Source organism: Serratia sp. HNCC26DJ206 (assembly GCF_057180605.1).
Map to the genome: position 1 here is coordinate 57,672 of NZ_JBXUGP010000018.1, position 57,671 is coordinate 115,342.

Genomic DNA, 57,671 nt, shown 5'->3' on the forward strand with positions numbered 1-57,671 from the left:
AGGCGGTATTCCCGCTGGCAGGCGTGGCTGGCGCGCGTTATACGCAGGTTGGGATGGAGTTTATTAACGGCTAATATACCCGTCGTCAATCAAACTGCAGGGGTGTTGGCTGCCTTTGCTCACCCCAGTCACATAGTGGCCTATGCTCCTGGGGACTCACTCAGTTGCCGCCTACCTGCATCTTGATTGAACTTGGGTATATCTAAAAAGGGCGCTGAAGTGCGCCCGTGAATTTCAATGCCGAGTTACTTTTTCTTTTTCGGATCGCGCGGTTGGCGGCCAACGGTGGCTTTATACACCTTGAAACGGCCGTTCTGCGCCAGCACTTCGTGGCTGCCGAAAGTGGCATCCAGAATATCCGGGTATGGCAAGAAGGCGTTGGCAACGATACGCAGTTGCCCACCGATTGGCAGATGTTTCAATGCGCCACGGATCAGGGTTTCTGCGGCAGTCAGGCTGGTGGCCAGGCCGTCGTGGAACGGTGGGTTGGAGATGATCATGTCAAAGCGGCCGGTAATGTCGGAATAGACGTTACTGACGATCACTTCACCTTCAATACCGTTAGCGGCCAGCGTTGCGCGGCTCGATTCCACCGCAGCAGCATTCACGTCGCTCAACGTCAGCTTCATTTTCGGTGACAGCTTGGAGAGCACCGACGCCATCACACCGGCACCGCACCCTACGTCCAGCACCTTGCCTTTCATGTGTTTTTCCAGCGTCGACAGCAGCAGCGAACTGCCCACATCCAGCCCATCACGGCTGAATACGCCCGGCAGGGTTTTCACTTCCAGATCGTGCAGCTGATAGCTTTCCCACCAATCGGCCAGATCAAATTCAGTCTGTGCATCGATACGGCCATGGTACAAACCACAGCGGCGCGCGCTGTCGATTTTGGCAAGCTGGGCGTAGCCTTCCAGAGTTTGTTCCGCGCTGCGCACACCGCTGCGGTTTTCACCGACCACAAAGATTTCTGCGCCTACCGGCAGCAAAGACAGCAGATTGCACAGTTGGAACTGCGCTTCCTGTTTGCTCTTTGGCCAGTAATAGACCAGCGTATCGCAGTTGGCAACGAAAGTGGGATCTACCGTCAGGCCGAATTGTGCATTTTCGCCCATCATCCGGTTCAGTGACTGCCAGTGATGGTATTGCTGGGTGTGGACACGCACATCAGCGGCCTCGAATTGGGCCGGCAGGGTGTCCTGCAGATCGCCTGCGAACAGGACGCGGCGTGCAACAAACTCATCACTGTGGCGCAGCATGACTTCACTGGCTGGGGTTAATGCAGACATCAGTTTTTGGCTCCTCAAGATTAAGCGGGAGATTATAGAGCTTTGTGGCGAGATGTTCGACGGGTTTGTTGGCGCAGGGTGCGTGGGTTTGTTAGCATATACTCGTCATACTTCAAGTTGCATGTGCGTTGGCTACGTTTGCTCACCCCAGTCACATAGTGGTCTATGTTCCTGGGGATTCGCTCACTTGCCGCCTTCCTGCAACTCGAATTATTTAGAGTATAGCGCGGCACATGGCAGGCATAGTGCGCAACACACGGGAATCGGTATGGCATCAAAACGCGATTGGCTGTTACAACAACTGGGGATTACGCAGTGGACATTGCGCCGCCCTGGCGCGTTGCAGGGCGAGATCGCAGTCAGCCTGCCAGCGGAAGTACGCTTGCTGGTGGTGGCACAGACATTGCCCGATCCTCAGGATCCCTTGTTTTGTGATGTGCTACGCAGCCTGGGGCTGCAACCGGCGCAAACCTATAGTTTGACGCCGGATCAGGTGGCGATGCTGCCTCAAGACACTGAATGTAACAGTTGGCGGTTGGGCATTGCGGAGCCGCTTGCGGTGGCCGGTGCACAACTACACAGCCCGGCGCTGGCCGAGCTTTCTCAAGATGCGGGTGCCAAACGCGCACTCTGGCAGCAGATTTGTCACTATGAACAGCATTTCACCCCTGACGACGGCCGATCTGGCCACCGCCTTCAAGATTGAACACGCCAGCCATGCTTTTCCCTGGACGGAGGCAACATTCGCCAGTAATCAGGGCGAGCGCTATCTTAACCTGAAGCTGGAAGCCGCAGGGCAGATGGCGGGTTTTGCCATTACCCAGATCGTGCTGGATGAAGCTACGCTGTTTAACATTGCCATTCACCCAGATTGGCAGCGCCGGGGTTTTGGCCGCACGCTGTTAACTGCGCTGATCGCAGAGCTTGAAGCGCGTGGCGTGGTTACGTTGTGGCTGGAAGTGCGTGCTTCCAACCATGGGGCGATCGCGTTATATGAAGATCTCGGGTTCAACGAAGTGACGGTGCGCCGCAACTATTACCCTGCTGCCAATGGCCGCGAAGATGCGATCGTGATGGCGCTGCCGCTGGGTTAGCGTTCACCAGCAAGAAGCCCTATTTTTACAACGAATGAGGTGTATTTAAGATTGAATACACCTCATTCGTTGTTTTTAAATCCATTAACAGCAAATAAGTTGTTTTTGTCTTAAAATCGTACTAATTTTAGTGCGAATGCTTGATTTACAATTAATAAGGTGTTTTTGGTGGTAGGGGGAAGAACAATGCGAAAAATAGACGAGTTATCCTCAATTCTTAAACAGCGCCGCCGCGAATTAAACTGGAATCAAAAAGATTTCCTGATGGCGATTGGCATGACCCAGCAGCAATATCAACGTCTTGAATCCGGTAGTGATATGCGGCTCAGTACGCTGTTGAAAGTGTTGGAGACAATGGGACTTGAATGTGTGATTGTGCCCAAGGATCGGGTGAAAGAGGCGGTAGCGTTAGGGCAACAACAGGCCGGAAAGGGGCTGGATGTTCAAAGCTACAGGGAACTCGAGGCACTATTGCAAGAGCTTGAGGATCGCTAATGGCGAAGTTACGGCAAATCGAAGCGGTTAATGCATTGTCACTGACGCTATACGGAACGCGCGTGGGTGTTTTGGCACACTACAGTGGTGGTAAAAACATCCTGACTTTTGACCCACAATTTCGGGCAATGCCGGAGATGTCCGTTTATCTCCAGCCTATGACATTGTTATGACGCGAGCCTATATCGCAGGGGAAGCGGAAGTCGTGCTCAATATGGCGCAAGAAAAGCGTTGGTCGGTGATAAATTTGCACACCTTCGAACGTTGGGCTGAGCGTGTGGGCATTCCCTGGCCTGCCATTCGTGCCCATTTGTTGGACGCAATGGATAAAGCACGTACGCTGTGGCCAGACATGCTGGAAAAATTACCGATGATAGACGCGCACAAAACCGTGCTTCGGCAACATTGGGCTGCACTCTCTACTGATTTTCGTCTGAAGTGATGGCCAAATTATCTGCTTACCCAAAAAACCATTGATTGTCACCGGTTGGCAAATCAGCGAAAATGGCCCTCTGTTACCTTTTCATTACCGCTTTGCCTGGCACCGCTATTGACGCGTTTGCGATGATTGCAGGGCGGACCAACTGTAGAATCTGAAAAACATGTCTCCTAGTGAATTCGCCCGCGAAGTCTCGAAAAGAAGAACTTTCGCCATTATCTCGCACCCCGATGCCGGTAAAACTACCATTACCGAGAAGGTGCTGCTGTTCGGACAGGCTATCCAGACCGCCGGTACGGTAAAAGGCCGTGGTTCCAACCAACACGCCAAATCCGACTGGATGGAGATGGAGAAACAGCGTGGTATCTCGATCACCACCTCGGTGATGCAGTTCCCGTACCGCGAATGTCTGGTCAACCTGCTGGATACCCCAGGACACGAAGACTTCTCTGAAGATACCTATCGTACCCTGACCGCGGTGGACTGCTGCCTGATGGTGATCGACGCCGCAAAAGGCGTTGAAGATCGTACCCGCAAGCTGATGGAAGTGACCCGCCTGCGTGATACGCCGATCCTGACCTTTATGAACAAACTGGATCGTGACATCCGCGATCCGATGGAAGTGATGGATGAAGTTGAGCGCGAACTGAAAATCGCCTGCTCGCCGATCACCTGGCCGATTGGCTGCGGCAAGCTGTTCAAAGGGGTTTATCACCTCTACAAAGATGAAACCTACCTGTATCAGACCGGTAAAGGCCACACCATTCAGGAAGTGCGCATCGTCAAAGGGTTGAACAACCCGGATCTCGATGCTGCCGTGGGTGAAGACTTGGCAGCGCAACTGCGCGAAGAGTTAGAACTGGTGCAAGGGGCTTCCCACGAGTTTGAGCAGGAAGCCTTCCTGGCGGGTGAATTGACCCCGGTGTTCTTTGGTACCGCCTTGGGTAACTTTGGCGTGGACCATATGCTGGATGGCTTGGTGGCCTGGGCACCTGCGCCGATGCCGCGTAAAACCAATACCCGTGAAGTGGTCGCTGCAGAAGATAAATTCACCGGTTTCGTGTTCAAGATCCAGGCGAATATGGATCCGAAACACCGTGACCGCGTGGCCTTTATGCGCGTAGTGTCCGGCAAATATGAGAAAGGCATGAAGCTGCGCCAGGTTCGTACCGGCAAAGACGTGGTGATCTCCGATGCGCTGACCTTTATGGCGGGCGATCGTTCTCATGTGGAAGAAGCCTACCCAGGCGATATTATCGGTTTGCATAACCACGGCACCATTCAGATTGGCGACAGCTTTACCCAGGGTGAAGATATGAAGTTCACCGGCATTCCGAACTTTGCTCCTGAACTGTTCCGTCGCATTCGCCTGCGCGATCCGCTGAAGCAGAAACAGCTGCTGAAAGGGTTGGTGCAACTGTCGGAAGAAGGGGCTGTGCAGGTGTTCCGCCCAATCTCCAACAACGATCTGATCGTGGGGGCCGTCGGCGTGTTGCAGTTTGACGTGGTGGTTGCACGCTTGAAATCCGAATACAACGTGGAAGCGCTGTATGAGTCGGTGAACGTTTCCACTGCCCGTTGGGTGGAGTGCAGCGACGTGAAGAAATTCGAAGAGTTCAAGCGCAAGAACGAACTCAACCTGGCGTTGGATGGCGGTGATAATCTCTCCTACATCGCACCGACCATGGTGAACCTCAACCTGACGCAAGAACGTTACCCAGACGTGGTATTCCGCAAAACTCGCGAACACTAATCTGCCGATGCGGCACCGCATTCTTGCGGTGCCCATGACTCCCCAGCAGTTGCAACCCTCAGCACTCATCTTGCTAATTATTAAATTTTATTTATAAATTCTATTTTCCTCGTGGCTAATGTTCTACGGCTATCCTTCTGCAAATTTCACCTGATGGACTATGTTTATTAGGGTCTTTGGCATTTAATAAGCAAAAATAACTGCTATTCAATTACTATCTAGAGGGTTATTTTGCTCTGTTGTCGATCGGAGACAGTTCTATCCCATTAATATCAATGAGATAGCAACAGTGTCCCCGTATGAAGACGCTACTGTCGCTAATAGGCAACAATTTCTCGTCTAAGTGTTGTGTTTCTGTTTCTTTCCTGTTGATTTTTAATGGTTTTATAAGTCTGGCATAGATATTGCTGTTGTCTTATCGTGAACGTTTGATTGTATAGTAATCGTGAAGTATTCATTTGAGTTCGCCGTGATAACACGGTGCAGGAGTCCGCAGTTAATGGGGATTCACAACAAGAAGGAAGAGATCGATGAAAAATACCAAGTTTGCACATTCTTTGATGGCTATCGTTTTGGGTTCTGTTCTGGTGAGTGGCAGTGCAATGGCGCAAGAGTCGCTGCTCAACAAAGCCGCCAGCGTGGCTGATAGCACGGGTGCCAAAATCGATAGCTCCATGAAAAAAGTCGATAGCTATATGGATGACAGTGCGACAACCGCGAAAGTGAAAAGCGCATTGGTTGACGATAAAGCGATCAAAAGTACCGATATCTCGGTGGTCACTGAGAAGGGCGTGGTAACGCTCAGTGGTTTTGTCAGCAGCCAGATGCAGGCCGAACGGGCCGTTGCGGCTGCCGGTAAGGTGGAAGGGGTGAAATCCGTCAGCGACAAGCTGCACGTCAAAGACGAAGCCACCCAATCGGTGAAGGCTTATGCCGGTGATGCTGCAACCACCAGTGAACTGAAGGCCAAACTGCTGGCTGACGACATCGTACCTTCCCGTAATGTGAAAGTGGAAACCACCGACGGTGTGGTGCAGCTTTCCGGTACGGTAAAAACGCAGGCGCAATCCGAGCGGGCAGAGAGCATTGCCAAAGCCATTGATGGCGTGAAAAGCGTCAAGAACGATCTGGCAGTGAAATCCTAAATCCAGTTCTAATCACTGGGTCAACAAGGGGCGCAACCTATTGCGCCCCAGCGTTAAGGAGAAGCTTATGTTTCGTTGGGGCATTATATTTTTAGTCATTGCGTTGATCGCGGCCGCACTGGGCTTCGGTTCGCTGGCTGGCACCGCCGCTTGGGCGGCTAAAATGGTGTTTGTGGTGGGGATCATTCTGTTCCTGATCAGCCTGTTTACCGGCCGTCGGCGCCCTTAACTTTTCGTTCAAAGTGTAACAAAGCTTAATTCCTTTTCTCGTCGTCTGGAGAGTTCAGTCATGAATAGCGATATCATTCTCGGCCGCTGGAAACAGTGGAAAGGCCAGGTCTGGCAGGCATGGGCAGAGTTTTCCGGCAGTGACTGCGCTTGGTTAACCGGGAGCAATGACTGCCTCTCTGGCGTCTTGCAAGAAGATTACGGAAGAGAGCAAGAAGAGTTATCCTCAGAAAAACAGCCACATTGAGGAGACAGGGTTGGGATATAGAATACCTATCACGCTCGGTAATATAGAACCGCTGGCGTATAAACCATTCCAGCCCGGTAAAATGGCGCTGGTGTGTGAGGGCGGCGGGCAGCGCGGCATCTTTACTGCCGGTGTACTGGACGAGTTGCAGCGCGCCCGCTTTAACCCTTTTGAACTGATGATCGGCACGTCTGCCGGAGCGCAGAATCTTTCGGCCTTTATCTGCGGCCAGATGGGGTATGCGCGGCGAGTGATTACCCGCTACACCACGTCGGCTAATTTCTTCAACCCTCTGCGTTTTGTGCGCGGTGGGCATCTTATCGATCTTGACTGGTTGATAGATATTACTTCACAGCAACTGCCGCTGGCGATCGATGTAGCCGAGCAGCATCTCGGCAATGGCCGTGAATTCCTGATGTGCGCCTGTCGCAGCGATAATTTTGAACCCGCTTATCTGCGCGTTGAACCAGCTAACTGGTTGCCTGCGATCAAGGCATCGAGCGCCATCCCCGGTTTTTACCGCCAGGGCGTTGAGCTGGACGGTATCAGTTATCTGGACGGTGGCATCAGCGATGCGATCCCGGTAGAGGAGGCCTATCGCCGTGGTGCCGATACCATTGTGGTGATCCGCACCGTGCCTTCGCAGATGTATTACACGCCGCAATGGCTGAAACGCATGGAGCACTGGCTAAGTGACAGCAGTTTGCAGCAGATGGTGCGCATCATGCAGCAGCATGAGCAGAGTTATCACCGCATCCAGCAGTTTATTGAGCAACCGCCGGGTAAGTTGCGCATCTTCGAGATCTTCCCCCCTAAGCCGCTGGCGAGTAACGCGCTCGGCAGCCGTCTGCCTGCGCTGAATCAGGATTATCATCTTGGCCGCCGCTGCGGGCGTTACTTCCTGGCAACGGTTGGCCATTGGCTGCTGGAGCAGGAAAAGCGCGATGGCATCAAGGTACAACAACCCGTTTCACGCCGTTTGTTGCAGCCGGAAAGCGTGCGTATGCCTTCGCCGATCGCTACAGAGATGACACATTCGCACAATCAGGAAGCCCAGTTGGCGACGGCGAAAATCATTCTGCCGGGAGATCCCTCTGCTGCTGATGGAGACGCGCTGTGAATTACGTTTTTACCGATACCCACTGCCATTTTGATTTCCCGCCGTTTAGCGGCCACGAAGATGAAAGCTTGGCACTAGCCGCACAAGCCGGTGTGCAGCGGATCATCGTGCCTGCGGTAACGGCGGATCGTTTTGCCCTGGTGCTGAAACTGGCGCACGATCATGCGCCGGTGTTTGCCGCGCTGGGGCTGCATCCGTTGTATATCGCGCAACATCATGATGAACAGCTTGAGCAATTGGCGGGTTTTCTCGCCCGCCAACCGGCAAAGCTGGTGGCGGTGGGGGAGATTGGGCTGGATCTGTATATGGAAAACCCCCGGTTCGATCACCAGCAGGTGTTGCTCAAGCAACAGCTGGCGTTGGCAAAACGCCACGATCTGCCGGTGATCCTGCATTCCCGCCGTAGCCACGATCCACTGGCGGCAATATTGCGCCGGGCCGATGTGCCGCGCCGTGGCGTGGTACACGGCTTTGCTGGCAGCCTGGCACAGGCGCAGGCGTTTATCCGGCTGGGGTATTACATCGGCGTTGGGGGCACTATCAGTTACGAACGCGCGCAGAAGACACGCAGCGTGATGGCACAGTTACCGCTGGAGTCATTGCTGCTGGAAACCGATGCGCCGGATATGCCGCTAGCGGGCTATCAGGGGCAAGCGAACCGCCCTGAACGGGCCGCCGAGGTGTTTCAGGTGCTGTGCCAGTTGCGGCCCGAACCGCCCGATGAAATCGCCCATCATCTGCAACAAAACACCCTGTCTTTATTCGGCTTGACGCCGTACATCGCCTAAAACGTGATTTAAATCACGTTGCGGGATTTTCATTTGCAACTTGTTGTATTCATCTGTGACATATAATGAGGCGAATTTCTCCACGCTCAGTATAATTGCGCCCCGTTATCTACTCCTAAGCAACCCTGCGACAGGGATGCATTACTTTTTCGCAACAGGGATATTCTCACATGCAACTCATCATGAGCTTGGTCGGTATGGTGGTACTGATCGCCATTGCTGTGCTGCTTTCCAGCAACCGACGCGCTATTAAACTGCGTACCGTGCTCGGGGCATTTATCATTCAGATCGCCATTGGCGCGCTGGTACTGTACGTGCCACTGGGCCGCCGTATTCTTGGCGGCATGTCTGAAGGGGTGGCTAACGTCATCGCTTACGGCAACCAAGGCATCTCTTTCATCTTTGGCGGCCTGGTTTCCGACAAAATGTTCGAGGTGTTTGGCGGCGGCGGTTTTGTGTTCGCGCTGCGCGTACTGCCGGTGATCGTGTTTTTCTCCTCGCTGATCGCAGTGCTCTATTATCTGGGCATTATGCAACTGGTGATTAAAGTGCTCGGTGGCGGCCTGCAGAAACTGCTGGGCACCTCGCGCACCGAATCACTGTCGGCGACCGCCAATATTTTCGTGGGGCAGACCGAAGCGCCTTTGGTGGTGCGGCCGTATATCGCTACCATGACGCAGTCTGAGCTGTTTGCGGTGATGTGTGGTGGTTTGGCGTCGGTGGCCGGTTCGGTGCTGGCAGGTTATGCCCAAATGGGCGTGCCGCTGGAGTATCTGATCGCCGCATCCTTTATGGCTGCGCCGGGCGGATTGCTGTTCGCCAAGCTGATGGTGCCGGAAACCGAGAAAACCCACGACCAAGACGACGCGATGAAGCTGATCGCCGCTGAAGATCGCCCGGCCAACGTGATTGACGCAGCGGCTTCAGGCGCGGCTTCGGGAATGCAACTGGCAATGAACGTGGGCGCGATGCTGCTGGCGTTTATCGCCCTGATCGCCTTGCTGAACGGTATGTTGGGTGGCATTGGTGGCTGGTTCAACTTCCCGCAGCTGTCGCTGGAACTGATCTTGGGTTGGGTTTTCTCCCCGATCGCCTTCCTGATCGGCGTGCCGTGGAGTGAAGCGATGGTGGCTGGTTCGTTTATCGGCCAGAAGGTGATCGTCAACGAGTTCGTAGCCTATATGAACTTTGGTGCCTATCTGCGCCCGGACGACGTGGTTGCCGCCGATGGGTTGCAGGTCCTGTCACAGCACACTAAGGCAATTATCTCCTTTGCGCTGTGCGGCTTTGCCAACCTCTCTTCCGTAGCGATTCTACTCGGTGGCTTGGGCAGCATGGCACCGAACCGTCGGCACGATATTGCACGCTTTGGCCTGAAGGCAGTGGCTGCCGGTACGCTCTCTAACCTGATGAGTGCTACCATCGCCGGATTCTTTTTGGCGCTGTAAGCTAAACTAGAAACATCCCCCAGCATGTTTTGCTGGGGGATACCGCATGATTTCCTGATACGGGCATTCTGTAGCGCGCCCGCCATTGATTACCCGTCCGTTTAACGAGTTTGTGAACAAAGTTGCGTTATTTTGTGATTTAAATCACATATAATCCCGGTTTGTTGCAGTGAAATTTCATATTGTGTGAATCGGAGCACGTACCAGCCAAGGCGATCGTGTTCCAATATCGAAGGGCTATATGCGGTGAGAAGGATCTCAGTTGCCGCCGTGAGGACGTTGCTCACGGGCTATCTTCAAGGAACCAAGTCCGCTCGCCAACATCCGAGTGTTTATACTCTAAATAATTCGAGTTGCATGACAAAAACGCAATGCGTTTTTGAACAGCGCTTGCGCTGGCCCGGTAGGGTGAGCCTCATTGATGAGGCTCATAGTCACCAGGAGCATAGGCCACTATGTGACTGGTGCGAACGGGCGCAGCCAACACCCAGGCAACTTGAAGTATGACGAGTAAAGTTGGAGAGTTTTATGACCGAACTAACCGCAGCAGCGCAACGCGCGCTGAACCTGATGGATTTAACCACGCTGAATGACGATGACACCGACGAGAAGGTGATCGCACTGTGTCGTCAGGCCAACAGCCCGGCGGGCCATACTGCCGCCATCTGTATCTATCCGCGTTTTATCCCGATTGCGCGCAAAACGCTGCGTGAGCAGGGGACGCCGGATATCCGCATTGCGACCGTCACCAACTTCCCGCATGGCAATGATGACATCGATATCGCGCTGGCGGAAACCCGCGCGGCGATCGCCTACGGGGCTGACGAAGTGGATGTAGTGTTCCCTTATCGCGCCCTGATCGCGGGTAATGACAAAGTCGGTTTTGATCTGGTGCAACAGTGCAAACAGGCCTGCGCCGCCGCTAACGTTTTGCTGAAAGTGATCATTGAAACCGGTGAACTCAAGCAGGCAGCTCTGATCCGCCAAGCCTCTGAAATTGCCATTAACGCCGGGGCGGACTTTATCAAAACCTCCACCGGTAAAGTGCCGGTTAACGCCACGCTGGAAAGCGCTGAACTGATGATGACGGTGATCCGCGATCTGGGCGTCAGCAAAACCGTGGGCTTTAAGCCTGCCGGTGGCGTGCGCACGGCGGAAGATGCGCAACACTATCTGCAACTTGCCGAGCGTATTCTAGGGGAAGGCTGGGCCGACGCGCGCCATTTCCGCTTCGGTGCCTCGAGCCTGTTGGCCAGCCTGCTGACGACGTTGGGGCATAGCACCCAAACCGCCAGCAACGGTTACTGATGCTCTAGCGCGCCGCGTTGGCGCAGTGAAATTAAATAGCTCAAGCAGGGGGATGCCTTGTTCCTGGCGCAAGAAATAATCCGTAAAAAACGTGACGGCCAGCCGTTGAGCGAAGCGGAAATCCGCTTCTTCATTAATGGGGTGCGTGACAATGTGGTTTCCGAAGGGCAGATCGCCGCGCTGGCGATGACCATCTATTTCCACGATATGAACATGGCGGAGCGCGTGGCGCTGACCATGGCGATGCGCGATTCCGGCACGGTGCTTGACTGGAAAAGCCTGGCGCTGAACGGCCCGATTGTCGATAAGCACTCTACCGGCGGCGTGGGCGATGTCACTTCGCTGATGCTCGGCCCGATGGTGGCGGCCTGTGGTGGCTACGTGCCGATGATTTCCGGCCGTGGTTTAGGCCACACCGGCGGCACGCTGGATAAACTGGAGGCCATTCCGGGCTTCAATATTTTCCCTGATGACAACGCGTTCCGTAAAATTATCAAAGACGTCGGCGTGGCGATTATCGGCCAAACCAGCTCGCTGGCTCCGGCGGATAAGCGTTTTTACGCCACGCGCGACATTACCGCTACCGTCGATTCCATCCCGCTGATCACCGCCTCGATTCTGGCGAAGAAACTGGCGGAAGGGCTGGATGCGTTGGTGATGGATGTCAAAGTGGGGTCGGGGGCTTTTATGCCGACTCATCAGCTTTCGCAAGATCTGGCGCAGGCGATCGTCGGCGTAGCCAACGGTGCGGGGTGTAAAACCACCGCGTTGCTGACCGACATGAATCAGGTGCTGGCCTCCAGCGCCGGTAACGCGCTGGAAGTGCGTGAAGCGGTGCGCTTCCTGACCGGTGAATACCGCAACCCGCGCCTGCTGGAAGTGACTATGGCGCTGTGCGTGGAAATGCTGCTTTCCGGCGGCTTGGCGACCGACGACGCAGATGCCCGCGCCAAGCTGCAAGCGGTATTGGACAACGGCAAAGCGGCGGAAGTGTTTGGCCGCATGGTGGCGGCACAACAGGGGCCGGTGGACTTTGTGGAGCGCTACGATAGCTACTTGCCGACGGCAACCTTGAGTAAACCGGTCTATGCCGAAAAGCCGGGCATTATCACCGCGATGGATACCCGCGCGCTGGGCATGGCGGTAGTGGCGTTGGGCGGTGGCCGCCGCCGCGCTACCGACAATATCGACTACAGCGTCGGCCTGGCGGAGATGGCGCGCTTAGGCGATGCCGTGGGTACGCAGCGCCCGCTGGCGCTGATCCACGCCAACGATGAAGAGAGTTGGCAACAGGCAGCAGATGCGGTGCGCAGTGCAATAGTGATGGGCGATAAAGCCCCGGCAACCACGCCGGTGGTATATCAGCGCATCACGCAATAACCGCGGTTTTTAAAGAATCAGGAGCGGTAGCGGTTTTTTCGCTGCCGCCCACAGCAGGAGAACAGAATGAAACGCACCTATATTATGGTACTGGACTCGTTCGGTATTGGCGCCAGCGCCGACGCCAAACGCTTTGGTGATGAAGGCTCCGATACCCTTGGCCATATCGCGGCAGCCTGTGCGCGTGGTGAAGCCAACGTAGGCCGCAGCGGCCCGCTGACGCTGCCGAACCTGAGCCGCCTGGGCTTGGGCAAAGCGGCGCAAGAATCTACCGGCAACTTCCCGGTAGGATTGGACCCAAACGCTGAGATCATCGGTGCTTACGGCTATGCCAGCGAGCTTTCTTCCGGTAAAGATACGCCGTCCGGCCACTGGGAGATCGCCGGTGTTCCGGTGCTGTTCGAGTGGGGCTATTTCAAGGACGAGCACAACAGCTTCCCACAGGAACTGCTGGACAAGCTGGTGGCGCGCGCCAACCTGCCGGGCTATCTCGGCAACTGCCACTCTTCTGGCACGGTGATCCTCGATCAACTGGGCGAAGAGCACATGAAAACCGGCAAGCCGATTTTCTACACCTCGGCGGATTCGGTATTCCAGATCGCCTGCCACGAAGAAACCTTTGGTCTGGATCGCTTATACGAACTGTGTGAAATCGCCCGCGAAGAGTTGACCGAAGGCGGCTACAACATCGGCCGCGTGATTGCGCGCCCGTTCCTCGGTGACAAACCGGGTAACTTCCAGCGCACCGGCAATCGCCACGATCTGGCGGTGGAACCCCCGGCCCCAACCGTGCTGAAGAAGCTGGTGGATGAAAAAGGCGGTGAAGTGGTTTCTATCGGCAAGATTGCGGATATCTATGCCAACGTCGGCATTACCCAGAAAGTGAAGGCCAACGGCATCGATGCGCTGTTCGATGCCACGCTGAGCGAAATGGAAAAAGCCGGTGATAACACCATCGTGTTCACCAACTTCGTTGATTTCGACTCCTCCTACGGCCACCGCCGCGACGTGGCCGGTTATGCTGCCGCGTTGGAACAGTTCGACCGCCGCTTGCCGGAACTGCTGGCGCGCGTTACGGGTGACGACATCATCATCTTTACCGCCGATCATGGTTGCGACCCGACCTGGGCGGGCACCGATCACACCCGTGAACACATCCCGGTGCTGGTGTATGGCCCGAAAGTGCAACCGGGCTCGCTGGGGCACCGTGAAACCTTCGCCGACATCGGCCAGACCGTCGCCAGCTATTTTGGCCTGTCGCCGATGGATTACGGTAAAACACTATTTTAAGACTTTTTAATAAGAATTGAGGGAAGAGATTATGGCTACGCCACATATTAATGCTGAGATGGGTGATTTCGCTGACGTGGTGCTGATGCCGGGCGATCCGCTGCGGGCAAAATACATCGCTGAAACCTTCCTGGAAGGGGCGGTGGAAGTGAACAACGTGCGCGGCATGCTGGGCTTCACCGGCACCTACAAAGGCCGCAAAATCTCGGTGATGGGCCACGGCATGGGCATTCCGTCCTGTTCCATCTATGCGCGTGAGCTGATCGCCGAATTCGGCGTGAAGAAAATCATTCGTGTCGGCTCCTGCGGTGCGGTGCGTGATGATATAAAACTGCGTGACGTGGTGATTGGTATGGGTGCCTGTACCGATTCCAAAGTGAACCGCATGCGTTTTAAAGATCACGACTATGCCGCGATTGCCGATTTCGACATGGTACGTAACGCAGTAGACGCTGCGGCGGCGCAGGGCATCCCGGCGCGCGTGGGCAATATCTTCTCTGCCGAGCTGTTCTATACGCCAGATCCAGATATGTTCCAGGTGATGAAGAAGTACGGCATTCTGGGCGTAGAAATGGAAGCGGCGGGCATCTACGGCGTGGCCGCAGAACTGTACGAAGAGTTCGGCTGTAAAGCGCTGACCATCTGTACCGTTTCCGACCATATTCTGCGTCACGAAGCCACCACCGCCGCAGAACGCCAGACCACCTTTAACGAAATGATCGTTATCGCGCTGGAATCTGTGCTGTTGGGCGATAAAGCGTAAATACCTCGTGGGCGCAGGACGCTGCGCCCTTTACCAATCTATTCATATTTCCCTAAACCTATTCTGCTAATCCTTTACCTTTCCGATAATTAGCGCTATTACTTTATTCACCTATCTATTCACTACTCTATTCAACGATGAGCACTGTCGAACAACTCTTACGTCACGGCCCGGCCACGGCCCAGGAGCTTACCGGCGCGCTGGGCATAAGCCAGCCAACGCTATCGCGCCGTATCCGCGCTTTGGCGGGGGCGGTGCTGACCATCGGTAAAGGCCGGGCGACGCGCTATGCGCTAAGGCGGGCGGTTGGCGGTGAGTCGCACTTCCCGCTGTACCGTATCGATGAATTGGGTAAGGCGCATGGGTTTGCCACGCTCTATCCCGTGTATCCAGCGGACAGTTGCGCAGTGCGCAATGAGCAAAGCGGTGAATGGCAACTGTATGAGGGCTTGCCTTGGTATCTGAGCGATCTGCGTCCGATAGGTTTTCTTGGCCGTGCCTGGGGCAAAGCCGCTGCCCGGCAACTCCGGCTGCCGGAAGATGTCCTGCGATGGAATGAAGATCAGCGTTTGCAGGCGCTTTGCCACTATGGTGAGGATATGAGTGGCGATCTGCTGCCGGGGGCGGGCAGTTATCAACGCTGGCTGACGCGCGATCCTGAGAACCCGGTTCCGTTGGCGGACAAAGCCGCTCATTACGCTGCTCTTTCTGCACAGGCGTTGGCGGGAGAACTGATCGGATCTTCCGCCGGTGGTGAGCAACCCAAGTTTATCGTTTATGCCGAACTGGCAGGCGCACGTTGTGGTCATGTACTGGTGAAATTCAGCGCCGCGCCGGAGAATATCATTGCCCAACGCTGGAGTGATTTACTGATCGCCGAGTCATTAGCGTTGCAGGTGGTGGCGGAGGCCGGGTTGCCTGCTGCACCCGCCAACGTGCTGTTTGGTGAGAACCGGCAGTGCTTTTTGGAGCTTGAGCGTTTTGATCGCGTTGGCGAGTATGGCCGCGTCGCCATGGTTTCGCTGGAAGCTCTGGATGCCGAATTCAGCGGCAGCGGTGGCGCTAACTGGGTCACGGCGGCTGAACGGCTATTACAGCAAGGGATCATCGACCCTCATACTTACCAGAAAATCGCCCTGTATTGGGCGTTTGGTCGGTTGATCGCTAACAGCGATATGCATCAGGGGAATCTGTCGTTTCTGCGCCCGCAGCAGCGGCCCGTGGAGCTGGCACCGCTGTATGACATGTTGCCAATGGCGTTTGCACCCGCCAATAGCGGCAATATGCGGCAGGATGCGTTGGAGATCGGCTTGAGTAATGAAGTCAGCGGCGCAGTTTGGCGGCAAGCAGAGCTGATGGCGTTGGAGTTCTGGCAACGCACGGCGCAACACCCGCAGATCGGCAAGCCATTTCGCACCATCGCCGCACAAATGCAAATGCAGCTCCAGGCGCTGAATGAACGCATTCAGCGTTTGGCTTAGAGCCTATCCTTTCACTTGCCATTTTGGCCCTGGGTAGTGCTTGGACAAAGGTTTTAGCTTTTGAACGCCCGTAAGGACGAAAGCAGTGAGTCATTCTCACATGCTTGTAGCAACCTGCAATAGAAAACGACCTAACCTGCAATCCTCCATCTTTGACAACCCACATTGTTTGCAAATTTTGCGGCCCGAAGTTGTTTTTATTACCGCGGTATTTCTGATAGCCCTGCAAATTTCTTTCCATTTTTGTATCACCTACCACACAACAAACCTCAATCGATACTTCTCTCATACATGAATAAAATACTGTTCATGCATACAGTTATTGCTGTGTGTTTTACTGGTTTGACAGCAGGAGAAGTGTGAACTCTGGGACTACGAATGCTGTTAACCGTCAGAAAATAGGCTGTAAAAAAAGGAAAATAATCATGGCTGAAGAAAAGAAAAATGCTCAGGTGCTGAACGGTATGAATGACGATATTACGGAGCTGAAATCGTTGTCCACGCTGCGTAAGCGCGTCATCAGTGACGGTGAAGTTGTGTCTAAATCACCAAACGGCTTTCGTCTGGCGAACGGCAATACCGGCGTGATCCTGCGTAATGATGGACAAGCCTTTTATGCCCTGACTACCCCGAGCGGCCAGGCACAGGACGGGCAGTGGAACACCCTGCGCCCTTTCTCCTTTAACCTTTCTAACGGCAGGGTATCTCTGCGCAATGGCGTTGAGATTTCAGGTGGTGCGTTGGTGTCGCATAACGATGGTATTTACGCGGTAACCACCGGCCCTGCTGCTCTTATCAGTGGTCAGACATACGGCGGCCCCTCAATTCACACGGATTTCAACTGTGGCAACATCACCACGCAGATGGTGATGGGATCACGGGTTATTGCTGGACAGGATGATTATGGGTTGCTTGCCTACCACGACTGGCAGGGAAACTGGAATGAAATAAAGGTGAGGAAGGGCGCTGGACTGGACGCGGGCCACTACGTCAAACGTAATCCCGATGGATGGTTTATCGCTCAGGGCACCTACAACGCCAACAGCACTCAGCGCAATACCTGTGGGATGAAGATCCAGGGTATGGAGGGGCGCTCTGCTTACCTTTTCCACGTTGAACAGATCGGGAAAACGCATTTGTTGGGCATGGAAGTCAGCGGCGGTAACGGTGCTCTTGGTTGGTATGAGTTTCGCAATGACGGGCAGGCTTACGCTAACGGGGGCTGGCACAGCAGTTCCGATGCCCGTATGAAGACGGAAATCGTGAAGATCGATGGTGCGCTAGAAAAACTGGCAAAAATCAACGGGTATACCTACCTGAAGCAGGGGGTACCAGAAGCTGGTGTTATCGCTCAGGAAATAGAAAACGTATTGCCTCAGTCCGTGACCACAACGGAACTGAAACTGAATGACGGCAGCATGCTGACAGACGCCCGGGGGATCAATATCAATGGCGTTGTCGCTCTTCTGATTGAAGCGTTAAAAGAAGAAGGCGAAGCGAGACGTCAATTGGAGTCTCGATTGGCAACGCTGGAAGAATTAATCATCAGCAACCAGGGCTGATAATTCAGAGGGTTTCTTGTAATGAACCAGTATTTTCACTGCCCAACTAACAGAAAAGCAAGGAGATAATTATGGGTGGATTCGATTACGGTGGATACGGTGACGGTACTAATTGGAGTTCCGAAAGAGGCGATGGCCCAACACCAGGCGGTGGAATGGAGGGTAATGCAGGTGACAATCAAGGTAATGACTCTGGCTCGGCCGCTCCGACGGTAGTCTCCAGTGGGATCCCTGCTGCCCTTTTACTCAGAGGTGGTTTTTTCTCATTTGAGATTGGTTTAGCGAATCTGAGTAAGCTGGCCTCATCACCTTTGGCTATGATGATTGGTACCAAATTCCTCAGGGCATACGGTCCACTTGCTGCGATCTTTCCCACACCCATTGCGCCTGACGATATGAGTGTCACCCAGATGCCGCAACTGCATGCCACTCAGGTGATGCCAGCCAAAGAAATCGTCAACGTCGATATAAATACTTTGTCTTCTCTACGTGAAGCGCCGGTCAAGGCGCGTGTGAGCGATGTGATTGATAGTGGTAGACAGGTGCTGGCAGTTGTGAGTGATAAGGGTATCCAGGCTAAGACACCGGTGGTGGAAGCTAAGCCAACGGGTCAACCTCAACAGTTTGATGTCTCTGTGCCAGGGCTGAGTGCACCGTTGCGGCTGGATGTTATCTCACCTTCCGCTGCCCAGCCTAAACCCAATGCAGAGCCAGACAGCAAGACGTTTGAAAAAGTTGCCGACCAATCTGCCAAATCACTCTACGACGGGATGCTGGGAGGCAATACTCATGATGCGATTGTCACCTTCCCCAAAAACTTGGGCATGGAGCCGGTTTACATTGCGGTGACACGTCTTCTGAGCGAAGTAGAACTGCGTCAGCGGGAAGAGAGCCAGGCTCAGGCAGTACTTCAGCAACGCCAGGTTGTCAGGGAACAGGCCGAACAAACCCTCAACAGGATGGCTGTGGCGGGAGTGGACGAAATCACCTTCTATGAACAAAGCAAGGTGACCGTAGAAGCCCGCATTGCCGAGAAACTGCAACAAATAGCTGCCATGCATGCCAGGGTTGTGCGTCTGGACGCACAGGCTCGTTCTGCACGGGCATTCGCGGGCCTTATGCAGAGTTGGCAAAAGCGTGAGCGCTCGGATGCCACAGCTCGCGCCGTTGCTTTTGAGAAGCAGGTCTCTGAGGGACGTGTACAGATTGACGGACTGTGGCGAGAAATCGGTGCGCTGAATGTGCAACACACCAATGTAACGGCAACATTGGCGCAAAAGATTGAAGCCAAGGCAAAAGCGGAAGAAGAAGCTCGAGCGAAACTGGCGGCACTGATGGCGTTGATGGCCAGGGCAGGTGTGAATCCTACGCCGGCCTATACGCCTGAAATGGTTAAGTTAGCTCAGGCTTCCCTGACTGCTCCAGGGGCGCTGGTACTGAATCGCGCTCCGGGGATGCTACAGTTATCAACTTTCGCTGAAGGCGTACTGACGGCAGGTAGTGAACTGTCGGGCTCCATAGCGGGTGCCGTGTCGAGGGGAGCCGTAGCACTGGCTGATATGGCAACGGTCAGCAGCGTCGGGGCTCTGGTAGTAGGATTTTGGCCTGACAAGTCCATTGATAAAACGCTCGGCAGGGATAGGGCTACGATGTTTGGCGTACATGCCAGCCTTATGGCCGCCGGTAAAGTCAGTATTCAGCCTGAAATGACCTCGGTCAATCTACCCGTCCGTGGTTTTATCACGGTGGAGAATGGCCGGCAGTACGTCAGCCTGGTTAAAACGGGCGTAAACGGTGTCTCTGCGAACGTGCCGGTGTTGAGGGCGGTACGTGATGTGAAAACCGGGCTGGATAAAATCACCTTGCCGACATTGGCAGGGGAGCCGATAACTACCATCCTGATTAACCCGGTTCCGGTTGGGCCAGCAGCGCCACCTCATACCGGCAACAGTTCACCGGTACCTGTCATGCCCGTACATACCGGTACAACGATAAGGCAGGTGGACAGTATCGTCACCACACCTGTCCCGGTTGATGATCTCAAAGAAATTCGGGATTTCATCTATTGGCAGCCAGACGCCACGGGAAGTGGTGTCGAGCCAATTTATGTGTTGCTGAGTGATATTTATGGGGAAACCAACGCCAAGGGGGAATATAGCGGGCGTGACTACAATACGGACAAAGCAGGTGGTCCGATCCAGAATCTGGACTGGAAAGGCGCTAAGATTGACCGTGCGGGTGTGGATAAGGTTAAATTGCATGCTGGGCGGTTTGGTGAATCACCCGAAAACAAGGTGATGATCGAACGTCTGGAAAAAATCCTGAAAGGTGAACTGCTGGCAACCGATACCGACAAGCGTTTTTATACTCATGAAATGAGGGAACTGGAGCGTTATAGGACAGTGGGTGTTCCTGATGGTGTATCACCTGATGACGATGGTGCTACGTGGAATAACACTCATACAGCGACGTTGGAGGACTACAAATTAAGTAGCGATCGCTCTCTGCTATATACGCCAGAAGCATTAAAAGCTGGTGAGGAATAAATTTAGAGGTGATATATGATTGATTTTAAAGCTATGTTTGAAAATGAACAAATCCGGGATGTGGTTTTATTTTTGTCGGGACGAAAAGAAAACGGTATATCTCATCCTCAGTTAGATGGATATTGCACTATGCATGGTAATAAACGCATATCAAACATCGAACTGATTGCATTAGTGAAAAGTATGCGAGAAAAAGGGGATATATCATCTAATGGGAAAGGTGGCTATAAAAAAGGCTCGAACTGGAAAGAACCAAAATTCGTGACCGATAAAAAATACGGTATCGAATAATTCCCCACCGCTTTCTGATGAGTGCCTTTTGAATAGCGTCCAACAAACGAGGATTTGTTGGACGTTTTTTTATCTATTTTTTTGAGACATTCAGGAACCTGTTTATATTTCTATATATCGAAAAATTAAACCGCCGCGATAATTGGACGTTTCTCTACTTATTTTCAAATAATGTGGGTTGAAAACCGCTGTTGATTGCAGGTCGAGCGGTTTCTATACCAGGTATACAGATAGGCCCTTAGCTCAGTCCTTTTTTGCTTCTTCTGATTCTTCTGCTTTGTCATCGTCGCTTTCTGCCAGCGGTGTATTAGCCGTCAACAGGTACGGCGACTGCTGCCAGCGGCTGCGGCGGCCTTGCAGTAACGTACGGGCTAAAATAATGCCGATGGCCAATGCCAGCAGGATCATCAGGCGCAGCAAGTTGGTGGTGTTATCCACCTGTTTGGATTCGGTGCCCAGAACGTGGGTATCGAGCGTGACGCGGATAAAACCGATGGGGCCATCTTTGCCCTGAATCAACTCGACAAGCTGATGGTTGAAATAGCTGCCCGCGCGCTTGCCGTCGAGCGATAGGCGATCGCGCACGCTGATCTGCTCACCGGAATGGGCCACCAGCGTGCCGTCCAACTGATAGACGCTGGCGTCGAGGATCCGGCTGTGGTCGGTGAGCTGTTGCAGAATGCTGTCAATGCGCTGGTTGTCGATATCACCGTCATCATCCAGTAGCGGAGCCAGGCTAAAAGCCACCTGTTTGGTCAACGTTTGTGCCAGTTGTTCCACCTGTTCCGATCGCGCCATTTGGTGGCTCAGGCTAAAATAGGAGGCACCTTGCATCAACATTACGAGCAAAGTCAGGCAAATCAGGATAATAGCGGTGCGGTGCAGGCGGAATTTCAGTTTAGCTTTAGCCATGCGGCTTCCTTGGTCTTTTGGACGCTTTATGTTGCCAGAAGCAAGGGCGATAGGATAGCTTTACCCGTCGTCTTTCAAGCTGCAGTTTTTCAGGAGTCAATGATGTCGAATAGTCTGACCTATTGCGATCTCCCTGCCGAGATCTCTCAATGGCCGGGTCTTCCCCTTTCGCTGAGCGGTGACGAAGTCATGCCGCTGGATTATCGAGCGGGCCATACCGGTTGGCTATTATATGGCAGAAAACTGGATAAAGAGCGCATTACCCAGTTCCAGCGCAAGCTCGGTGCGGCGATGGTGATCGTCACCGCCTGGAATGTCGAGGATTATCAGGTGGTGCGCCTGGCGGGAACGCTGTCTGCGCGCGCCAAGCTGCTGGCCGCCGAGAACGGGCTGGATGTAGCACCGCTCGGCAAGATCCCACATTTGCGTACGCCGGGCCTGCTGGTGATGGATATGGATTCCACGGCGATCCAGATTGAATGCATTGACGAAATCGCCAAGCTGGCCGGAGTGGGCGAGCAGGTGGCCGAAGTCACCGAGCGCGCGATGCGCGGTGAGCTTGATTTCACCGCCAGCCTGCGGCAGCGCGTGGGTACGCTGAAAGGGGCCGATGCCAATATCCTGAAACAGGTGCGTGATGAACTGCCGCTGATGCCGGGGCTGACCAGCTTAGTGTGCAAATTGCAGGCGCTGGACTGGCATGTGGCTATCGCCTCCGGCGGTTTTACCTATTACGCCGAATACCTGCGCGACAAGCTGAAACTGGTGGCGGTCGCGGCCAACGAACTGGAAATCCGCGACGGCAAATTGACTGGCGAAGTGCTAGGGCCGGTGGTGGACGCACAATACAAAGCCGATGTGCTGGTGAAGCTAGCGGAAAAGCTGGGCATTCCGCCGCAGCAAACCGTGGCGATCGGCGACGGTGCCAACGATCTGAAAATGATGCAGGTGGCAGGGTTGGGCATTGCCTATCACGCCAAGCCTAAAGTGTATGAAAAGGCACAGGTGTCGATTCGCCATGCCGATCTGCTGGGGGTACTCTGTGTGCTCACCGGCAGCTTGAAGCATGAGGTGAGGTAACCGTGGCTAAAGCAGCAAAACGGGCGTTTGTCTGTAATGAATGCGGTGCTGATTATCCGCGCTGGCAGGGGCAGTGCAGCGCTTGCAATGCCTGGAACACCATTACGGAAGTGCGCCTGGCTGCGGTGTCTTCATCTTCTGCCCGTACCGAGCGCTTCAGCGGTTATGCGGGCGATGCGGGTGTCAGCCGGGTGCAGAAGCTGTCGGACATCAGCCTGGAGGAGTTGCCGCGTTTCTCTACCGGTTTCCTCGAGTTTGACCGCGTGCTGGGCGGCGGCGTGGTGCCTGGCAGTGCCATTCTGATCGGCGGCAACCCCGGCGCGGGGAAAAGTACGTTGCTGCTGCAAGTGCTGTGCAAGCTTTCTGAACAGATGAAAACCCTGTACGTCACCGGCGAAGAGTCGCTGCAACAGGTGGCGATGCGCGCTCACCGTTTGGGCTTGCCGACCGGCGGCCTGAATATGCTGTCGGAAACCAGTATCGAACAAATTTGCCTGATCGCCGAGCAGGAACAGCCAAGGCTGATGGTGATCGACTCGATCCAGGTGATGCATATGGCGGATATCCAGTCTTCGCCGGGCAGCGTGGCGCAGGTGCGTGAAACCGCCGCTTACCTGACGCGCTTTGCCAAAACGCGCGGCGTGGCGATCGTGATGGTCGGCCACGTGACTAAAGACGGTTCTCTGGCCGGGCCGAAAGTGCTGGAACACTGTATCGACTGTTCCGTGCTGCTCGACGGCGATGCCGATTCCCGCTTCCGCACTTTGCGCAGCCATAAAAACCGCTTCGGCGCGGTGAATGAGCTGGGCGTATTTGCCATGACCGAACAGGGCCTGCGTGAAGTCAGCAACCCTTCTGCCATCTTCCTCAGCCGTGGTGATGAAGTTACCTCCGGCAGTTCGGTGATGGTGGTGTGGGAAGGCACGCGCCCGCTGCTGGTTGAGATTCAGGCGCTGGTGGATCACTCAATGATGGCCAACCCGCGCCGCGTAGCAGTGGGGTTGGAGCAGAACCGTTTGGCGATCCTGCTGGCGGTGCTGCACCGCCACGGCGGTTTGCAGATGTCGGATCAAGACGTATTCGTCAACGTGGTGGGTGGGGTGAAGGTCAGCGAAACCAGCGCCGATTTGGCGTTGTTGCTGGCGCTGGTGTCTAGCTTCCGCGATCGTCCACTGCCTGACGATCTGGTGGTATTTGGCGAAGTCGGGCTGGCGGGGGAAATCCGCCCGGTGCCAAGTGGCCAGGAGCGTATCTCCGAAGCAGCGAAACATGGCTTCAAGCGCGCTATCGTGCCGCATGCCAACGTGCCGAAAAAGCCACCAGCCAATATGCAGGTGTTTGGCGTGAAGAAGTTGGCGGATGCCTTGACCATTCTGGATGAGCTTTAAGTGAGCCGTAATATTGCCTTGTTTAGTATATTATACCCAATAGCTTTCATGTTGCAGCTAGGCAGCAAAGGCTTGAAAGATGAAAGGTATATAAACTTGGAGGGATTATGCGGCAGTTCGATTACCTGAAAGCGGCGATTAAGCAAAAAGGTTGTACCTTACAACAGGTGGCCGATGCCAGCAGCATGACCAAGGGCTATCTCAGCCAACTGTTGAACGATAAAATCAAAAGCCCCAGTGCGCAGAAGCTGGAAGCCGTACACCGTTTTCTCGGATTGGAGTTCCCGCGCCGCGAGAAAAAAGTCGGCGTGGTGTTTGGTAAATTTTACCCGTTGCACACCGGGCATATCTATCTGATCCAGCGCGCCTGCAGCCAGGTGGACGAGTTGCATGTCATTCTGTGCCATGACGAACCGCGCGATCGTGAACTGTTCGAGAACAGCTCGATGTCACAGCAACCGACGGTCAGCGATCGCTTGCGTTGGCTGCTGCAAACCTTCAAATACCAGAAAAACATCCATATCCACTCCTTCGACGAAAAGGGCATTGAACCTTACCCGCACGGTTGGGGGGTCTGGAGCAACGGTATGAAGAACTTCATGGAGCAGAAGGGCATCGTGCCGAGCTTTATCTATTCCAGCGAAGAGCAGGATGCGCCACGCTACCGCGAACATCTGGATATCGAAACTATTCTGGTGGATCCGGAACGCTCCTTTATGAACATCAGTGGCCGCCAGATCCGCCAGGATCCATTCCGCTACTGGGACTATATCCCGACCGAGGTGAAGCCATTCTTCGTGCGTACCGTGGCGATTTTGGGCGGTGAGTCCAGCGGCAAATCAACGCTGGTGAACAAGCTGGCGAATATCTTCAACACCACCAGCGCCTGGGAATATGGCCGTGATTACGTGTTCTCCCACTTGGGTGGCGACGAGATGGCGCTACAGTATTCCGACTACGACAAGATTGCGCTCGGGCAGGCGCAGTACGTGGATTTTGCGGTGAAATACGCCAATAAAGTGGCGTTTATCGATACCGATTTTGTTACCACTCAGGCGTTCTGCAAGAAATACGAAGGGCGTGAGCACCCGTTTGTGCAGGCGCTGATCGACGAGTACCGTTTCGATCTGGTGATCCTGCTGGAGAACAACACGCCGTGGGTGGCCGATGGTTTGCGTAGCCTGGGCAATCCGGTCGATCGCAAAGCGTTTCAGCACTTGCTGGAAGAGATGCTGCATGCCAACAACATCGAATATGTGCACGTAGAATCCAGCGATTATGAAGAGCGTTTCCTGCACTGCGTTAAGCTGGTCAAGCAGTTGCTGGCGGCGGATGCCAGCCGGTTGGTAGGGTTTTCCCCTCTGTCGCGCTGAAAGAGGGGCGCAGCCTGCTGCGCCCGGAAACTTTAGTAGCTAATCACCAGCTTACCCTGCATATGGCCTTCCAGCAGCTTGGCGTGTGCGGCGGCCAGCGTTTCCACCGTCAGGCCATGCAGCGTTTCGCTCAGCGTGCTCTTCAATTTCCCAGCATCCAGCAGTTGCGCCATTTGCTTGAGGATTTCCCCCTGCTGGGCGATATCCGGCGTGGTGTACATGCTGCGGGTAAACATGAATTCCCAATGCAGCGCGGCGCTTTTCAGCTTAAGCGCGTTCTGATCCAGCGGCTGGCTGTTCTCTACGATGGTGCAGATATGGCCAAGCGGGGCAATCACATCGCTGATGGCGGGCCAGTGGCCGTCGGTATCGTTCAGGCACAGGATATAATCGACGTGCTTAATGCCTTCTTTGGCCAGATTGGCCTTCAGATCGCGGTAATCCACCACCAGTTCGGCACCGCGCTCGCGGCACCAGGCGGCAGATTCTGGGCGTGAAGCGGTGGCAATCACTTTCACTTTGCTGCGCTGTGCGGCCAGCGGGATTGCCAATGAACCCACGCCACCGGCCCCACCGATGATCAGCAGGGTTTTACCTGCGGCGGCATCCTGCACTTTCAGATGTTCAAACAGTGCCTCCCAGGCGGTGAGGGCGGTCAGCGGCATGGCGGCGGCCTCGGCCCAGTTCAGCGTGCGCGGCTTGTGCGCGGTGATGCGTGAGTCGATCAGTTGCTGAGTGCTGTTGCTGCCTGGGCGGGTGATATCCCCGGCGTACCACACTTCATCACCCGGCTTGAAACCTACCACGTTGCTGCCGACTGCCAGCACTACGCCGCTGGCATCCCAGCCGAGAATGCGTGGCTGCTGCAAGCCGTTCTTCTGTAGGCCAGCATGGACCTTGGTATCCACCGGATTGACGGAAACGGCTTTCACTTCCACCAGCAGATCGTACTGGCCCGGCGTGGGTTGCTCTGGGGCGATCTCGATAAAGCGGGTAGGGTTTTGCGGATCGACGGCAATTGCTTTGATTGACATGGCGCTGCTCCTTTGAATATACCCTTCATACTTCAAGTTGCATGTGCGTTGGCTTTCCTCGCTCACCCCAGTCACTTACTTGAGTAAGCTCCTGGGGATTCACTGCGTCGCCGCCTTCCTGCAACTCGAATTATTTTGGGTATAGGTATTTACTCTAAGGGATAAGAAAAAGCCCGCAGAATGCGGGCTGAATCGGATTACTTGGTGACTCTTTTGTACTTGATGCGGCGGGGTTCCAGCGCTTCGGCACCCAGAGTGCGCTTCTTGTACTCTTCGTATTCGGTAAAGTTACCTTCGAAGAATTCAATTTTGCCTTCATCCTGATAATCCAGAATGTGGGTGGCAATACGGTCAAGGAACCAACGGTCGTGCGAGATCACCATGGCGCAGCCCGGGAATTCCAGCAGGGCGTTTTCCAGCGCGCGCAGGGTTTCGATATCCAGGTCGTTGGTCGGTTCATCGAGCAGCAGCACGTTGCCGCCAACCTGTAGCAGCTTGGCCAAGTGCAGACGGCCGCGTTCACCGCCGGACAGTTCACCCACGCGTTTGCCCTGATCGACGCCCTTGAAGTTAAAGCGGCCGACGTAAGCACGGCTTGGCATTTCGGTGTTGCCGACGCGCATGATGTCCTGGCCGCCTGAGACTTCTTCCCACACGGTTTTGGAGTTATCCATGCTGTCGCGGAACTGATCGACCGAGGCCAGTTTGACGGTATCACCAAGCACAATGCTGCCGGAATCAGGCTGTTCCTGATTGGACATCATACGGAACAGCGTGGATTTACCGGCACCGTTCGGGCCGATAATGCCGACAATCGCGCCCTTCGGTACCGAGAAGGAGAGATCGTCGATCAGCAAACGGTCGCCGTAGGATTTGCGCAGGTTGCTGACTTCCACCACTTTATCGCCCAGGCGTGCGCCAGGTGGGATAAACAGTTCGTTGGTTTCGTTACGTTTCTGGTATTCGGTGCTGTTCAGCTCTTCAAAGCGTGCCAGGCGGGCTTTACCCTTGGACTGACGGCCTTTGGCACCTTGACGCACCCACTCCAGCTCTTTCTCGATCGACTTGCGGCGTGCGGCTTCGGAAGACGCTTCCTGCGCTAAGCGAGCGTCTTTCTGCTCCAGCCAGGAAGAGTAGTTGCCTTCCCACGGAATGCCTTCGCCACGGTCCAGCTCAAGGATCCAACCTGCTACGTTATCCAGGAAGTAACGGTCGTGGGTGATCGCCACCACGGTGCCTTCGAAGTCGTGCAGGAAGCGCTCCAGCCAGGCCACGGATTCTGCATCCAGGTGGTTGGTGGGTTCGTCCAGCAACAGCATGTCCGGTTTTTCCAGCAGCAGACGGCACAGCGCAACGCGGCGGCGCTCACCACCGGAAAGGTTGGCGATTTTGGCGTCCCACTCCGGCAGGCGCAGCGCATCGGCGGCGCGCTCAAGCTGGGTGTTGAGGTTATGACCATCGTGAGCCTGAATGATCTCTTCCAGGCGGCCCTGTTCGGCAGCCAGTTTGTCGAAATCGGCACCCTCTTCAGCGTACAGTGCGTACACTTCATCAAGGCGTTTCAGTGCCCCCACCACTTCGGCCAACGCTTCTTCTACCGACTCGCGAACGGTATGTTCCAGGTTGAGCTGCGGTTCCTGTGGCAGATAGCCAATCTTGATACCCGGTTGCGGGCGCGCTTCCCCTTCGATATCGGTATCGATGCCGGCCATAATGCGCAGCAGGGTGGATTTACCGGAGCCGTTCAGGCCCAGTACGCCAATTTTGGCCCCAGGGAAGAAACTCAGGGAGATGTTTTTCAGAATGTGACGCTTCGGCGGAACCACTTTGCCGACGCGATGCATAGTATAGACGTATTGAGCCACGTTGCTGCGAGCCTCTCTATCAGTTTTTATAGGATGTCTGGCGGCACGAGTGTAGCCCGTTTCAACCACGGATCCCAGACCTCCCACGACGATCGCTAAGTATACCCGTTAATGTGCGTCAGCAGGGGAATTTGCCGCTGATAAAGAAAAACGCCCGGCAGGTTTGCCGGGCGTTGGGTACCCATTTACGCAGGGATTAGACCGCTTTTTTGCGGTTCGCCCTGATGCGGACGATAACCCACTTCTCAACTTCCACAATCAGGAACAGGGCAATGGCAATCAGCAGCGTGATGCCCCAGTAGAACAGTGGCAGTGGCGCGGTGCCGAACAGCGAGTTCATAAATGGCAGGTAGATGATGGCCATCTGCAACAGCAGCAGTACGCCGCTCACCAGCCACAGGCCTTTGTTCATAAACACCTGACGGTTCAGCGGGAAGCGATCGGTGGTGCGGCAGTTGAACATATAAACCCACTGCGCGGTCACCAGGGTTTGCAGCAGCACGGTACGAATGAACTCGCTGCTGTAGCCGCGTGGTGCCATCCAGGCTTCCAGTATGAAGGCGCTGATGGCGATCAGAATACCGACAAAGGCAATACGCCAGATGGCATGCAGATCCAGTACGTGGCTACCCGGTACGCGCGGTTTGCGGTGCATCAGCCCTTTTTCCGCCGGTTCATATGCCAGGCCGAACGACAGGGTGGTGGAGGTGGCCATGTTCATCCACAGGATCTGGATCGGGGTTAATGGCAGTATCGCCCCCGCCAGAATGGCGATGATGATCAACAGACCCTGTGCCAGGTTGGTGGGGAGCACGAACAGGATGGTTTTCTTCAGGTTGTCATAGACGCGGCGGCCTTCTTTCACCGCGCTGGCAATGGTGGCGAAGTTATCGTCGGTCAATACCATGTCTGCGGCTTCTTTGGTGACCTCGGTGCCTTTGATCCCCATGGCGATACCGACATCGGCCTGTTTCAGCGCTGGCGCGTCGTTGACGCCATCGCCGGTCATGCCGACCACTTCACCCTTGTTCTGCAAGGCTTTCACCAGGCGCAGTTTGTGTTCCGGGCTGGTGCGGGCAAAGATATCGTAATGCAGCGCGGCTTCTGCCAGCGCCTTGTCATCCATATGTTCCAACTGGTTGCCGGTGATGGAGTCCTGGCTATTACCGATACCGAGCATGGCACCGATAGCCATGGCGGTTGTCTGGTGGTCGCCGGTGATCATTTTCACGCGGATACCGGCCTGCTGGCATTCGGCGATCGCCGCAATCGCTTCAGGGCGAGGCGGATCCATTACCCCAGCGATGCCGATAAACACCATCTGCTGGCGGATATCGTCATGATCCAGTTCCACCTCTTCATCTGGCGTGGTTTTGCTGGCGGCAGCTACCATGCGCAAGCCCTGCTCAGCAAAGCGCGACATCTCTTTTTCCCAGTAATCGCGGCGGAACGGTTTGATGCCGGATTCGGTGAGCTCCAACTCGCACAGCGAGAACAGCACATCAGGGGCACCGGTGAGGAACACCTGATTTTTGCCAGCCACCTGGCTGCGCACCGCCATGTATTTGTAGCTGGAGTCGAACGGGATTTTCGCCAGTTGACGGGTTTCACCAATCGCCAGTTCGGCTTTCATCGCCAACACTTTCAGTGCACCTTCGGTCGGGCTGCCGGTGATGATCCAGCGGCCGCTGTCATCCTGCTTCACCTGGCTGTCGTTACACAGGGTGATGGCGGTAATGAACTGTGCCAGCGTGGGAATATCCTGCACTCGCGCCTGTTTGTCGCTGTCGGCGAAGAAAATGCCGCCGGTGGGCTGGTAGCTTTCGCCTTCTACGCGGAAGGCATGGTCGGCCATGATGACGTTTTTCGCCGTCATTTCGTTCATGGTCAGGGTGCCGGTTTTGTCCGAGCAGATCACCGTCATCGAACCCAGGGTTTCTACCGTCGGCAATTTGCGGATAATGGCACGGTTGCGCGCCATCGCCTGCACGCCCAGCGACAGAATGATCGAGATGATGGCGGGCAGGCCTTCAGGCACCGAGGCCACCGCCAGGCTAATCAAGGCCAGCAGCAATTCACCGATCGGCATATCGCGCAGCGTTAAGGCAAACAGACCCAGCAGCACCATCATCACCAGGATCAGAATAAAGATCCCTTTACCCAGACGATCCATCTGTTGCAGCAGCGGCGTGCGCTGGGTTTCAACGGTGGAAATCATCTCGCTGATGTGGCCGAGCTCGGTGTGGCCGCCGGTGGCGATCACCACGCCTTTGGCATTCCCGGCGCTGATGGTGGTGCCGGAGAACAGCAGGTTGGTGCGATCGCCAATCATCACTTCTTCATTGATGGCATCGGTTTGCTTGGAGACGACGGTCGATTCACCGGTCAGGATCGCTTCTTCCACCTGTAGGTTGTGCGATTCCAGCAGCCGCAGGTCGGCCGGGATTTTATCACCAGGGCGCAGCAGCACCATATCGCCGGGTACCAGATCTTCGGCATTCACCGTATGATTAATCCCGTCACGCACTACAATCGCTTGGCTGGAAAGCATATTCCGAATGCCTTTCAGCGATTTCTCCGCGCTGTTTTCCTGTACGAAGCCGATCAGGGCGTTAATAACGGCAACGCCAAGAATCACCACGGTATCGATCCAGTGGCCCATTACGGCTTTAAGAAAGGCGGCGGCCAGCAGGATATAAATCAGCACGTCTTTGAAATGAGCGATAAAGCGCATAAAGGCGCTTTTCCCCGCCTTTTCAGGCAGCGCATTCGGGCCGAATTTTACCAGACGCGCGGCAGCTTCCTGTTCACTCAGGCCTTCGGGGCGGCTGTTTAAATGCTGAAGAGTTTCTTCGATATCATACTGATACCATGCTTTCTCGGGCGTAATGGGAGCATGGTGCTCATGGGGGGTATGTGTTGGCATTTAAGCCTCTCCTAAAAGTAAATTAAATCTGTATTCCCACTTGCGTCGGCAGCCCTTTTGCCGGGATTGATATCCATTTTTTTGCTGTTATGCAGGTGTCAATGTTGATAATTTTCAATAACCCTGTGGGTAAGTCATTGGCCGCATGATAGTAAGTAATCGAGAATTTAGGTTTTTGATCTGGGATAATAAAAATAAATTAATAATCAATGTTTCATTTATTGTGTGAATGTTTCTGTTTTTACTTCACTTTATGTATAGCAAACCAAGGTGCTATCTAAAGAAAACTATAGAACACCAAGCCTACTGTGTGATGAAAAAAGTTGAGATAATCACCGGAGTTATCAAGATCTCAATGCGAAACAGGGCGAAATACGCTGTGGCAGTAAACTTCTTATAATCTAATGAATGGATATAGGTTTCTGCTGTCTATGATAAGTATCAAGTGCCGCTCAACGTGGTGCAGAGTTTCTTGGCAAGACAACCCAGTGAGGAAAACGTAAGTATGGACAAATGGCGGCTTTTGGCATTAGGCCTGTGCTTCACAGCATTTTCTGGTGCAGCATTGGCAGATTCTTTGGATGCCCAGCGTCAGCGTTACCTGCAAATCAAGCAGGCTTGGGACAGTAATCAGCAGGATGTGGTGCAGCAGCTGATGCCGACGTTGCAGGATTATCCGCTATATCCGTATCTGGAGTACCGTCAGCTAACGCAGGAACTTGCTACTGCCAGCGTTGCGCAGGTGAGCCAATTCTTGCAGAAGAACCCAACGTTGCCGCCAGCCCAATCACTGTCTGCCCGCTTTGTTAATGAACTGGCAAGCCGTGAGGACTGGCGCACGCTGCTGACGTTCAGCCCGCAGGCACCAAAACCGGTGGCAGCACGTTGTAATTACTATTACGCCAAATGGGTGACCGGCGATCAGCAGGCTGCCTGGAGCGGTGCAGATGAGATTTGGCTGAGCGGTAAAACTTTGCCGGGTTCCTGTGACAAGCTGTTCGGTGTCTGGCAGGCAGCCGGTAAGCAAACGCCGCTGAACACGCTGGCACGTATGAAACTGGCGTTGGCCGAGGGCAACAGCAGCCTGGTCAACTATCTGTATCGCCAGTTGCCTGCCAGTGAGCAGACCATGGGCGATGCTTTGGTGCGCTTGCAAAACGATCCGGCCACGGTGGAATCTTTTGCTCGCAGCGTTGGCCCAACCGATTTTACCCGTTCGGCCACCAGCATCGTTTTTGCCCGCCTCGCCCGCCAAGATGCGGAAAATGCCCGGGCGATGATCCCGACCCTGGCTCGCCTGCAGAAAATGAGTGACAGCGAGAAGCTGGAACTGGAAGAGGCGGTGGCCTGGCGTTTGATGGGCAGCGATGCCACTTTTGAGCAGACTCAGTGGCGCGATCGGGTGATCCTGCGCAGCCAGTCTCCTGCGTTGCTGGAACGCCGGGTGCGTATGGCGCTGGGCGATGGCGATCGTGCGGGGTTGAAAACCTGGTTGGCACGTTTACCGGAAGAGTCCCGCAATAAGGACGAATGGCGTTACTGGCGTGCTAGTGAATTGATTGATGAAGGTAAACGCAGTGAAGGGGAGCAGATACTGCGCAGCCTGATGAATGAGCGCGGTTTTTACCCGATGGTGGCGGCACAAAAGCTGAATATGCCCTACCCGATAAAGGTGCTCGCTGCCACCAAGCCCAGCGCTGCGTTGGTGAATGGCCCGGAAATTGCCCGCGTACGTGAGCTGATGTATTGGAATATGGATAATCTGGCGCGCAATGAATGGAGTTCGTTTGTGGTCAGCCGCAGCCAGCCGGAGCAGGAAGCTTTGGCGCGTTATGCTTTTGAGCAGAAATGGGCCGATCTGAGCGTGCAGGCCACCATCGTTGCCAAGCTGTGGGATCATCTGGAGGAGCGCTTCCCGATGGCCTGGTCACAGGAGTTCCATCGCGCTACCGAGGATAAAGGCATTACGCCAAGCTATGCCATGGCGATTGCTCGTCAGGAAAGCGCCTGGAACCCGAAAGCCCAGTCGCCGGTCGGCGCGACAGGATTGATGCAGGTGATGCCGCGTACCGCTCAGCATACGGTGGAGATGTACAGCATTCCGGGCTATTCCAGCCCGAGCCAACTGTTTGACCCTCAAACCAACATCAACATTGGCACCAGCTATCTCGAATCGGTTTACCAGCAATTTGGCCGCAACCGTATTCTGTCTTCGGCTGCTTATAATGCTGGCCCATCGCGGGTGAATACCTGGTTGGGCAACACCGATGGCCGCGTTGACGCGGTGGCGTTTGTGGAAAGTATTCCGTTCTCGGAAACCCGCTCTTACGTGAAGAACGTTTTGGCTTACGATGCGTTTTACCGCCACTTTATGCATCGCCCGGCAAAAGTGTTGACCGATGCCGAGTGGCAACGACGCTATTGATGTTGAAGAAGATGGCCCTGCTGGCCTGAATTTTGCCGGCCAGTGGGGATATGGTATGCTGCTGTACTAGTTAAATAGTATGGTGGCTGCCATGACGCAATTTTCACTTAACGACCCCGCTCTTGCAGAACAAGGTAATGACGATTGGCTGCGCTTTGTGGCGCTGTTGCAGAGTTCGTTCACCCAAGACCTACACCAACAACTGATGCAACTGCTCTTAACGCCGGACGAACGGACCGCACTCGGGACGCGCGTGCGGATCATTCAGGAATTGATGCGCGGCGAAATGAGCCAGCGTGAGCTGAAGAATGAGCTGGGAGCAGGGATTGCCACCATTACCCGCGGTTCGAACAGCCTTAAAGCGGCATCTCCGGCGTTAAAACTGTGGCTGGAGCAGCAGTTGCTGGGTGATGCACAGTAGCACCACCCAGCAGATTATTGATGCGGTGTATTGCTAGCGTAGTTGCGATAAATCGGGTTGTGGAACGGCACCAGGGCTAACAGCAATGCCTGATGGTAAACGCTGGTGCGGCTCAGCCTGCCATCGGTGAAAATGCCGATCGCCCCCCCTTGACGTTTAATCTCGGTATTGCCGGTCAACTCCGTCATTTCACTGCCCAGTTCGCGGCCAGCGCGAATTCCCTGTAAAATAGCTTCTGGCAGCATCAGGCTGGCCGAGCGTGATTCACCACGGGTTTGCGGGTTTTCTATGGTCATCCAGGCGAAGGTCATGTTCTCTTCGATCCCGGCTTCTACGCCAACCCAAAAGTCGGCTTCTGGCCGCACCTGCCGAGCTTCCATCACCCGCTGCCGTGCGCCGGTACGGGTTTCGACATTGCCTATCGGTTGCAGTGAGACACCGCTGGCGACGTCCACAGATTCAATACGGCACTGGCCTGCACCAAAGGTATCTTCAAAGGCCAGTTGAATAGCCTTGATCTTTGCCGGGTTGGTAGTTGCAGCGATAACATGGTACATAACGGGTCTAATATCCTTCTGTCACAATATGCCAGGCGTTGGTATCAGTGGCCACCGGGCGCAGATAAACTCAAGTTTCACGCAGTATAACGGAAAACAAACATGTTACAGGTATACCTTGTTCGCCATGGCGAAACGGAATGGAACGCGGCCCGTCGTATTCAAGGCCAGTCCGACAGCCCGTTGACCGCCAAGGGTGAATACCAGGCACAACAGGTTGCCAAGCGCGTGCGCCTTGAAGGCATTACGCACGTGATTACCAGCGATCTGGGCCGTACCCGTCGCACCGCACAAATTATCGCAGAGGCGTGTGGTTGTGACGTGATTAACGACGTTCGATTGCGTGAACTGCATATGGGCGTTCTGGAAGAGCGCCTGATCGACAGCCTGACACCACAGGAAGAGCAGTGGCGTAAACAGATGGTCGATGGTACTGCCGATGCCCGTATCCCTCAAGGTGAATCCATGGTGGAGTTAGGCGCGCGAGTACGTGCCGCGCTGGAAAGCTGCCTGAAGTTGCCGCAAGGCAGCAAGCCGCTGATTGTCAGCCACGGTATCGCGCTGGGTTGCCTGATTAGTACGGTGCTGGGGTTGCCAGCCTATGCCGAACGTCGCCTGCGTTTGCGCAACTGTTCGCTGTCACGCGTTGACTATCAGCAAAGCCCGTGGCTGGCTTCCGGCTGGATCGTAGAAACCGCAGGCGATGTCTCGCACCTGGACATGCCTGCGTTGGACGAACTACAGCGTTAACGGCGGATTGGGATCAGGTAATCGCACTTGATCTCGGTCGGTGCCTGAGGTGGCCTACGGTCACCTTGCGGATAAAAGCGCTCAATATCATGCCCTTTGCGGCGCGTCAGTTCGAGCGCTGGCAGGCAGGTGCCATACAGCATCAGGATAAAGTCCTGCAGGCCTGAACTTGGCCCCTGATAGTTGAACATGGCATATTCGCCGCCCTGCAATACCATTGGCTGGCCTTCCTGAACGTTGGCCGGGACGTGATGCGGTTCCAGTGCGGTGGTGTACAGCACCTCTTGCTCGTCGTCCCTTTCCTGGCTTGGCCGTGAATGGTGTAGGCCGTATAGCACCGGTGGCAAGGTTTCTGCCTCACCCAGATACTGACGCCAGAACTGCGCGCGCAGTTCGTTACGGAAGTTGGAGATTTGTTCCAGGGTGCAGGAGTAACTCTGCGTCAGGCCAATCAGGTGCTGTTCTGGCAGAGTGATAAACTCTGGCTGCGGTAAGGTAAAGGCCCCCAGACGTATCGGTGGGCAAATACCAAAGGCGCTCCAGTCTTCAGCGCGGCGATACAAGGCCGGTGTTTGCGCAAACTGCTTCTTGAACGCGCGGGTAAACGTCTGCTGCGAGTCAAAGCGATATTGTAAGGCAATGTCCAGAATGGGTCGGCTGGTTAAGCGTAATGCGACTGCGGCTTTGGATAATCTCCTGGCGCGGATGTAAGCGCCGATGGCGTTACCGGTGATATCTTTGAACATCCGTTGCAGATGCCATTTAGAGTAGCCCGCTTTTGCTGCCACGTTGTCCAGTGACAAAGGTTGGTCCAAATGGCTTTCCAGCCAGCTAAGCAGATCACGAATGATACCGGCTTGATCCATAGATCTTCCTCGTAGAGCTGTAGGGTCGGAACCCGAACGATTTAATTTATCATGCTGGTACCTGATGCTAACTGACTTATCCATCAATCAGTTGCATTGCACCTCTCAATGCGCCGGGCGACTACTGGGGAGGGATACATTAACAGGCATAAAGAAACGACGATGCCGCATAATAGCAACTTTTTTACTCCGCGACTCCCAAAGATTTTTTCTCCGCACTGTGCTAAAAATGGCAGTTCGGGCCGAGAAAATCCCTCTTCTGTGACTTAAAACATAAGCGTTCTTAATTAGCGCCCCGTTTTCCCTTAGGCTGTTCTCTTGGAGTTAAGTGAATGAAAAAAGGATGGATATTTTTGTTTGGTCTGGTTTGCGCAACCATTAGCGGTGCGCAGGCGGAACAGGTGGGCTCAGTCGATACGGTATTTAAACTGTTTGGTCCAGACCATAAAATTGTGGTTGAAGCGTTCGATGATCCGGATGTTAAAAATGTAACCTGTTATATCAGCCGGGCAAAAACCGGTGGGTTAAAAGGTGGGCTCGGGCTGGCGGAAGATACCTCGGATGCCGCGATTTCCTGCCAGCAGGTTGGGCCGATCGTGTTGAATGACAAGATTAAAAATGGCAAATCAGAAGGCACCGTGGTGTTCCAGAAACGGACTTCGCTGGTGTTTAAAAAGCTGCAGGTGGTACGTTTTTATGATGCCAAACGCAACGCGCTGGTTTATTTGACCTACTCGGACAAAGTGATCGACGGTTCACCGAAGAATGCCTTGAGCGCGGTGCCTATCATCCCTTGGGGTGAAGCCAAATAAAACAAAAGGGGTTCAGCATGCTGAACCCCAGGGTAAACCGTTGTGGAAGTTATTCTTCCAGATCGCCGCAGAAGCGGTAACCTTCACCATGAATGGTGGCAATGATTTCCGGTGTATCCGGCGTGGATTCGAAGTGCTTACGAATACGGCGGATAGTCACGTCGACGGTACGATCGTGCGGTTTCAATTCGCGGCCGGTCATCTTCTTCAGCAACTCACCACGGGATTGGATCTTGCCCGGATTTTCGCAGAAGTGCAGCATGGCGCGGAATTCGCTGCGCGGCAGCTTGTATTGCTCGCCTGCCGGGTCGATCAGTGAACGGCTGTTGATGTCCAGTTCCCAACCATTGAATTTGTAGCTTTCAACCAGTTTGCGTTCTTCGCCGACGCTACCCAGATTCATGGTACGTGACAGCAAGTTGCGCGCACGGATAGTCAGTTCGCGTGGGTTGAACGGTTTTGTGATGTAATCATCGGCACCAATTTCCAGGCCAAGGATTTTATCCACTTCGTTATCGCGGCCAGTCAGGAACATCAACGCTACGCTGGCTTGCTCACGCAGTTCGCGCGCCAGCAGTAAACCGTTTTTGCCCGGCAGGTTGATATCCATGATAACCAGGTTGATATCATTTTCAGACAGAATGTTGTGCATTTCTGCACCGTCATTGGCTTCATGAACAATGTAGCCTTCCGCCTCGAAAATGCTCTTCAGGGTGTTACGAGTGACTAACTCGTCTTCGACAATCAGAATGTGCGGGGTCTGCATATTTGCTACCTAAAATTGCCAACAAAATAGAAAATAGGAAGTACAGAAGTCTTTGTGTTCTTCGTGGAGGGCAGAGATACCGCTCACGTTCCCTCATGACCAAACGACTAAAGTACGTAAACTCGTTCTTGATGCACTTTCCATCAATGTCAACAAGATCGCTAGCTTGGAGGAGACACTATTGCCAGCATCCCCAAATGATGCCAAAACGGCGCATATCCTAACCCTATTAACAGCAATATAACAGTGCGTGCCGAATTCATCACCCAACAAAACTACGCTTTGTTGACATATATCAAATTCAATTCTAGCACGTTAACAGATTTGTGAAAAACACTTACAGAAATGCAAGCTTAAGACACAGATCAACAAATTCTGTGAACGATTCAGCATTGTAATAGCCAATGCGCTACAATCGTTGGTTAACTGATAATTGGGAATTTTCAATTATCTGATTAATAAAAAAATTAATAGATTTCTTGTGGATATAAGGCTTTCGTCTTGGTTATGTTTCCAATGCTCTATTTGTTCATATTATTGGGGGTGATAAATTATGTTAATCATTTGTAAATATAATCAGCCTACCCTCAACAGTCAAAGAACTATTTCTACTTTTTTGCTGGAGTAATGATGCAGCTTCATATCGTGTTAGTGGCTCCGGCACGGCCGGAAAATGTGGGCGCAGCGGCGCGGGCGATGAAAACGATGGGGTTTAACTCATTGCGCATTGTCGATAGCGATGCTCATTTGCAGCCGGCAGCGCGCTGGGTGGCGCACGGGGCGGGTGATATCCTGGATGCCGTACAGACGTTCCCTACTTTGCAGCAGGCGCTGGCCGACGTGGATTTTACCGTCGCCACCACCGCCCGCAGCCGCGCTCGCTTTCATTACTATTGCACGCCGCAGCAACTGACCGGGCAATTGATAGAGCGCCAGCAGTGGGTGCAGCAGGCTGCGTTGGTGTTTGGCCGCGAAGATTCGGGCCTGACCAATGAAGAGCTGGAACTGGCAGACTTGCTGACCGGTGTACCGATGATCGCCGATTACCCTTCGCTTAATCTCGGTCAAGCGGTGATGGTGTACTGCTACCAGCTTGCGGAACTGATGAAGGTCAACCCTCCGCAGGAACCTTCTGCCAATACCGGGCAACTGAAGGCATTGCGTCAGCGAGCCGATCGTTTATTGAGTACCCTTGAGGTCAGCGGTGACCAAAAATTACGCGATTGGCTGCATCAGCGGCTTGGTGTATTACAACAGCGCGACATCGTGATGTTGCATACGTTACTGCATGACATTGAAAAAAAATTGATAAAGTAATGCTAATGTTATTCTTCGGTAATCCAGTTTAATTCACTGTTAGTTGAGCTTTTTATTGATTTTTTATTCTGTTATTTGGTTTTTAATCTGTTTCATTGCGCAGAGTTTGTTCTGGTCATTAAACAAGCAAAATGAAGAAATAATTTGACTTGGGAAAGTGATTGCTTTAACCAGTATAGGGGACAAGATTCTAATGAGACAGACAGACTAAATGCGAAACATCAGCCTGAACACCACAATTATTACCACCACCGATACCACAGGTAACGGGGCGGGCTGACGCACACAAGAAACAGAAGAAAAAAGCCCGCACCTAACCAGTGCGGGCTTTTTTTTCGTCATAAATTCAGGAGATAAAGTAAATGCGAGTGTTGAAATTTGGTGGGACCTCGGTAGCGAACGCGGAACGTTTTCTGCGCGTTGCCGATATCGTGGAGAATAACGCGCGTCAGGGACAGGTGGCCACGGTATTGTCCGCACCCGCCAAGATCACCAATCACTTGGTGGCGATGATTGAAAAAACGGCGGCAGGCCAAGATATTCAGCCAAATATGAGCGACGCAGAGCGTATTTTTGCTGAGTTGCTGAGCGGCTTGGCCAAGGCTTTGCCGGGCTTTGAGTACGATCGCCTGAAAGCGCTGGTCGACCAGGAGTTCGCGCAGCTGAAACAGGTGCTGCACGGCGTGGCGTTGCTGGGGCAGTGCCCGGACGGTGTTAACGCCGCCATCATCTGCCGTGGCGAAAAGCTTTCCATTGCCATTATGGAAGGGGTGTTCAAAGCCAAGGGTTATCCGGTCACCGTGATCAACCCGGTGGAGAAACTGCTCGCGCAGGGCCATTACCTGGAATCGACCGTCGACATCGCCGTGTCCACCCAGCGTATCGCTGCCGCTGCCATTCCGGCGGATCACATCGTGCTGATGGCCGGTTTCACCGCCGGTAATGACAAAGGCGAACTGGTGGTGCTGGGGCGTAATGGTTCCGATTATTCTGCCGCCGTATTGGCCGCCTGCCTGCGTGCAGATTGCTGTGAGATCTGGACCGATGTCGACGGCGTTTATACCTGCGATCCACGCACCGTGCCGGACGCCCGATTGCTGAAATCGATGTCGTATCAGGAAGCGATGGAGCTTTCTTACTTCGGCGCCAAAGTGCTTCACCCGCGTACCATCACCCCGATTGCCCAGTTCCAAATCCCTTGCCTGATTAAAAATACCGCCAACCCACAAGCTCCTGGCACCTTAATCGGCGGCGAAAGCGTGGATGACGAGATGCCGGTGAAGGGGATCACTAACCTGAACAATATGGCGATGATCAACGTTTCTGGCCCGGGTATGAAAGGAATGGTGGGCATGGCGGCGCGGGTATTTGCCGTAATGTCGCGGGCGCGCATCTCCGTGGTGCTGATCACCCAGTCCTCTTCCGAATACAGCATCAGCTTCTGCGTGCCGCAGAGCGAGCTACAGCGCGCACGTCGCGCACTGGAAGAGGAGTTCTATCTGGAACTGAAAGACGGCGTACTGGAGCCGCTGGACGTGATGGAGCGCCTGGCAATCATCTCGGTGGTGGGCGATGGTATGCGTACCTTGCGCGGCATCTCTGCGCGCTTCTTCTCCGCACTGGCGCGCGCTAACATCAACATCGTCGCTATCGCCCAGGGCTCTTCCGAGCGTTCTATCTCCGTGGTGGTCAGCAATGATTCTGCCACCACCGGGGTGCGCGTCAGCCACCAGATGCTGTTCAACACCGATCAGGTGATCGAAGTGTTTGTGATCGGCGTCGGCGGCGTGGGTGGGGCGTTGATCGAACAGATTTACCGTCAGCAACCATGGTTGAAGCAGAAGCATATCGATCTGCGCGTCTGCGGTATCGCCAACTCGCGCGCCATGCTGACCAACGTGCACGGTATTTCGCTGGAAAGCTGGCGCGATGAGCTGGGCAGCGCGCAGGAGCCGTTCAACCTTGGCCGCCTGATCCGCCTGGTGAAAGAGTATCATCTGCTTAACCCGGTGATCGTCGACTGTACTTCCAGCCAGGCGGTAGCCGATCAGTATGCCGATTTCCTTGCCGATGGTTTCCACGTGGTGACGCCAAACAAGAAGGCCAACACCTCGTCAATGAACTATTACCAGCAGTTGCGCACTGCCGCTGCGGGTTCACGCCGCAAGTTCCTGTATGACACCAACGTGGGTGCGGGTCTGCCGGTGATCGAGAACCTGCAGAACCTGCTCAACGCCGGTGATGAACTGACGCGTTTCTCCGGTATCCTGTCGGGCTCACTGTCGTTTATCTTTGGCAAGTTGGATGAAGGTATGTCGCTGTCGGCGGCCACCCTGAAGGCTAAGGCGAACGGCTACACCGAGCCCGATCCGCGTGACGATCTTTCCGGCATGGATGTGGCACGCAAGCTGCTGATTCTGGCGCGTGAAGCGGGTTATGCGTTCGAACTGAGCGATATTGAGGTCGAGTCGGTGTTGCCACCGTCCTTTGATGCGTCGGGTGACGTAGAGACTTTCCTGGCGCGCTTGCCGGAACTGGATGCCGAATTCGGCCGCCGCGTGGCTGCTGCTGCCGAGCAAGGCAAGGTGCTGCGCTATGTCGGGGTGATCGAAGAAGGCCGCTGCCAGGTGCGTATTGATGCGGTAGATGACAACGATCCGTTGTATAAAGTGAAGAACGGTGAGAACGCCCTGGCCTTCTACAGCCGTTATTATCAACCACTGCCGCTGGTGCTGCGTGGCTATGGTGCGGGTAATGATGTGACTGCGGCAGGGGTATTTGCCGATCTGTTGCGCACACTGTCATGGAAGTTGGGAGTTTAATATGGTTAAGGTGTATGCACCGGCCTCAATTGGTAACGTCAGCGTTGGGTTCGATGTCTTGGGGGCGGCGGTTTCCCCCATCGACGGTTCGCTGCTGGGCGATTGCGTCAGCGTAGAAGCGGCCCCGCGTTTCAGCCTGGAAAACGCCGGGCGCTTTGTCAGCAAGCTGCCGGCGGATCCGCAAGAGAACATCGTCTACCAGTGCTGGGAGCGTTTCTGCCAGGAAATCGGCCGCGAAGTCCCGGTGGCGATGCGGCTTGAGAAAAATATGCCCATCGGTTCAGGGCTGGGTTCCAGCGCCTGTTCGGTGGTGGCTGGCCTGATGGCGATGAACGAGTTCTGTGATCGCCCGTTGGACGACATGCAGTTGCTGGCGCTGATGGGGGAACTGGAAGGGCGTATTTCTGGCAGTGTACATTACGACAACGTTGCGCCGTGCTATCTCGGTGGCCTGCAACTGATGCTGGAAGAAGAAGGCTACATCAGCCAGGAAGTACCCTGCTTTAAAGAGTGGTTGTGGGTGATGGCTTATCCTGGCATCAAAGTCTCCACCGCTGAAGCACGCGCCATTCTGCCTGCGCAGTACCGTCGTCAGGACTGTATCAGCCATGGCCGCTATCTGGCGGGCTTTATTCACGCTTGCCACACGCAGCAGCCGCGTCTGGCCGCCAAGCTGATGCAGGATGTGATTGCCGAACCTTATCGTACTCGCCTGCTGCCGGGCTTTGCCGAAGCGCGCAAAGCTTCACAGGAGATCGGCGCGCTGGCCTGTGGTATTTCCGGTTCCGGCCCGACGCTGTTTGCGATCTGTGATGACGGCGCTACCGCGCAACGTATGGCTGATTGGCTGACAAATCACTATCTGCAAAACGATGAAGGTTTTGTTCATATTTGCCGTCTGGATACTGCCGGCGCTCGACTATTGGGATAACGCATGAAACTGTATAACCTTAAAGACCACAATGAGCAGGTCAGCTTCGCACAGGCGATCAAGCAGGGGCTGGGCAAACAGCAGGGCTTGTTTTTCCCGCTGGAACTGCCCGAGTTTGAGCTGACCGAGATCGATCACCTGCTGGAGATGGATTTCGTCACCCGCAGCACCAAGATCCTGTCGGCTTTTATTGGCGATGAGATCGGCGAAGCCGCGCTGTATCAGCGTGTAAAAGCCGCCTTTGCCTTCCCGGCACCGGTAGCACCGGTTGAGAGCGATGTGGCTTGCCTGGAGCTGTTCCACGGCCCGACGCTGGCGTTTAAAGATTTCGGCGGCCGTTTTATGGCGCAGATGCTGGCAGAAGTAGCGGGCGATCAACCGGTGACCATTCTGACCGCCACCTCTGGCGATACCGGCGCTGCCGTGGCCCATGCCTTCTATGGGCTGAAAAACGTGCGGGTGGTGATCCTGTATCCGCAGGGCAAGATCAGTCCGTTGCAGGAAAAACTGTTCTGTACTCTGGGTGGCAACATTCACACCGTGGCGATCGAGGGTGACTTTGATGCTTGCCAAGCGTTGGTCAAACAGGCGTTTGACGATCAGGAACTGAAAGACACGGTGCATCTGAACTCGGCCAACTCGATCAATATCAGCCGCCTGCTGGCACAGATCTGTTACTACTTTGAAGCGGTAGCGCAGTTGCCACAGGAAGCCCGTAATCAACTGGTGGTTTCGGTGCCGAGCGGCAACTTTGGCGATCTGACCGCCGGGTTGCTGGCAAAATCCTTAGGGCTGCCGGTGAAGCGCTTTATTGCTGCCACCAATGCCAACGATACCGTGCCGCGTTTCCTGAGTAACGGCGAATGGCAGCCGCATGCCACCGTGGCGACGCTGTCCAATGCCATGGATGTCAGCCAGCCAAACAACTGGCCGCGCGTGGAAGAACTGTTCCGCCGCAAAATCTGGCAGCTCAAAGAATTGGGTCACGCTGCGGTGAGCGATGAAACCACCAAAGACACGATGAAAGAGTTGGCGGCGCTGGGCTATCTTTCCGAACCGCACGCGGCGATCGCCTACCGTGCGTTGCGCGATCAGCTGAAAGACGGGGAGTTCGGCCTGTTCCTGGGCACGGCGCACCCGGCCAAGTTCAAAGAGAGTGTCGAAGCGATCCTGGATCAGGAGTTACCATTGCCAGAAGCATTGGCGGCGCGTGCTAATCTGCCGCTGCTGTCGCATCACATGTCGGCTGATTTTGCCAGACTGCGTCAGTTCCTGATGACCTTACCGGCCTGATGGAGGGGGCGCTCAGCGCCCCTTGTGCTACCTAAGAGCCGCTTGCTGACAGGCGGCTTTATTGTTCCGGGCGTTTGAATACCAGTTCGTTACCCGCAGAAGCAGCTTCGTCAAAGGCATAGCCTTCCAGATCGAAATCAACCAGTTGCTCGCTTTTGGTCAGCCGATTTTTGATGATAAAGCGGCTCATCAGCCCACGCGCTTTCTTGGCATAGAAACTGATCACTTTATACTTGCCGTTCTTCTCATCAAGGAATACCGGTTTGATCAGCTGTGCCTGCAATTTGGCCGGTTTTACCGATTTGAAGTATTCGTCAGAAGCCAGGTTAACAATGACATCATCACCTTGCTGCTTTAACGCTTCGTTCAGTTTCTTGGTGATCTGCTCGCCCCAGAAACTGTACAGATCCTTGCCTTTCGGGTTTTCCAGTTTGATACCCATTTCCAGGCGATAAGGCATCATCAGATCTAACGGCCGCAGCACGCCATATAAGCCGGAAAGCATACGCAGATGCTGTTGTGCAAAGTCGAAATCGTCTTCGCTGAAATCCTGTGCCTGCAACCCGGTATAAACATCGCCTTTAAACGCCAACAGCGCTTGGCGGGCATTCTCCGGGGTGAATTCAGGTTGCCATTCACTGAAACGTGCGGCATTCAGGCCGGCGAGTTTATCGCTGATGCTCATCAGGCTGGCAATTTGTGCGGGCGTCAGTTTACGGCACAGGTTGATAAGCGCTTTCGATTTATCCAACAGCTCAGGTTGCGTAAAACGTTCGGTCGCCAGTGGGCTTGTGTAGTCTAGAGTCTTGGCGGGTGAAATAATAACGAGCATGGCCACATCCTGTTTATCAAAGAACCGATACTGTAACAAAAAGCGCGGCAGAAGGGATGCATGGCTGTAATAAGGCGCGCTTAACGCACGCCCTCAATCGGCTAACGTGGCTTTTTGCGCTCCCAGATGCCGGGTTCTAGCTGGGATTTCAATTCGGGATAATAGTTCGCATCGAAGGTCGGTAATCTGCCGATCGAACGCTGGTGGTTGTAATCCTTGGTCAGCTTGAAGGCGACACCAGACAGCAGCAGGATCGCCGTCAGATTAGTGATGGCCATCAGCGCCATTGAAATATCCGCCAGGCGCCACACCACCGGTAGATCCGCCATCGAACCGAACATCACCATACCTAAGGCTGCGCAACGGAAAATCAGCAAACCAGAGGGATGATTATGCTCCAGAAAGATCAGATTGCTTTCGGCATAGGCGTAATTGGCGATGATCGAGGTAAAGGCAAAGAAGAAAATGGCCACTGCGACAAAAGATGCGCCCCAGGCCCCCACAGCGCTGGTGAGCGCCCGCTGTGTCAGGTCAATGCCGCTGATATTGCCAGACGAATGATCCAGGATGCCGGAAGCCAGAATAATGGCGGCGGTTGCGCTGCAAATCACGATGGTGTCAACAAACACGCCGAGCATTTGCACATAACCCTGTGAAGCCGGATGAGGGGGATACGGGGTAGCGGAGGCGGCCACATTGGGGGCGGAACCCATACCGGCCTCATTGGAGAACAACCCCCGTTGGATACCTTGGGTCATCGCTTGGGAAATGCCATAGCCGATAGCTCCTGCTGCCGCTTCTTGTAGGCCGAAGGCGCTTTTGAAAATCAACGCCAGAATTGCCGGCATATGCTCAATGTTATGAGCGATGATCCATAACGCCAGCAGCAGATAGACAACCGCCATCAGCGGAACCACCTTTTCAGCTACGCGGGCGATGGAACGAATACCGCCGAAAATCACAATCCCGCTCAGGATGGCCAGAGCAATACCCACATACATGGGGTTGAAATTGAAGGCGACGGCGCTGGCTTGGGCGATAGAATTAGCCTGCACGGCATTGAACACCAAACCAAAGGCGATGATCAGGAAGACGGAGAACAATACGCCCATCCAACGCATGCCCAGCCCTTTTTCCATGTAGTAGGCAGGGCCGCCACGGTAGTTGCCGTTATCGTCTTTGGTTTTGTATAGCTGGGCCAAGGTACTTTCAATGAAAGAGGTCGCCATACCGATAAAGGCCACCACCCACATCCAGAAGATGGCTCCGGGGCCACCGGCGGTGAGGGCGATTGCGACACCGGTCAGGTTGCCGGTGCCGACGCGCGCGGCCAGCGACGTGCAGAGCGCCTGGAAAGAGGAGATACCGGCGCTATCGCTTTTGGTACTGTTCTTTAGCACGGAAAACATATGGCCGAAGTGGCGGATCTGAATGAAACGGGTAGACAAAGTGAAATAAATACCAACACCCAGCAACAAATAGATGAGTACCGATTTCCAGAGGATATTACTGATAAAGTTGATTAGATCCGTCACAGATCTCTCCTTGTTAAGCTCTACAGCGCATGGCGCTCCATTTACTCAAGGTGAAAAGGTATTTGGCCAAATCTTACAATAAGTTAGCTAAAGTCGCTTTGATGCCATTGGGGTGAGAATTTTCTTAGACTATAGATATAAATACATCAATTGGCGCGAATTTAACATAATTTTCAGAAGAGAATGTACGGTAATGCCGTCCTGTTTGCTCGTAAATGACGAAGGTTGACCCTGTAAACGGTTGCTTGAACAAGGATGAAACCCCTGCCGCAACGCTGTGATTTTCCAGCCTTGCACCGGGCCTCGTGCATGTTATTATCAGCTCAGGGCATGGTTGAACGATGCCAAAAGTTCATGCACAAACGATGAGATAATGCCAACATGACCGATAAATTAACTTCCCTACGCCAGATTACTACGGTGGTTGCGGATACGGGTGATATCGCTGCAATGAAGCTATATCAACCGCAAGATGCAACCACTAACCCTTCGCTGATCCTCAATGCAGCTCAAATTCCTGAATACCGCAAACTGATTGATGAAGCTATCGCCTGGGCGCGTGGGCAGAGCAGCGATCGTGAGCAACAAGTCGCCGACGCAGCAGACAAGCTGGCGGTCAACATCGGTCTGGAAATCCTGAAACTGATCCCAGGCCGTATTTCCACCGAAGTGGACGCACGCCTGTCTTATGATACCGAAGCCAGCGTGGCCAAGGCCAAGCGCCTGATCAAACTTTATAATGAAGCGGGTATCAGCAACGATCGCATTCTGATCAAACTGGCTTCTACCTGGCAGGGTATCCGCGCGGCGGAACGCCTGGAAAAAGAAGGCATCAACTGTAACCTAACGCTGCTGTTCTCCTTCGCCCAGGCACGTGCCTGCGCCGAAGCCGGTGCCTACCTGATTTCTCCGTTTGTTGGCCGTATCCTCGACTGGTACAAAGCCAATGGCGACAAAAAAGAGTTCGCACCGCATGAAGATCCGGGCGTGGTTTCCGTGACTGAGATCTATCAGTACTACAAGCAGCACGGCTATGAAACCGTAGTGATGGGCGCAAGCTTCCGTAACATCGGTGAAATCATCGAGTTGGCCGGTTGTGATCGCCTGACCATTGCTCCTTCATTGCTGAAAGAACTGGCAGAGAGCGAAGGGGCACTGGAGCGTAAACTGTCCTATACCGGTGAAGTGAAGGCACGTCCTGCACCGCTGACTGAGTCTGAGTTCTACTGGCAGCACAACCAGGATCCAATGGCGGTTGAGAAACTGACCGACGGTATCCGCAAATTTGCCGTAGACCAGGGCAAGTTGGAAAAAATGATCGCCGAACTGCTGTAATTAACGGCAATTCGCGTGGAAAAAGGTGGCTTAGGCCGCCCGAGATTGATGACAAAGTCGCTTTTTAACCCGAGATACCCGGGCCTAGCGCACCGAGGGGCACTCCGGCGGCTTACGCCGCTACGACCCCTTCGGCACGCTCTCCCTAATATCTGACTTTGTAAGCAGTCTGAGGTGGCGTAGGCCACCTTTTTTATGCCTGTTTTCCCACGTTGGAGAGCAGACACCGTATACTTTCGGGATGAGTAACAGGGTGGGAGATGAACCTATCCACAGCATTTCAGCGACAGAGGTTAAGCATGGACACATTACGTATTGGTTTGGTTTCTATTTCCGATCGCGCTTCCGGCGGTGTTTATCAGGACAAAGGGATCCCGGCACTGGAGGCTTGGCTGAGCAGTGCGCTGGCCACGCCTTTCGAGCTGGAAACCCGGCTGATCCCCGATGAACAGATGCTGATTGAGCATACTTTGTGTGAACTGGTCGATGAAATGGGCTGCCATCTGGTGCTGACCACTGGCGGAACCGGCCCGGCGCGCCGTGATGTTACCCCTGATGCCACGTTGGAGATCGCCGATCGCGTGATGCCCGGCTTCGGTGAACAAATGCGGCAAATCAGCCTACACTATGTACCAACGGCCATTCTTTCGCGTCAGGTTGGCGTGATCCGCAAACAGGCACTGATCATCAACCTGCCGGGGCAGCCAAAGTCGATTCAGGAAACGCTAGAAGGGGTAAAAGATGAGCAGGGCAAGGTGGTGGTGCATGGTATTTTCGCCAGCGTGCCCTATTGCATCCAACTGCTCGAGGGGCCCTACGTAGAAACCCACGAGGCAGTGGTCGCCGCATTCCGTCCTAAAAATGCGCGTCGTGAGATGGACCTCTAAATTTCAGCCAACTGCGAAATAGCGTTCAACCGATTTGGTGTGAAAATAATTTGCCGTTATAGTAAGGATTCGTTTACAGAAAGCCGTTGTGCTTTTTTTCTTCATTGTTTCCTCTGACGGTATCTTATGCACCACGACAATAATCGCCGGTTGAACCGGCAAGACTACAAAACTCTGACCTTGGCGGCCTTGGGCGGTGCGTTAGAGTTCTATGATTTCATCATTTTTGTTTTCTTCGCTGCGGTCATGGGCGAACTGTTCTTCCCGGCAGACATGCCGGAATGGCTGCGCCAGGTACAAACTTTTGGTATCTTCGCGGCGGGTTATCTGGCCCGCCCGTTGGGCGGCATCATCATGGCGCACTTCGGCGATCTGGTTGGCCGCAAGAAGATGTTCACCCTGAGTATTCTCTTGATGGCGTTACCGACGCTGGCGATGGGGATGTTGCCCACCTATGCCAGCATTGGTATTTCGGCACCGCTGTTACTGCTGCTGATGCGCGTGCTGCAAGGCGCGGCGATCGGCGGGGAAGTGCCGGGGGCTTGGGTGTTTGTGGCCGAGCACGTGCCGCGCAAGCGTATTGGTTTTGCCTGCGGCACGCTCACTGCGGGTTTAACCGCCGGTATCCTGCTGGGGTCGCTGGTGGCCACCGTCATTAATACCACGCTCAGTCAAGAAGCGATCCTCAACGGTGGCTGGCGTATTCCGTTCTTCCTCGGCGGTATTTTTGGTCTGTTCGCCATGTATCTGCGCCGTTGGTTGCAGGAAACACCGATCTTTATCGAGATGCAGGCGCGTAAAGCGCTGGCGGAAGAGCTGCCGCTGAAATCGGTGATAGTGAATCATAAGAAAGAGGTGGCGGTATCCATGCTACTGACCTGGCTGCTGTCGGCCGGGATTGTCGTGGTGATCCTGATGACGCCAACCTATCTGCAAAAACAGTTTGGTATTGCCCCGGCGCTGTCGTTGCAGGCCAACAGTGTGGCGATCGTGATGCTGATTATCGGCTGTATCACCTCAGGTTCGGCGGCCGATCGCTTTGGTGCCAGCAAAACCTTTATCGTCGGCAGCCTGCTGCTCGCCGCCTGTAGTTGGCTGTTTTATCAGACGATAGGAACTCACCCGGAAATGTTGTTTGCGACCTATGCGCTGGTGGGATTCAGCGTGGGGATCGTAGGAGCGGTGCCTTATGTGCTGGTGCGGGCTTTCCCGGCAGAAGTGCGGTTTAGCGGGATCTCATTCTCCTACAATGTTGCCTACGCCATCTTTGGTGGGTTAACCCCGATCTTTGTCACCTTGATCATGAAGTTGACCCCGTTAGCTCCGGCTTACTATGTGCTGGCGCTGTCGATGATTGGTTTGATGTTGGGGATCTACCTGCGTCGCGATCTGAACAGTGAGAACAAGCTCTAGATCACCGGTTCCTGAATGCTATAAAAGCCCTGTCGTTGCTGCAACGGCAGGGCTTTTTGCTATCAGAACGTCATTAATCAGGCGGTTGCGGTGACTTGCGCCGCTGGTGAAGCCGTTACGCTGCCAATAGGCAGAACGGTGCGGCCCAGCTGTTCGTTAATCACTTCTGCCATTGCCAGATAAATGGCGCTGGCACCACAGATGATCCCTTCATAACCAGCAAAGGTCAGGATGGCGTGGTTACCGGTCATGTTGCCAACGGCCAGCAGGGCAAACAGCAAGGTCAGGCTGGCGAACACGAATTGCAGCGCGCGGTTGGCGCGCAAGGTGCCAAAGAACATGAACAGGGTGAAGACGCCCCACAGCGCCAGATAAATACCGAGCACGTTGGCATCGGTAGGATCCGCCAGACCCATACGTGGCAGCAGCAGGATCCCCACCAGGCTCAGCCAGAAGCAGCCGTAGGACGTGAAAGCGGTCAAACCGAAGGTGTTACCTTTCTTGAATTCAAGAATGCCAGCAAAAATCTGAGCCATGCCACCGAAGAAAATCCCCATGCTGATGATGACGGAGGTCAGTGGAAAAAAGCCTGCATTGTGCAGATTCAGCAAGACGGTAGTCATCCCGAAGCCCATCAGACCCAGAGGGCCTGGATTCGCCAACTTGTTGGTGTGCATATGTCCTCTGTAATAACAGAATACTAACAAAAATGGATATGCCCGCTGTCTTTCAAGCCAGTTGAAATATTTTGGGTATAGGTAAACTCATAATGGGTCTGAATGGCCGAAAAAAGCCTCGCTTCCATCAGAGCGCGCGGCATCATAATGATCCCGATGAAAGGAAACAATGATCTGACAGTGGGTAAAAACGAAATTTTTTTTACTCAGGCCCTTGATGCTGGTTCGGATGGCCCCATCTTATTGACAACCGCAGTTGCCGACCGCGGATATCCCCTTCAGCTTGTAAATTAGCATCTGCCTGTAGTTTGCAAGGTGAAGGGGATAAAACTGGTGTAGCGGGCAGTTGAAAAATGAAGAATCGCCCGCATATAGGTTAGCAACCTGACCGATTATGAATTTATTAGTGGAGATGTTTAGATGGGCAAAATTATTGGTATCGACCTGGGTACTACCAACTCTTGTGTAGCAATTATGGATGGCGGCAAGGCACGTGTGCTGGAGAACGCCGAAGGCGATCGCACTACACCTTCGATCATCGCATATACCCAGGATGGTGAAATTCTGGTTGGCCAGCCTGCTAAGCGTCAGGCGGTCACTAACCCACAGAATACCCTGTTTGCGATCAAGCGCCTGATTGGCCGTCGCTTCCAGGATGAAGAAGCACAGCGTGATAAAGCGATCATGCCGTACAACATCGTTGCTGCTGATAACGGCGACGCCTGGCTGGAAGTGAAAGGCCAGAAAATGGCACCTCCGCAGATTTCTGCTGAAGTGCTGAAAAAAATGAAGAAAACGGCGGAAGATTATCTGGGCGAGCCGGTAACCGAAGCGGTCATTACCGTTCCTGCTTACTTCAACGATGCTCAGCGTCAGGCAACCAAAGACGCGGGCCGTATCGCGGGTCTGGAAGTCAAACGTATCATCAACGAACCGACCGCAGCTGCCTTGGCTTATGGCCTGGACAAAGAAGTGGGTAACCGCACTATCGCGGTATACGATCTGGGTGGTGGTACTTTCGATATCTCTATTATCGAAATCGATGACGTTGATGGCGAAAAAACCTTCGAAGTGCTGGCAACCAACGGGGATACCCACCTGGGTGGTGAAGACTTCGACAGCCGCTTGATCAACTACCTGGTAGAAGAGTTCAAGAAAGATCAGGGCATGGATCTGCGCAACGATCCGTTGGCGATGCAGCGCCTGAAAGAAGCCGCTGAGAAAGCGAAGATCGAACTCTCTTCTGCCCAGCAGACCGACGTGAACCTGCCGTACATCACTGCAGATGGTTCCGGTCCAAAACACATGAACATCAAAGTGACCCGCGCCAAGCTCGAGTCACTGGTAGAAGATCTGGTTGCACGTTCTATTGAGCCGCTGAAAGTGGCACTGAACGACGCAGGCCTGTCGGTTTCCGACATTCAGGACGTGATCCTGGTGGGTGGCCAGACCCGTATGCCAATGGTTCAGAAGAAAGTGGCTGACTTCTTCGGTAAAGAGCCACGTAAAGACGTTAACCCGGACGAAGCGGTGGCCGTAGGTGCTGCGGTTCAGGGCGGCGTGTTGGCCGGTGATGTGAAAGACGTTCTGCTGCTGGACGTTACCCCGCTGTCGCTGGGTATCGAAACCATGGGCAGCGTGATGACGCCATTGATCACCAAAAACACTACCATCCCGACCAAGCACAGCCAGGTGTTCTCTACCGCTGAAGACAACCAGGCGGCAGTGACCATCCATGTGCTGCAGGGTGAGCGTAAACGCGCTAACGATAACAAGTCACTGGGCCAGTTCAACCTGGACGGTATCCAGGCTGCGCCGCGCGGTATGGCTCAGATCGAAGTGACTTTCGATATCGACGCCGACGGTATTCTGCATGTGTCTGCTAAAGACAAGAACACCGGTCGTGAGCAGAAGATCACCATCAAGGCTTCTTCTGGTCTGAACGAAGAAGAAATCCAGAAAATGGTGCGCGATGCGGAAGTGAACGCTGAAGCAGACCGTAAGTTCGAAGAGCTGGTGCAAACCCGTAACCAGGCGGATCACCTGATCCACGGCACGCGTAAGCAACTGGAAGAAGCGGGCGACAAACTGCCTGCGGAAGACAAAACGGCGATCGAAGCGGCGCTGAAAGATCTGGAAGCGGCTGTGAAAGGCGAAGATAAAGCCGAGATCGAAGCGAAAACCCAGGCTCTGGTGCAGGTTTCTGGCAAACTGCTGGAAATGGCACAAGCTCAGGCGCAGGCACAGGGTGCTGATGCGGGCGCAGACAACGCGGCGAAGAAAGACGACGACGTGGTTGATGCCGAGTTCGAAGAAGTTAAAGACAAAAAATAATCGCCCTTAAGCGGGCACGGTGAGGCCAAAGGCCGTAACCGGAAACCAGCACGGGCGTCGAGGCAACTCTACGCCCGTGCACGCATGTTAAGGGTAAGAGAAATAATGGCGAAGAAAGATTATTACGAGGCTCTCGGCGTCGCCAAGACGGCAGATGAGCGTGAGATCAAAAAGGCGTACAAACGTCTGGCGATGAAGTATCACCCTGACCGTAATCAGGAAAAAGACGCCGAAGCCAAATTCAAAGAAATTAAAGAAGCCTACGAGATCCTGACCGACGATCAAAAGCGTGCCGCCTACGATCAGTACGGCCATGCCGCCTTTGAACAAGGTGGTATGGGTGGCGGCGGTGGCGGTGCTGATTTCAGCGATATCTTTGGTGACGTATTTGGCGATATCTTCGGTGGCGGGCGCCGTCAGCGTGCCAGTCGCGGTTCAGATTTGCGCTACAACATGGATCTGACGCTGGAAGAAGCCGTACGCGGTGTCACTAAAGAGATCCGTATTCCTACGCTGGAAGAGTGTGACTCTTGTCACGGCAGCGGTGCCAAACCGGGCAGTTCACCGGTTACCTGTCCAACCTGTCACGGTCAGGGCCAAGTGCAGATGCGCCAAGGGTTCTTTACCGTACAGCAGGCTTGTCCGCATTGTCACGGACGTGGTCAGATCATTAAAGATCCTTGCACCAAGTGCCATGGCCATGGTCGGGTAGAGAAATCCAAAACGCTGTCGGTGAAAATTCCGGCAGGTGTTGATACCGGCGATCGTATCCGCTTGGCGGGTGAAGGTGAAGCTGGCGAGCACGGCGCACCAGCGGGCGATCTGTACGTTCAGGTGCAGGTGAAGGCGCACCCGATTTTCGAGCGTGAAGGCAACAACCTGTATTGCGAAGTGCCGATTAATTTCGCCATGGCTGCATTGGGTGGCGAAATTGAAGTGCCGACGCTGGATGGCCGCGTTAATCTGAAAGTTCCGGCTGAAACCCAGACCGGTAAACTGTTCCGTATGCGTGGTAAAGGGGTGAAATCGGTCCGTGGTGGCAGCCAGGGCGACCTGCTGTGTCGCGTGGTGGTAGAAACGCCGGTGAACCTGAACGACAAGCAGAAACAGTTATTGAAAGAGCTGGAAGAGAGCCTCGGTGGCCCCTCAGGTGATAAAAACAGCCCGCGCTCGAAAAGCTTCTTCGACGGCGTGAAGAAGTTTTTTGACGATTTGACACGTTAATCACCGTTTCTGTTGTTCTGTCGATAAACCCCGGTCATAAAACACCGGGGTTTTTTGTTGCTGCTATTATTTCAATACCCATACTAAAAGTGTGATAAATGTCGCTAATTGATCGTTTTTAACGAGTTGTTAAGCGCTTATAAACTGATTTTTTCGAAGTGAAACAGCATCTATACTCATTACATTGTCTCAAAGCCAAGGCGTATCGCCTGGTTCAGATCTGGAGTGATGTATTGTGACTAATATTATTCGTCAATTTCTACGTCAAGAGGCGGCAGGGGGCATTATCCTGATCGTGGCCGCTGTCGTGGCGCTGATCATGGCTAATACCCCGATGCAGGGCTTGTATCAGGCATTCCTCAATTTGCCGGTGATGGTCAAAATCTCATCGTTGGAGATCGCTAAGCCGTTGCTGCTGTGGATTAACGATGGGCTGATGGCCATCTTCTTCCTGGTGGTTGGCCTGGAGGTCAAGCGTGAGCTGATACAAGGCTCATTGGCCGGTCGTGATAAAGCCATATTCCCGGCGATCGCCGCATTGGGCGGCATGCTGGTGCCTGCGCTGGTTTATCTGCTGTTCAACGGAGCTGATGAGGTGACGCGCCAGGGGTGGGCGATCCCGGCAGCGACCGATATCGCTTTTGCCTTGGGCGTCATGGCACTGTTGGGTAACCGTGTTCCGACCAGTTTGAAGGTTTTCCTACTGGCGCTGGCGATTATCGACGACTTGGGCGTGATCATCATTATCGCGCTGTTCTACACCCATGGGGTGTCGATGGTGGCACTGGGCGTAGCCGCTGCGGCGATTGCCGTCTTGGCGCTGATGAACTGGCGCGGAGTGGGGCAAACCTCACTGTATATGATCGTCGGGCTGGTGCTGTGGGTGGCAATCCTGAAGTCCGGTGTGCATGCCACGCTAGCCGGGGTGATTATCGGTTTTCTGATCCCGCTGAATGTTAAAAATGGGTCTTCACCGTCCGAAACGCTGGAACATGAAATGCATCCTTGGGTTGCATTCTTGATTTTGCCGTTGTTTGCATTTGCCAATGCCGGTGTTTCATTACAGGGTGTATCCTTGAGCGGATTAACCTCGCTGTTACCTGTAGGGATTGCGGCGGGCTTGTTCATCGGTAAGCCGCTGGGGATTTTCACTTTTAGCTGGCTAGCAGTGAAGTTGGGGATCGCACAACTACCGCAAGACATTGGATTTAAACAAGTATTTGCCGTTGCGGTGCTCTGTGGTATTGGTTTCACCATGTCGATTTTTATTGCCTCACTGGCGTTTGCCGATGCGGATGCGGCTCTCAGTACCTATTCCAAATTGGGAATACTATTGGGCTCAACCAGCGCCGCCGTGGTGGGTTATGGTTTGTTGCGCCTCGCGTTACCTCGAGGGAGATAACCCTTCAGGGTTATCCCGCCACGCTGCTGAGGTATTACAATAGCGCCGGGTCGGGGCAGCACAGAATGAACTCTGTGCTGCCCCAGCTGTTTCTAATTCTGTGTTGTCTACATAAAGGAAAGGGAATTTGTCGCTCATCAGGGCAGAGCCTGTGCCGATGAGAACCCCAAGGAGAGCACCTCGTGAGAATGTCACATATTAATTTTAATCACCTGTATTACTTCTGGCAGGTTTGTAAGGCGGGATCGGTGGTGGGTGCTGCGGAGGCACTGTTTCTTACCCCACAGACCATTACCGGCCAAATCAAGGCGTTAGAAGAGCGGCTCAATGGCAAATTGTTCAAGCGCCAGGGGCGCGGGCTGGTGCCTTCCGAACTGGGGCAACTGGTTTTCCGCTATGCCGATAAAATGTTTATGCTCAGCCAGGAAATGCTGGATATCGTCAACTATCGCAAAGAGTCCAATCTGCTGTTTGATGTTGGTGTCGCGGACGCTTTATCCAAACGCCTGGTCAGCCAGGTATTGGAAACGGCAGTGGTGGATAACGAGCAAATTCATCTGCGCTGTTTTGAATCAACGCATGAGATGCTGCTCGAGCAACTGAGCCAACACAAGTTGGATATGATCCTGTCGGATTGCCCGGTGGATTCCAGCCAGCAGGAAGGGTTGTTCTCACTGAAGTTGGGGGAGTGTGGTATCAGCTTCTTCTGCCGCCAACCGGCACCGGATTTGCCATTCCCGGCCTGCTTGGAGCAACGGCGTTTACTGATCCCTGGCCGGCGTTCGATGCTGGGGCGTAAACTGCTCAACTGGTTTAATACTCAGGGTATTAAAGTTGAAATACTCGGGGAGTTTGACGATGCGGCATTGATGAAGGCGTTTGGCTTGTATCACAACGCGATCTTCGTCGCCCCAACGCTGTATGCGCAGGATACCTATAGCGATGATGAAGTGGTGGAGATTGGGCGGATCGACAGCGTGCAGGAAGAGTATTACATCATCTTTGCTGAACGTATGATCCAGCACCCGGCGGTACAGCGGGTGTGCAACAAAGACTTCTCGGCGCTGTTTGCTCTTTAGCGGCAGATTACCGACGTAAAAAAACCGGCCGAGGCCGGTTTTTTTAACAAGCAGACAACGTAAGGCTTATTGCATTGCGCTGATGCGCGCAGCCAGGTTTGACTTATGGCGTGCTGCTTTGTTTTTGTGGATCAGGCCTTTAGCTGCCTGGCGATCCACAAGTGGTTGCATTACGAGAAATGCGGTTTGTGCTGCTTCTTTATCGCCAGTTGCGATAGCTGCGTCTACCTTTTTGATAAAGGTACGCACCATTGAGCGACGGCTAGCGTTATGCTTGCGGCGTTTCTCAGACTGTACGGCGCGTTTCTTAGCTGATTTGATATTAGCCAAGGTCCAACTCCCAAATATATCTATTGAGGACAATTCAAAGGCCGAGGAATATGCCCTTTTAGCCTTCGTTTGTCAATGGATTTGTGCAAATAAGCGCCGTTTGTACGGGCGGCACTTGCTACGTTGTGATGGCGCAGGATTTTACCAGCTTCGGCCATGGGAATACAGTGTTTCGCGAGAAAAATCGCCATGTGATTTGCATCACACTCTGCAAGCGGCTGGTGGTAATGGATTATCCCCCGTCTTTCAAGCTGCTGCCAGAAGGCCAGCTTGATATCAGTTGGCTAATATACCACGCATCGGGTCGGATAATCGGGGTAGTTAAGGCGATTTTCCTCGGGTATGGTATGACTATTACATCAAAGGAAACAATCGCCGGTTAACCTTAACCGCTGTACAAGGTATAATCCGCCGATTT

Annotated in this window: 54 protein-coding genes and 1 other annotated feature (1 of these 55 only partly in view); of the genes, 42 read left to right on the top strand and 12 right to left on the bottom strand. The window is 54.0% G+C overall.

The features are described from left to right. Positions 1 to 74 carry the final stretch of an aldo/keto reductase gene (locus tag AC2A1E_RS13555; protein ID WP_484384193.1) on the top strand. Its footprint begins 919 nt before the window's first position, so only the last 74 of its 993 coding nucleotides appear in the window; its start codon lies beyond the left edge, outside the window; its stop codon occupies positions 72 to 74. Between the two features lie 171 nt (positions 75 to 245). Here the strand turns inward: AC2A1E_RS13555 and rsmC are convergent, their stop codons facing one another. After that, the gene (gene rsmC / locus AC2A1E_RS13560; RefSeq protein ID WP_484384194.1) at positions 246 to 1,289 is read right to left on the bottom strand and encodes a 16S rRNA (guanine(1207)-N(2))-methyltransferase RsmC; all 1,044 of its coding nucleotides are present in this window, start codon (positions 1,287 to 1,289) and stop codon (positions 246 to 248) included. Positions 1,290 to 1,557: 268 nt separating this feature from the next. On the opposite strand from rsmC, the gene AC2A1E_RS13565 reads away from it, so the two are divergent. From AC2A1E_RS13565 to AC2A1E_RS13660, 20 genes are all read left to right on the top strand, one after another. Continuing rightward, complete coding sequence (locus AC2A1E_RS13565; protein ID WP_484384195.1) at positions 1,558 to 1,995, top strand: DNA polymerase III subunit psi; 438 nt, start codon at positions 1,558 to 1,560, stop codon at positions 1,993 to 1,995. Beyond that, positions 1,940 to 2,383, top strand: a complete 444-nt coding sequence (rimI, locus tag AC2A1E_RS13570) for a ribosomal protein S18-alanine N-acetyltransferase (protein ID WP_459401197.1) — start codon at positions 1,940 to 1,942, stop codon at positions 2,381 to 2,383. The genes AC2A1E_RS13565 and rimI overlap by 56 nt, the downstream gene beginning before the upstream one ends. 186 nt (positions 2,384 to 2,569) lie before the next feature. Beyond that, a complete protein-coding gene (locus AC2A1E_RS13575; protein ID WP_484384196.1) occupies positions 2,570 to 2,878 on the top strand; it encodes a helix-turn-helix domain-containing protein in 309 nt (102 codons plus the stop codon). After that, on the top strand, positions 2,878 to 3,051 hold the full coding sequence (locus tag AC2A1E_RS13580; RefSeq protein ID WP_484384197.1) for a hypothetical protein: 174 nt from the start codon (positions 2,878 to 2,880) through the stop codon (positions 3,049 to 3,051). Before AC2A1E_RS13575 ends, AC2A1E_RS13580 begins: the two co-directional genes overlap by 1 nt. After that, on the top strand, positions 3,048 to 3,320 hold the full coding sequence (locus AC2A1E_RS13585) for a hypothetical protein (RefSeq protein WP_484384198.1): 273 nt from the start codon (positions 3,048 to 3,050) through the stop codon (positions 3,318 to 3,320). Before AC2A1E_RS13580 ends, AC2A1E_RS13585 begins: the two co-directional genes overlap by 4 nt. 160 nt (positions 3,321 to 3,480) lie before the next feature. Next, positions 3,481 to 5,070, top strand: coding sequence for a peptide chain release factor 3 (gene prfC / locus AC2A1E_RS13590; protein WP_484384199.1), 1,590 nt, complete (start codon positions 3,481 to 3,483; stop codon positions 5,068 to 5,070). Positions 5,071 to 5,600: 530 nt separating this feature from the next. Then, entirely contained in the window at positions 5,601 to 6,215 is a 615-nt protein-coding gene (osmY, locus tag AC2A1E_RS13595; protein ID WP_484384200.1) for a molecular chaperone OsmY, read from the top strand. A gap of 67 nt (positions 6,216 to 6,282) precedes the next feature. Further along, the gene (locus tag AC2A1E_RS13600) at positions 6,283 to 6,444 is read left to right on the top strand and encodes a DUF1328 domain-containing protein (RefSeq protein ID WP_473188688.1); all 162 of its coding nucleotides are present in this window, start codon (positions 6,283 to 6,285) and stop codon (positions 6,442 to 6,444) included. A gap of 60 nt (positions 6,445 to 6,504) precedes the next feature. Next, on the top strand, positions 6,505 to 6,690 hold the full coding sequence (locus AC2A1E_RS13605) for a CsbD family protein (protein ID WP_484384201.1): 186 nt from the start codon (positions 6,505 to 6,507) through the stop codon (positions 6,688 to 6,690). 10 nt (positions 6,691 to 6,700) lie between these two features. Next, on the top strand, positions 6,701 to 7,810 hold the full coding sequence (locus tag AC2A1E_RS13610) for a patatin-like phospholipase family protein (protein ID WP_484384202.1): 1,110 nt from the start codon (positions 6,701 to 6,703) through the stop codon (positions 7,808 to 7,810). Beyond that, a complete protein-coding gene (locus AC2A1E_RS13615; protein WP_484384203.1) occupies positions 7,807 to 8,598 on the top strand; it encodes a TatD family hydrolase in 792 nt (263 codons plus the stop codon). The genes AC2A1E_RS13610 and AC2A1E_RS13615 overlap by 4 nt, the downstream gene beginning before the upstream one ends. Before the next feature lie 170 nt (positions 8,599 to 8,768). Further along, on the top strand, positions 8,769 to 10,046 hold the full coding sequence (locus AC2A1E_RS13620) for a NupC/NupG family nucleoside CNT transporter (protein ID WP_459401206.1): 1,278 nt from the start codon (positions 8,769 to 8,771) through the stop codon (positions 10,044 to 10,046). A gap of 528 nt (positions 10,047 to 10,574) precedes the next feature. Continuing rightward, the gene (gene deoC / locus AC2A1E_RS13625) at positions 10,575 to 11,354 is read left to right on the top strand and encodes a deoxyribose-phosphate aldolase (protein WP_484384204.1); all 780 of its coding nucleotides are present in this window, start codon (positions 10,575 to 10,577) and stop codon (positions 11,352 to 11,354) included. Between the two features lie 57 nt (positions 11,355 to 11,411). Then, positions 11,412 to 12,734, top strand: coding sequence for a thymidine phosphorylase (gene deoA / locus AC2A1E_RS13630; RefSeq protein WP_484384205.1), 1,323 nt, complete (start codon positions 11,412 to 11,414; stop codon positions 12,732 to 12,734). Positions 12,735 to 12,800: 66 nt separating this feature from the next. Continuing rightward, positions 12,801 to 14,024, top strand: a complete 1,224-nt coding sequence (deoB, locus tag AC2A1E_RS13635; RefSeq protein ID WP_484384206.1) for a phosphopentomutase — start codon at positions 12,801 to 12,803, stop codon at positions 14,022 to 14,024. Between the two features lie 31 nt (positions 14,025 to 14,055). Then, positions 14,056 to 14,787: a purine-nucleoside phosphorylase gene (deoD, locus tag AC2A1E_RS13640; RefSeq protein WP_337262480.1), complete on the top strand. Its 732-nt coding sequence runs from the start codon at positions 14,056 to 14,058 to the stop codon at positions 14,785 to 14,787. Positions 14,788 to 14,924: 137 nt separating this feature from the next. After that, on the top strand, positions 14,925 to 16,268 hold the full coding sequence (yjjJ, locus tag AC2A1E_RS13645; RefSeq protein WP_484384207.1) for a type II toxin-antitoxin system HipA family toxin YjjJ: 1,344 nt from the start codon (positions 14,925 to 14,927) through the stop codon (positions 16,266 to 16,268). A gap of 425 nt (positions 16,269 to 16,693) precedes the next feature. Next, the gene (locus AC2A1E_RS13650) at positions 16,694 to 17,830 is read left to right on the top strand and encodes a tail fiber domain-containing protein (protein ID WP_484384208.1); all 1,137 of its coding nucleotides are present in this window, start codon (positions 16,694 to 16,696) and stop codon (positions 17,828 to 17,830) included. A gap of 71 nt (positions 17,831 to 17,901) precedes the next feature. Beyond that, a complete protein-coding gene (locus AC2A1E_RS13655; protein WP_484384209.1) occupies positions 17,902 to 20,376 on the top strand; it encodes an S-type pyocin domain-containing protein in 2,475 nt (824 codons plus the stop codon). Between the two features lie 15 nt (positions 20,377 to 20,391). Continuing rightward, positions 20,392 to 20,667, top strand: a complete 276-nt coding sequence (locus AC2A1E_RS13660) for a hypothetical protein (RefSeq protein WP_484384210.1) — start codon at positions 20,392 to 20,394, stop codon at positions 20,665 to 20,667. 243 nt (positions 20,668 to 20,910) lie between these two features. Here the strand turns inward: AC2A1E_RS13660 and AC2A1E_RS13665 are convergent, their stop codons facing one another. Continuing rightward, complete coding sequence (locus AC2A1E_RS13665) at positions 20,911 to 21,579, bottom strand: YtjB family periplasmic protein (protein WP_484384211.1); 669 nt, start codon at positions 21,577 to 21,579, stop codon at positions 20,911 to 20,913. 102 nt (positions 21,580 to 21,681) lie between these two features. Here AC2A1E_RS13665 and serB point away from each other — a divergent pair, with 102 nt between their 5' ends. The 3 genes from serB to nadR all read left to right on the top strand — a co-directional run bounded on the left by serB (position 21,682) and on the right by nadR (position 25,420). Next, entirely contained in the window at positions 21,682 to 22,659 is a 978-nt protein-coding gene (gene serB / locus AC2A1E_RS13670; protein ID WP_459402713.1) for a phosphoserine phosphatase, read from the top strand. 2 nt (positions 22,660 to 22,661) lie between these two features. Further along, entirely contained in the window at positions 22,662 to 24,047 is a 1,386-nt protein-coding gene (gene radA / locus AC2A1E_RS13675; RefSeq protein WP_473188673.1) for a DNA repair protein RadA, read from the top strand. A 107-nt stretch (positions 24,048 to 24,154) separates the two neighbouring features. Next, on the top strand, positions 24,155 to 25,420 hold the full coding sequence (gene nadR, locus AC2A1E_RS13680; RefSeq protein ID WP_484384212.1) for a multifunctional transcriptional regulator/nicotinamide-nucleotide adenylyltransferase/ribosylnicotinamide kinase NadR: 1,266 nt from the start codon (positions 24,155 to 24,157) through the stop codon (positions 25,418 to 25,420). A gap of 32 nt (positions 25,421 to 25,452) precedes the next feature. Here the strand turns inward: nadR and AC2A1E_RS13685 are convergent, their stop codons facing one another. From AC2A1E_RS13685 to AC2A1E_RS13695, 3 genes are all read right to left on the bottom strand, one after another. Beyond that, positions 25,453 to 26,454, bottom strand: coding sequence for a zinc-binding alcohol dehydrogenase family protein (locus AC2A1E_RS13685; protein ID WP_484384213.1), 1,002 nt, complete (start codon positions 26,452 to 26,454; stop codon positions 25,453 to 25,455). A 197-nt stretch (positions 26,455 to 26,651) separates the two neighbouring features. Continuing rightward, positions 26,652 to 28,319 (bottom strand): energy-dependent translational throttle protein EttA, encoded by a 1,668-nt coding sequence (gene ettA, locus AC2A1E_RS13690; protein ID WP_459401214.1) that lies wholly within the window; start codon positions 28,317 to 28,319, stop codon positions 26,652 to 26,654. A gap of 196 nt (positions 28,320 to 28,515) precedes the next feature. Continuing rightward, a complete protein-coding gene (locus AC2A1E_RS13695; RefSeq protein ID WP_484384214.1) occupies positions 28,516 to 31,245 on the bottom strand; it encodes a cation-transporting P-type ATPase in 2,730 nt (909 codons plus the stop codon). A gap of 505 nt (positions 31,246 to 31,750) precedes the next feature. On the opposite strand from AC2A1E_RS13695, the gene sltY reads away from it, so the two are divergent. Further along, positions 31,751 to 33,670 (top strand): murein transglycosylase, encoded by a 1,920-nt coding sequence (sltY, locus tag AC2A1E_RS13700; RefSeq protein ID WP_484384215.1) that lies wholly within the window; start codon positions 31,751 to 31,753, stop codon positions 33,668 to 33,670. 91 nt (positions 33,671 to 33,761) lie between these two features. Continuing rightward, positions 33,762 to 34,091, top strand: a complete 330-nt coding sequence (gene trpR, locus AC2A1E_RS13705; protein ID WP_484384216.1) for a trp operon repressor — start codon at positions 33,762 to 33,764, stop codon at positions 34,089 to 34,091. A gap of 14 nt (positions 34,092 to 34,105) precedes the next feature. Here the strand turns inward: trpR and yjjX are convergent, their stop codons facing one another. Beyond that, entirely contained in the window at positions 34,106 to 34,648 is a 543-nt protein-coding gene (gene yjjX / locus AC2A1E_RS13710; RefSeq protein WP_484384217.1) for an inosine/xanthosine triphosphatase, read from the bottom strand. Between the two features lie 102 nt (positions 34,649 to 34,750). Between yjjX and gpmB the strand changes: the two genes are divergently transcribed. After that, positions 34,751 to 35,398, top strand: coding sequence for a 2,3-diphosphoglycerate-dependent phosphoglycerate mutase GpmB (gpmB, locus tag AC2A1E_RS13715; protein ID WP_484384218.1), 648 nt, complete (start codon positions 34,751 to 34,753; stop codon positions 35,396 to 35,398). On the opposite strand, the gene robA is transcribed toward gpmB, so the two are convergent. Continuing rightward, positions 35,395 to 36,264, bottom strand: a complete 870-nt coding sequence (gene robA, locus AC2A1E_RS13720; RefSeq protein ID WP_484384219.1) for an MDR efflux pump AcrAB transcriptional activator RobA — start codon at positions 36,262 to 36,264, stop codon at positions 35,395 to 35,397. The two genes, gpmB and robA, sit on opposite strands and share 4 nt — an antisense overlap. Positions 36,265 to 36,596: 332 nt before the next feature. Here robA and creA point away from each other — a divergent pair, with 332 nt between their 5' ends. Next, positions 36,597 to 37,076: a protein CreA gene (gene creA, locus AC2A1E_RS13725; protein ID WP_484384220.1), complete on the top strand. Its 480-nt coding sequence runs from the start codon at positions 36,597 to 36,599 to the stop codon at positions 37,074 to 37,076. A gap of 49 nt (positions 37,077 to 37,125) precedes the next feature. On the opposite strand, the gene arcA is transcribed toward creA, so the two are convergent. Next, positions 37,126 to 37,842, bottom strand: coding sequence for a two-component system response regulator ArcA (gene arcA / locus AC2A1E_RS13730; protein WP_459401222.1), 717 nt, complete (start codon positions 37,840 to 37,842; stop codon positions 37,126 to 37,128). A 76-nt stretch (positions 37,843 to 37,918) separates the two neighbouring features. On the opposite strand from arcA, the gene yjjY reads away from it, so the two are divergent. The 6 genes from yjjY (at position 37,919) to thrC (ending at position 44,205) form a co-directional block, all read left to right on the top strand. Next, complete coding sequence (yjjY, locus tag AC2A1E_RS13735) at positions 37,919 to 38,086, top strand: YjjY family protein (RefSeq protein ID WP_459402714.1); 168 nt, start codon at positions 37,919 to 37,921, stop codon at positions 38,084 to 38,086. A 386-nt stretch (positions 38,087 to 38,472) separates the two neighbouring features. Further along, positions 38,473 to 39,159 carry a tRNA/rRNA methyltransferase gene (locus tag AC2A1E_RS13740; protein ID WP_484384243.1) on the top strand — a complete coding sequence of 229 codons (687 nt, stop codon included), beginning with the start codon at positions 38,473 to 38,475 and terminating at the stop codon, positions 39,157 to 39,159. Positions 39,160 to 39,370: 211 nt separating this feature from the next. Then, positions 39,371 to 39,439 carry a thr operon leader peptide gene (gene thrL, locus AC2A1E_RS13745; RefSeq protein WP_071998276.1) on the top strand — a complete coding sequence of 23 codons (69 nt, stop codon included), beginning with the start codon at positions 39,371 to 39,373 and terminating at the stop codon, positions 39,437 to 39,439. After that, positions 39,378 to 39,496 (top strand) — a sequence feature (Thr leader region). Its footprint overlaps the gene before it by 62 nt. Positions 39,497 to 39,521: 25 nt before the next feature. After that, complete coding sequence (gene thrA / locus AC2A1E_RS13750; RefSeq protein WP_484384221.1) at positions 39,522 to 41,981, top strand: bifunctional aspartate kinase/homoserine dehydrogenase I; 2,460 nt, start codon at positions 39,522 to 39,524, stop codon at positions 41,979 to 41,981. 1 nt (position 41,982) lies between these two features. Further along, positions 41,983 to 42,912 carry a homoserine kinase gene (gene thrB / locus AC2A1E_RS13755; RefSeq protein ID WP_484384222.1) on the top strand — a complete coding sequence of 310 codons (930 nt, stop codon included), beginning with the start codon at positions 41,983 to 41,985 and terminating at the stop codon, positions 42,910 to 42,912. Positions 42,913 to 42,915: 3 nt separating this feature from the next. Continuing rightward, positions 42,916 to 44,205 carry a threonine synthase gene (gene thrC, locus AC2A1E_RS13760; protein WP_484384223.1) on the top strand — a complete coding sequence of 430 codons (1,290 nt, stop codon included), beginning with the start codon at positions 42,916 to 42,918 and terminating at the stop codon, positions 44,203 to 44,205. Positions 44,206 to 44,263: 58 nt separating this feature from the next. Here the strand turns inward: thrC and yaaA are convergent, their stop codons facing one another. Together yaaA and AC2A1E_RS13770 are read right to left on the bottom strand one after the other, a co-directional pair. Beyond that, a complete protein-coding gene (yaaA, locus tag AC2A1E_RS13765; RefSeq protein WP_484384224.1) occupies positions 44,264 to 45,037 on the bottom strand; it encodes a peroxide stress protein YaaA in 774 nt (257 codons plus the stop codon). A gap of 101 nt (positions 45,038 to 45,138) precedes the next feature. Then, positions 45,139 to 46,572 (bottom strand): alanine/glycine:cation symporter family protein, encoded by a 1,434-nt coding sequence (locus tag AC2A1E_RS13770; protein WP_484384225.1) that lies wholly within the window; start codon positions 46,570 to 46,572, stop codon positions 45,139 to 45,141. 381 nt (positions 46,573 to 46,953) lie between these two features. Between AC2A1E_RS13770 and tal the strand changes: the two genes are divergently transcribed. From tal to AC2A1E_RS13785, 3 genes are all read left to right on the top strand, one after another. Continuing rightward, on the top strand, positions 46,954 to 47,907 hold the full coding sequence (gene tal, locus AC2A1E_RS13775) for a transaldolase (protein ID WP_484384226.1): 954 nt from the start codon (positions 46,954 to 46,956) through the stop codon (positions 47,905 to 47,907). Between the two features lie 299 nt (positions 47,908 to 48,206). Beyond that, positions 48,207 to 48,794 carry a molybdopterin adenylyltransferase gene (mog, locus tag AC2A1E_RS13780; RefSeq protein ID WP_484384227.1) on the top strand — a complete coding sequence of 196 codons (588 nt, stop codon included), beginning with the start codon at positions 48,207 to 48,209 and terminating at the stop codon, positions 48,792 to 48,794. Between the two features lie 126 nt (positions 48,795 to 48,920). Continuing rightward, a complete protein-coding gene (locus AC2A1E_RS13785; protein WP_484384228.1) occupies positions 48,921 to 50,207 on the top strand; it encodes an MFS transporter in 1,287 nt (428 codons plus the stop codon). 77 nt (positions 50,208 to 50,284) lie between these two features. Here AC2A1E_RS13785 and satP read toward each other — a convergent pair whose 3' ends face one another. Continuing rightward, positions 50,285 to 50,884, bottom strand: coding sequence for an acetate uptake transporter (gene satP, locus AC2A1E_RS13790; RefSeq protein ID WP_473188654.1), 600 nt, complete (start codon positions 50,882 to 50,884; stop codon positions 50,285 to 50,287). A gap of 102 nt (positions 50,885 to 50,986) precedes the next feature. Here satP and AC2A1E_RS13795 point away from each other — a divergent pair, with 102 nt between their 5' ends. The 5 genes from AC2A1E_RS13795 to nhaR all read left to right on the top strand — a co-directional run bounded on the left by AC2A1E_RS13795 (position 50,987) and on the right by nhaR (position 56,923). Next, complete coding sequence (locus tag AC2A1E_RS13795) at positions 50,987 to 51,178, top strand: hypothetical protein (protein WP_459401232.1); 192 nt, start codon at positions 50,987 to 50,989, stop codon at positions 51,176 to 51,178. A 126-nt stretch (positions 51,179 to 51,304) separates the two neighbouring features. Continuing rightward, entirely contained in the window at positions 51,305 to 53,218 is a 1,914-nt protein-coding gene (gene dnaK / locus AC2A1E_RS13800) for a molecular chaperone DnaK (protein ID WP_484384229.1), read from the top strand. Positions 53,219 to 53,323: 105 nt separating this feature from the next. After that, complete coding sequence (gene dnaJ / locus AC2A1E_RS13805) at positions 53,324 to 54,442, top strand: molecular chaperone DnaJ (protein ID WP_484384230.1); 1,119 nt, start codon at positions 53,324 to 53,326, stop codon at positions 54,440 to 54,442. 235 nt (positions 54,443 to 54,677) lie between these two features. Continuing rightward, positions 54,678 to 55,844 (top strand): Na+/H+ antiporter NhaA, encoded by a 1,167-nt coding sequence (gene nhaA / locus AC2A1E_RS13810; protein ID WP_484384231.1) that lies wholly within the window; start codon positions 54,678 to 54,680, stop codon positions 55,842 to 55,844. A 182-nt stretch (positions 55,845 to 56,026) separates the two neighbouring features. Further along, positions 56,027 to 56,923, top strand: a complete 897-nt coding sequence (gene nhaR / locus AC2A1E_RS13815) for a transcriptional activator NhaR (RefSeq protein ID WP_459401236.1) — start codon at positions 56,027 to 56,029, stop codon at positions 56,921 to 56,923. Between the two features lie 66 nt (positions 56,924 to 56,989). Here the strand turns inward: nhaR and rpsT are convergent, their stop codons facing one another. Further along, complete coding sequence (gene rpsT, locus AC2A1E_RS13820) at positions 56,990 to 57,253, bottom strand: 30S ribosomal protein S20 (RefSeq protein WP_473188650.1); 264 nt, start codon at positions 57,251 to 57,253, stop codon at positions 56,990 to 56,992. Positions 57,254 to 57,671 lie beyond the last annotated feature (418 nt).

What these genes read in the sequence shown, in the direction of transcription:
- prfC (WP_484384199.1), top strand. Translation starts at nt 3,481, where the DNA reads ATGTCTCCTAGTGAATTCGCCCGCGAAGTCTCGAAAAGAAGAACTTTC.
- rsmC (WP_484384194.1), bottom strand. Translation starts at nt 1,289, where the DNA reads ATGTCTGCATTAACCCCAGCCAGTGAAGTCATGCTGCGCCACAGTGAT.
- gpmB (WP_484384218.1), top strand. Translation starts at nt 34,751, where the DNA reads ATGTTACAGGTATACCTTGTTCGCCATGGCGAAACGGAATGGAACGCG.
- deoD (WP_337262480.1), top strand. Translation starts at nt 14,056, where the DNA reads ATGGCTACGCCACATATTAATGCTGAGATGGGTGATTTCGCTGACGTG.
- rimI (WP_459401197.1), top strand. Translation starts at nt 1,940, where the DNA reads ATGAACAGCATTTCACCCCTGACGACGGCCGATCTGGCCACCGCCTTC.
- thrB (WP_484384222.1), top strand. Translation starts at nt 41,983, where the DNA reads ATGGTTAAGGTGTATGCACCGGCCTCAATTGGTAACGTCAGCGTTGGG.
- AC2A1E_RS13585 (WP_484384198.1), top strand. Translation starts at nt 3,048, where the DNA reads ATGACGCGAGCCTATATCGCAGGGGAAGCGGAAGTCGTGCTCAATATG.
- yjjX (WP_484384217.1), bottom strand. Translation starts at nt 34,648, where the DNA reads ATGTACCATGTTATCGCTGCAACTACCAACCCGGCAAAGATCAAGGCT.
- AC2A1E_RS13655 (WP_484384209.1), top strand. Translation starts at nt 17,902, where the DNA reads ATGGGTGGATTCGATTACGGTGGATACGGTGACGGTACTAATTGGAGT.
- nadR (WP_484384212.1), top strand. Translation starts at nt 24,155, where the DNA reads ATGCGGCAGTTCGATTACCTGAAAGCGGCGATTAAGCAAAAAGGTTGT.
- robA (WP_484384219.1), bottom strand. Translation starts at nt 36,264, where the DNA reads ATGGATCAAGCCGGTATCATTCGTGATCTGCTTAGCTGGCTGGAAAGC.
- osmY (WP_484384200.1), top strand. Translation starts at nt 5,601, where the DNA reads ATGAAAAATACCAAGTTTGCACATTCTTTGATGGCTATCGTTTTGGGT.
- AC2A1E_RS13600 (WP_473188688.1), top strand. Translation starts at nt 6,283, where the DNA reads ATGTTTCGTTGGGGCATTATATTTTTAGTCATTGCGTTGATCGCGGCC.
- AC2A1E_RS13740 (WP_484384243.1), top strand. Translation starts at nt 38,473, where the DNA reads ATGCAGCTTCATATCGTGTTAGTGGCTCCGGCACGGCCGGAAAATGTG.
- mog (WP_484384227.1), top strand. Translation starts at nt 48,207, where the DNA reads ATGGACACATTACGTATTGGTTTGGTTTCTATTTCCGATCGCGCTTCC.
- serB (WP_459402713.1), top strand. Translation starts at nt 21,682, where the DNA reads ATGTCGAATAGTCTGACCTATTGCGATCTCCCTGCCGAGATCTCTCAA.
- dnaJ (WP_484384230.1), top strand. Translation starts at nt 53,324, where the DNA reads ATGGCGAAGAAAGATTATTACGAGGCTCTCGGCGTCGCCAAGACGGCA.
- trpR (WP_484384216.1), top strand. Translation starts at nt 33,762, where the DNA reads ATGACGCAATTTTCACTTAACGACCCCGCTCTTGCAGAACAAGGTAAT.
- yaaA (WP_484384224.1), bottom strand. Translation starts at nt 45,037, where the DNA reads ATGCTCGTTATTATTTCACCCGCCAAGACTCTAGACTACACAAGCCCA.
- AC2A1E_RS13660 (WP_484384210.1), top strand. Translation starts at nt 20,392, where the DNA reads ATGATTGATTTTAAAGCTATGTTTGAAAATGAACAAATCCGGGATGTG.
- creA (WP_484384220.1), top strand. Translation starts at nt 36,597, where the DNA reads ATGAAAAAAGGATGGATATTTTTGTTTGGTCTGGTTTGCGCAACCATT.
- AC2A1E_RS13620 (WP_459401206.1), top strand. Translation starts at nt 8,769, where the DNA reads ATGCAACTCATCATGAGCTTGGTCGGTATGGTGGTACTGATCGCCATT.
- satP (WP_473188654.1), bottom strand. Translation starts at nt 50,884, where the DNA reads ATGCACACCAACAAGTTGGCGAATCCAGGCCCTCTGGGTCTGATGGGC.
- AC2A1E_RS13650 (WP_484384208.1), top strand. Translation starts at nt 16,694, where the DNA reads ATGGCTGAAGAAAAGAAAAATGCTCAGGTGCTGAACGGTATGAATGAC.
- deoC (WP_484384204.1), top strand. Translation starts at nt 10,575, where the DNA reads ATGACCGAACTAACCGCAGCAGCGCAACGCGCGCTGAACCTGATGGAT.
- tal (WP_484384226.1), top strand. Translation starts at nt 46,954, where the DNA reads ATGACCGATAAATTAACTTCCCTACGCCAGATTACTACGGTGGTTGCG.
- arcA (WP_459401222.1), bottom strand. Translation starts at nt 37,842, where the DNA reads ATGCAGACCCCGCACATTCTGATTGTCGAAGACGAGTTAGTCACTCGT.
- AC2A1E_RS13785 (WP_484384228.1), top strand. Translation starts at nt 48,921, where the DNA reads ATGCACCACGACAATAATCGCCGGTTGAACCGGCAAGACTACAAAACT.
- AC2A1E_RS13565 (WP_484384195.1), top strand. Translation starts at nt 1,558, where the DNA reads ATGGCATCAAAACGCGATTGGCTGTTACAACAACTGGGGATTACGCAG.
- AC2A1E_RS13665 (WP_484384211.1), bottom strand. Translation starts at nt 21,579, where the DNA reads ATGGCTAAAGCTAAACTGAAATTCCGCCTGCACCGCACCGCTATTATC.
- dnaK (WP_484384229.1), top strand. Translation starts at nt 51,305, where the DNA reads ATGGGCAAAATTATTGGTATCGACCTGGGTACTACCAACTCTTGTGTA.
- yjjJ (WP_484384207.1), top strand. Translation starts at nt 14,925, where the DNA reads ATGAGCACTGTCGAACAACTCTTACGTCACGGCCCGGCCACGGCCCAG.
- thrC (WP_484384223.1), top strand. Translation starts at nt 42,916, where the DNA reads ATGAAACTGTATAACCTTAAAGACCACAATGAGCAGGTCAGCTTCGCA.
- sltY (WP_484384215.1), top strand. Translation starts at nt 31,751, where the DNA reads ATGGACAAATGGCGGCTTTTGGCATTAGGCCTGTGCTTCACAGCATTT.
- AC2A1E_RS13695 (WP_484384214.1), bottom strand. Translation starts at nt 31,245, where the DNA reads ATGCCAACACATACCCCCCATGAGCACCATGCTCCCATTACGCCCGAG.
- AC2A1E_RS13580 (WP_484384197.1), top strand. Translation starts at nt 2,878, where the DNA reads ATGGCGAAGTTACGGCAAATCGAAGCGGTTAATGCATTGTCACTGACG.
- AC2A1E_RS13795 (WP_459401232.1), top strand. Translation starts at nt 50,987, where the DNA reads ATGGCCGAAAAAAGCCTCGCTTCCATCAGAGCGCGCGGCATCATAATG.
- AC2A1E_RS13605 (WP_484384201.1), top strand. Translation starts at nt 6,505, where the DNA reads ATGAATAGCGATATCATTCTCGGCCGCTGGAAACAGTGGAAAGGCCAG.
- thrA (WP_484384221.1), top strand. Translation starts at nt 39,522, where the DNA reads ATGCGAGTGTTGAAATTTGGTGGGACCTCGGTAGCGAACGCGGAACGT.
- AC2A1E_RS13685 (WP_484384213.1), bottom strand. Translation starts at nt 26,454, where the DNA reads ATGTCAATCAAAGCAATTGCCGTCGATCCGCAAAACCCTACCCGCTTT.
- AC2A1E_RS13575 (WP_484384196.1), top strand. Translation starts at nt 2,570, where the DNA reads ATGCGAAAAATAGACGAGTTATCCTCAATTCTTAAACAGCGCCGCCGC.
- deoB (WP_484384206.1), top strand. Translation starts at nt 12,801, where the DNA reads ATGAAACGCACCTATATTATGGTACTGGACTCGTTCGGTATTGGCGCC.